Origin of the sequence: Duganella sp. S19_KUP01_CR8, assembly GCF_036688705.1 — a bacterium.
In the GTDB taxonomy this organism is placed as follows: Bacteria; Pseudomonadota; Gammaproteobacteria; order Burkholderiales; family Burkholderiaceae_D; genus Rugamonas.
Map to the genome: position 1 here is coordinate 1 of NZ_JAQQPR010000032.1, position 56818 is coordinate 56818.

The window sequence follows — 56818 nt, forward strand, 5'->3', positions numbered from 1 at the left end:
TGGAGCGGGAGAAGAGTCTCGAACTCTCGACCTCAACCTTGGCAAGGTTGCGCTCTACCAACTGAGCTACTCCCGCATTTGGAGTCCAACATCATAGCAGCTAGCGATCAATATTGCCAGTGCTACTTAGTTCTTGATAACTTGGAGCGGGAGAAGAGTCTCGAACTCTCGACCTCAACCTTGGCAAGGTTGCGCTCTACCAACTGAGCTACTCCCGCGTCGCTGTCATCAACAACAGGCCAGCATTATAGAGGATCCATGACGCCTGTCAATGGCCTTGATGCCAATCTTATCGGTTCCGCTCCAAAACCGGCGGCCGGCCCTGGTCCGGCTGGCTGTAATCGCAGACGCCACGCGGGAAAATCCGCTGCAGCCTGGCCTGTTGCCGCACCGTCCAGGCCACGCCGGCGGGATAGCCGCCGTCCCGCAGCGCCTGCGCCACCGGCTTCAGCGCGCACTTGAAGATGTCGCCCTTGAGGGACTCCCCCGCGACCATGCGCGGGCTGGAATACAGCGGGAAGGCCCTGGTGCAGGCGCCCGGTGGCTTGCGGTCCAGGATGCCGTCCCAAGCCGCCGGGCCGGATGCGATCACGGCGCCGCCGGTATCGATGCAGCGGTCGGTGAACTCCGCCGGCGGCGCGCCGCCGCTCAGGCGCTTATCCATGACCGACAAGGCCTCCAGCACCCGGGCCGGCATGTCGGCCTCGGTGCGGGTGAACCAGATCACCTGGTTCTGCGCATCGCGAGCATTGCCAGCTTGCAGGCGGGCCCGCACTGAGAAGGCCTGCCGCGCGTTGTGCATGTTCAGCTCCGGCTCCAGATAGGGCCGCAGGTCTATCATCGGAATGCCCAGGCGCTGGCCGGTGAACACCTGGCCGGACGTATAAGCCTTGCGCATGGCGTCGACGCTGCCGCTGCGGCGCGCTGAGGGCGTGCCGTCCGGATCGCGGCAGGTGGCGCTGCGCAGCATGTTGTGGCTGTCGTAGGGGTCGTCCTTGCCCTGCCAATCCACGAAGTCGGCCTGCTCCTTCCAGCCGCCCACGCAGGCGTTGAGGCGCAGGAATTCGTCGACGCCGATCCGCCCTGCCCTCAGCGCCTGCAGGCCGTATTGCACGCCCTCGTTGTCGACAGAGATGGGCGCATAGCCTTTCGCATCGGTGCCGTAGATGTCTTCCAGATCGTTCCAGTGCGTCCATTTGACCTTGTCGAACGCGCCGGCGGGATAGCGGTAGAAGGTCGCGGCCAGGTCGTAGCGGTCGTCCTTGTAGCGCGGGTTCAGCACCGTCACGATCGCCATCTTCCAGCCGTTGATGCACTCGGTTGACCCGGCGGCGCCGGTCCAGGCGTGTTTGGCGGTGTCGCTGGCGTTCATGCCTTCGATAGCGATTTGACTGGTCCACCTGGCCCATGGCGACGCCGGATCGAGCGCCACTTCGTCCTTGAAGTATTGGCTCAGCAAGGGGCAATCCGAGACCGGGATGGTCTGCGTGATCATGTCGGGATAGGACTGCAGCGGAATGCCGCCATCCAGCAGGCCGGGATGGTTTTGCGCGAACAGGTACTGCTGCACCGCCCCGCCCGACCCACCCAGGCCGATGGTGAACAGCGGCGCGCCATAGGCTTCGACAAAGCGGGCCTTGGTCAGCATGGCGGTCTGCCCGGCCAGGCGCATGTTGTAGTGGACGCCGGCCTCATTGCCGGTCGAGCTGACGATGGCGTAGCCCTGCTCCAGCATGGGCACCATCAGCTGCCGCTCGTTGCCACTCAAGCCTCCGGGCTTGAACCACAACGGCAAGCCTTGATGATGGCCGATGCCGACACCGCCGCCCAGCCAGTACACCAGCTTGCGGTTCCAGGCCGCCGGCTCGGGCCTGGCGGCCGGCGCCAGCATGGCGATGGTGTAGACGAAGCGGTTAATGGTGCCCACCTCAACCCGCACCACGAACGGCACGGCCGCGCCGTTGCGCTGTATCGTCGTCAGGTCTGGGGGCGGCGCGGTGTAGCCGGTGGCGGGATCGAATGGCTTGAAGCGGCTGCCGGCAAGGTAGAAGTACTGGACCCGCGTCGCGATGCCGCAATTGCGGCTGTAGCCGACGATGGCGCCGCTGTTTTCATCGACCACGGGGTGGCCGATGCCGTCCTGGTTGTCGACGCTGGGCTGGCCCAGGCCAGCTTCCTGCGTGCGGCAGACGAAGGGTTGTTGCTGCGCCTGCGCTGCCAGGCAGATTGCGGTTGCCGCGCAAGCGGCCAGGAATCTCCAAAACGCCATGGCGAGTGCTCCTGATCTGGTGTGGTGAGCTTCGCCAGATCATAGCATTTTGTTATTAACTCAGCGTGCCCGCTTTTTCCTTGATCAGCGGCCACGCCAGGCGCAGGTAGTAGAACATCGACCACACCGTCAGCACGGCCGCCACTTCCAGCAGGCGCGAGCCCCAGAACTGGGTGTCGATGGCGCCCGCCAGCACGTCATGGAACAGCAGCAGCGGGATGGCCGTCATTTGCGCTGTGGTCTTGATCTTGCCCAGCGAGCTGACCGCCACCGATTTGGAGGCGCCGATCTGCGCCATCCATTCGCGCAGCGCCGAGATGGCGATCTCGCGGCCGATGATGACGAACGACAGCACGGCGTTGGCGCGGTCCAGCTGCACCAGCACCAGCAGGGCGCCAGCCACCATCAGCTTGTCCGCGACCGGGTCGAGGAAGGCGCCGAAGGCCGAGGTCTGGTTCCAGCGGCGCGCCAGGAAGCCGTCGAACCAGTCGGTGACGGCGGCGACGATGAACACCAGCGTGGCCGCAAGGTTCTGATCCGCCACGGGCAGGACGGTGGTGGGCAGATAGTAGACGCCTACCACCAGCGGAATCAGCGCAACGCGCAACCAGGTCAACAGTATCGGTATATTGAAGGGCATAAGCTCGGAAATTAGTGCGGCCGTGAAAATTGTTAATGCGCCGCTAGTCTACCTTGCCGCAGCACATTAAACCAGCGCACTGTTGTTGTGCACGCCTCAATGCAGTTGGCGGTAGATCTCTTCGGCCAGGGCGCTGGAGATGCCCTCTACCTGCTTCAGGTCCTCGATGCTGGCGTCGACCACCCCGCGCAGGCCGCCAAAGCGCGCCAGCAGGCGCTGGCGGCGCTTGGCGCCGATGCCCTCGATCTCCTCCAAACGCGAGGTCTGGCGCGTCTTGGCGCGCTTGGCGCGCATGCCGGTGATGGCGAAGCGGTGCGCCTCGTCGCGGATCTGCGCCACCAGCATCAGCGCCGCCGATTCCTTGCCCAGCTCCTGCGAGGCCCGGCCGTCGACGAACATCAGCGTCTCCAGGCCGACGCGCCGCCCTTCCCCTTTGGCGACGCCGACGATCAGGCTGATATCCAGCCCCAGCTCGGCGAACACCTGGCGCGCCATTTCGATCTGGCCCTTGCCGCCGTCGATCAGCACCACGTCCGGCATGACGCCGTCGCCGTTGGCGACCTTTTCGTAGCGGCGCATCAGCACCTGGCGCATCGCCGCGTAATCGTCGCCAGGGGTGATGTCGTTGATGTTGTAGCGGCGGTATTCGCCGTTCTGCATCTGGTGGTGATGGAACACCACGCACGAGGCCTGCGTGGCCTCGCCCTGCGTGTGCGAGATGTCGAAGCATTCCACGCGCAGCGCGTCGATGTCTTCCGGCTCCAGTTGCAGCGCCTCGACCAGCGCGCGCGTGCGCGACTGCTGCGAACCCTGCTCCGACAACAGCCGCGCCAGCGAGATCTCGGCGCCCTTCTGCGCCAGCTCCAGCCATTTGCGGCGCTGGTCCTGCGGCTGGAAGATCAGGTTGATGCGGTGGCCGCACTGCTCCTGCAAGGCCTGCATCAGCGCCGGGTGGTCGAATTCGATGTTCAGGATCAGCGTGCCGGGGATGAATTTCTCGGTGTAGTGCTGGACCAGGAAGGCGGCCAGCACCTCAAGTTCGATCGGTTCTTCCGCAATCGCGGCGGCGTCGCCGATGTGGTTGGGGAAGTAGGCGCGGTCGCCCAGGTGGCGGCCGCCGCGCACCATCGCCAGGTTGACGCAGGCGCGGCCGCCCTGCACCAGCACGGCGATGATGTCGACGTCGGCGTCGCCGGTGGTTTCCATGCTTTGCTGGTGCAGCACGCGCGACAGCGACTGGATCTGGTTGCGCACCCCGGCGGCCAGCTCGAATTTGAGTTCGCCGGCGTAGGCGTGCATTTTCTTTTCCAGGTCGGCCATCACTTCGCTCTGGCGGCCGCGCAGGAAGCGCGCGGCGTTTTCGACGTCGGCCTTGTAGTCGTCCTTGCTGATCAGGTCCACGCACGGTCCGCTGCAGCGGCCGATCTGGTGCAGCAGGCATGGGCGGGTGCGGTTGGAATAGACGCTGTCTTCGCAGGTGCGGATCAGGAACACCTTCTGCAGGATCTGCATCGATTCCTTGACCGCCCACGAGCTGGGGAACGGGCCGAAATACTGGTTCTTCTTGTCCACCGCGCCGCGGTAGTAGACCATGCGCGGCGCGTCGCCGCCGGTGATCTTCAGGTACGGGTACGATTTATCGTCGCGGAACAGGATGTTGAAGCGCGGGCTCAGGGCCTTGATCAGGTTATTCTCAAGGATCAGCGCTTCGGCTTCGCTGTGGGTGACGGTGGTCTCCAGCCGCGCGATGCGCTCGACCATCATGGCGATGCGCGGGCTGCTGAGGTTTTTCTGGAAGTAGCTGGAGACGCGCTTCTTCAGGTCGCGTGCCTTGCCGACGTAGAGCACTTTGTCGTCGGCGTCGAAATAGCGGTACACGCCCGGCAGGTTGGGCAGCTTGGCCACGGTGGCCAGTACTTGTTCGCGCGGGTCGGGCACGATGGTTACTTCGTCAGTCAATTCTCACCTCTGGCAGCCGCTCCGTCATTCCCGCGAAAGCGGGAATCCATGCTGAGCTGGCGTTCTATGGATTCCCGCCTGCGCGGGAATGATGTAGCTTAATTTGCTTGTTCCACTATCACGAAGGCGACGGCGTATTCCTCTTCGTCGCTGACGGTCACCTGTGCCGACAGCTTATGCTTGTCCATGAATTCCTTCAATACGCCGCTGCAGACGATCATCGGCTTGCCGCTGGGCGCGTTGAGCATCTGCGCGGCCGGCCAGGTCATCGGCATGCGCATGCCCAGGCCGATCGCCTTGGAGAACGCTTCCTTGGCGGCGAAACGCGTGGCGACGAAGCGGATGCCGCGCGCCGCGTTCTTGGCCTTGCGCGCCAGGTACTTTTCCATCTCCTGCGGACCGAGGATCTTGGCGGCGAAACGATCGCCGTGGCGCGCCAGCGCCGCCTCGATGCGCGGGATCTTGCAGATGTCGGTACCTATGCCGTAGATCACTTGGCCCGTCCCAGGCGGGTCGAGACCATGATGGCCTTCATCTCGCGCACGGCGTTTTCCCAGCCGACGAACACCGAATGGGAAACGATGGCGTGGCCGATATTGAGCTCGGCGATTTCCGGGATGGCGGCGATGGCTTGCACATTGGTGTAGTGCAGGCCGTGGCCGGCGTTGACCTTCAGGCCTTTCGATACGCCGTACAGCACGCCGCGATGGATGCGTTCCAGCTCGGCGGCCTGCTCGGCGCCTTCGGTGTCGGCATAGCGGCCGGTGTGCAGCTCGATCACCGGCGCGCCGATTTCGGCGGTGGCGTTCATCTGCGCTTCATCGGCGTCGATGAACAGGCTGACGCGGATGCCTTCGGCCTGCAACTGCTTGACGGCGGCCTGCACGGCCTTGAAATGGGTGACGACATCGAGGCCGCCTTCGGTGGTGACTTCGGTGCGCTTCTCGGGCACCAGGCAGACGTCGGACGGCTTGATGCGGCAGGCGAAGTCGATCATCTCCTGGGTGACGGCGGCTTCCAGGTTCATGCGGGTCAGCAGCTGGGGCGCCAGCGCGATCACGTCGGCGTCCTTGATGTGGCGGCGGTCTTCGCGCAGGTGCAGCGTGATGCAGTCGGCGCCGGCCTGCTCGGCCAGCAGCGCGGCGCGGATCGGATCCGGATAGGTGGTGCCGCGCGCGTTGCGCAGGGTGGCGACGTGGTCGATGTTCACGCCGAGGTCGATGATGGTGCCGGAGGGTTGCAGGAAGCTCATTAGTTTATACCGTTTATCTAGTTATAACTGCATCAAGTCGATCAGGATCTGGCGCGTGTTCAACGGCGCGCCGCCCAGGTGGTGCGCCAGCAGGAAGCGCATCAGCTGCTTGCTCTGCGCCTGGGTGGCGGCGTCCTGGTAGTCTTCGCGTTCCATGTCGAGCAGGGTCTTGCCGGCCACGCGCGGCCACGGGTCGGCGGCGCGCTCGGGGCGCGGGCCGCGTTCCGGGTCCACCACGTAGACCACGTCGGCCTGCACGGCGCGGCGGGTTTCGGTGCAGCGGGTCAGGTCGGCGGAGACGCCTGTCTCTTTAAGTAGGGCCCGTTCGAATTTTCTCAAGACGATGGGCGCGGGTTCGTTGTGCGCCAGCTGGTTCAAAGTGGCGACATAGTGGTCGAACAGGCGCGGGTGCGCGTCGTCGCGCGCCAGCAGCTTGACCAGCAGTTCGTTCAGGTAGAAGCCGCAAAGCAGCGCGGTCTTTTCCAGCGGCAGCATGCCGCCCACCCATTCGGCCTCGGTCAGCGTGCGCAGTTCGGATTTACCGACCCAGCTGGAGGACAGCGGCTGGAAGGTTTGCAACACGCCGCGCAGTTGCGAGTGCGGCCGCTTGGCGCCCTTGGCGATCAAAGCCACGCGGCCGAAGTCGCGTGTGAACAGGTCGATGATGAGGCTGGTTTCTTTGTAGGGATAGCTGTGCAGGACGAAGGCCGGCTGGCCTGCAACCTTGGTGCCGAAGGTGCGCTCGCGCGACGGCGCGCGCGGGCGTTTGGGTGGTGCTGGTGCTGCAGGGGTTGCTAGTGCTGCCGGGGCGGGCACCACTTCACGCTCCGCCTCAGGCGCGGCCTGCTGCGGTGCCGCTGCGATGTCGGCGTCTAGCGTGGTGGTGGACATCGCCCCTCTTTCTTACTCGTAGCCGTAGGCGCGCAGACCCGCTTCGTTGTCGGCCCAGCCGGATTTGACCTTGACCCAGATCTCCAGGTACACGGGGCCGCCGAACAGTTTTTCCATGTCCAAACGCGCTTGCGTGGACACTTCCTTCAGGCGCGCGCCCTTGTTACCGATGATCATGGACTTGTGCGTATCGCGCTCGACCAAGATGGCGGCGAACACGCGGCGCAGGTCGCCCTCCTGCTCGAACTGCTCGATCAGCACGGTGCTGGTGTAAGGCAGCTCGTCGCCGACGAAGCGGAACAGTTTTTCGCGGACGATTTCCGACGCCAGGAATTTCTCGCTGCGGTCGGTGATGTCGTCCGGCCCGAAGATAGGCTGGTTCTCCGGCAGGAAACGCTTGATCTCTTTTTCCAGGCCGTCCAGCTGGAAGCGCAGCTTGGCCGACACCGGCACGATGGCGGCGAAGTTGAACTTGGCCGCGACCTGCTGGGCGAACGGCAGCAGCACCGCCTTGTCCTTGACGCGGTCGGATTTGTTGATCACCAGGATCACCGGCACTTCGGACGGCAGCAGGTCCATCACTTGCTGGTCGGCCGGGCCGAAGGTGCCCGCCTCGATCACATACAGGATCAGGTCGGACGAGATCAGGGTGTTGGTGACGGTCTTGTTGAGCGTCTTGTTCAGCGCGTTCGAGTGGCGGGTCTGGAAGCCCGGCGTGTCGACGTAGATGAACTGCGCGTCGTCGTGGGTCTGGATGCCGGTGATGCGGTGGCGCGTGGTTTGCGCCTTGCGCGAGGTGATGCTGACCTTGGCGCCAATCAGCGTATTCATCAGGGTCGATTTGCCCACGTTCGGGCGGCCCACGATGGCGATATAGCCACAACGGAAGTTGGCGGAGGTCGTTTCGGTATTCATTTCAGTTTCTCTTTTTACTTGTTTGCTGCTTTGGCAGGCGGTGGCGACGGTTCATTACCGGCCTCGGTCGTCTGCACGGTGGCGATGCCGGCCAGCTTGAGCTGGGCAGCGCGCGGTTTGGACTTGCGGCCGGCGGCCGGTGTCTTCACCAACGCTTGTTCGGCCACTTCCAGCGCCAGTTTGGCGGCGGCCTGTTCGCCGGCGCGGCGGCTTCCGCCACGGCCGTAGACCTGGATGCCCAGCTTGGGCACCAGGCACTCGATTTCGAATTCCTGGCTGTGCGCGGCGCCATGGGTGGCAACCACATTGTACAGCGGAAGCGAAATCTTCTTACTTTGCAGGAATTCCTGCAGCAGGGTCTTGGCGTCCTTGCCCAGGGTTTGCGGGTCCACCGATTCCAGGATGGGAATGTAGAAGGCCCGGATCACATCGCGCGCGGGGTTGAAGCCGCCGTCGAGGAAGATGGCGCCCAGCAGCGCTTCCAGCGTGTCGGCCAGGATCGAAGGACGGCGGAAACCGCCCGACTTCAATTCCCCTTCCCCCAGCCGCAGGAACTGCGACAGCTCCAGCTTTTGCGCGATCTCGTACAGCGACTGCTGCTTGACCAGGTTGGCGCGCAGGCGCGACAGGTCGCCCTCGTCGATCGTCACGAAACGCTCGTACAGGATGGACGCGACCACGCAGTTCAGGATCGAATCGCCCAGGAACTCCAGTCGTTCATTATGCAAACTGCTGTGGCTACGGTGCGTCAAGGCTTGCTGCAACAGGCCAGCATCCTGGAACGTATAGCCTAAACGGTTTTGCAATAACTGAAGATTCATTGTTCTGTACGATTCTTTACTGACTTATTGATCGGTCTTGGCCGGGGCCGGCACGCCGTTTTTCGACGTCGTGCCCTGGTATTCCAACAGCAGGCTGGCCGGTCCGACCAGTGGGATTTTCTTTTCGTAGGCGAAGCTGATTTCGAACTCGCCGTTTTCCTTGGCGATCAGCAGATCGTGGCTGGTGATCGAGCTGATGTAGCCGGTGGTGGCGTTGGCGTCGAACGATTTCTGCATTTCCAGCACGGAACCGCCGGTGGCCTTGGCCGTGACGATGGCGTTCTGGATCGCCCGGTACTCGGTGTAGGTCGGCACGATCTTCAGCGCCAGCACGCCGATGAAGCCCAGCGCGGCCAGCACGATGATCAGTCCGACCAGGGAAACGCCCTTCTGCTGCTTTAAGCTTGATTGCATCTTAGTCCCTTTCGCCAAGGCCCGCTGAGCGTCGATGTTTAGTGGATGCTGCCGATGCGGCGCAGGTTACCCAGGTTCATCCATACGAAGAATGCTTTACCGACAATGTTCTTGTCCGGCACAAAGCCCCAGTAGCGGCTGTCCGCACTGTTGTCGCGGTTGTCGCCCATCATGAAGTAATTGCCCTGCGGAACTACGCAGGTGAAGCCTTCATACTTGTAGGTGCAGTTTTCGCTGTACGGGAACTTCTTCACGCCATCCAGGCTCAGCGTAGGCGCAGCCTCGTTGTTGAGGATGCGGTGGCTGACGCCGGTCAGGTTTTCCTGGAACTGCTTGTTGTATTGCAGGTGCTCGTCGTCGAGGTAGTCGTCCAGCGGCGTGTACTTCACTTCCACGCCGTTCACCGTTAAGCGCTTGTTTTCATATGTGATTTTATCACCCGGCACGCCAATGACGCGCTTGATGTAATCCTGGCTCATATCCATCGGATATTTGAACACCATCACGTCGCCGCGCTGCGGATTGTTGATCTGCACGATCTTCTGGTTCAGCACCGGCAGGCGGATGCCGTAGGTGAACTTGTTCACCAGGATCAGATCGCCCACCAGCAGGGTCGGCACCATCGACGACGACGGGATCTTGAACGGCTCGTACAGGAACGAACGCAGGAAAAACACCAGCGCGATCACCGGGAAGAAACTGCCCGAGTATTCGATCCAGGTCGGCTGGCGCAGCAGAGCGGCTTCGATCGCGGCGCGGTTGCCCTGGTTGTCGACCTTGATGCCGTCGGCCGTCAGCTTGGCGTTGCGGGCGTCGTAGTCGGCCAGCGCGCGGTCGGCGGCGGCGCGGCGCTGCTTGGCCAGGTAGAACACATCCAGGAACCAGATCACACCGGTGATCAACATCAGTACGAACAGGATTAAAGCAAAATTACCTAAGATCACTTGCAGGTTCATTTGTCGTCCACTTGTAAGATTGCCAGGAACGCTTCTTGTGGAATCTCTACCGAGCCCACTTGCTTCATGCGTTTTTTACCTGCTTTTTGCTTCTCCAGCAGCTTCTTCTTACGGCTGATGTCGCCGCCGTAGCACTTCGCCAGCACGTTCTTGCGCAAGGCCTTGACGTTCTCGCGCGAGATCACGTTGACGCCGATGGCGGCCTGGATCGCCACGTCGAACATCTGGCGCGGGATCAGTTCGCGCATCTTGGCTGCCACCTGGCGGCCGCGATAGGCGGAGTTGGAACGGTGCACGATGATGGCCAGCGCATCGACTTTTTCGCTGTTGATCAGCATGTCGACCTTGACCACGTCGGAGGCGCGGTATTCCTTGAACTCGTAGTCCATCGAGGCATAGCCGCGCGAGGTGGATTTCAGCTTGTCGAAGAAGTCCAGCACGATCTCGCCCATCGGCATTTCATACACCAGCTTGACCTGGCGGCCGTGGTAGGCCATGTCCATCTGCACGCCGCGCTTGCTGATGCACAGCGTGATCACCGAGCCGACGTATTCTTGCGGCATGTACAGGTTGACCGTGACGATAGGCTCGCGGATTTCGTTGATCTTGGTCGGCTCCGGCATCTTCGATGGATTGTCCACCTTGATGATGCTGTTGTCGCGCATGACCACCTCGTACACCACGGTCGGGGCCGTCGTGATCAGGTCCTGGTCGAATTCGCGCTCCAGGCGCTCCTGGACGATTTCCATGTGCAGCAGGCCGAGGAAGCCGCAGCGGAAGCCGAAGCCCAGCGCCTGCGATACTTCCGGCTCGTACATCAGCGCGGCGTCGTTCAGTTTCAACTTTTCCAGCGAGTCGCGCAGCGCGTCGTACTGGTTGGCTTCGACCGGGAACAGGCCGGCGAACACTTGCGGCTGCACTTCCTTGAAGCCTGGCAGCGGCGCGGCGGCAGGACGGTTGGCCAGGGTGACGGTATCGCCCACCTTGGCGGCCTTCAATTCCTTGATGCCGGCGATGATGAAGCCCACCTGGCCGGCCGACAGCTGCGGCAGCGAGACCGAGCGCGGCGCGAAGATGCCGACGTCTTCCACCAACTGCAGCGAGTCGGTCGCCATCAGCTTGATCTTGTCCTTCGGCTTGAGGGTGCCGTTCATCACGCGCACCAGCATCACCACGCCGACGTAGGCGTCGTACCAGGAGTCGACGATCAGCGCCTGCAGCGGCGCATCCGGGTCGCCCTTCGGTGGCGGGACCTTGGCGATGATCGATTCCAGCACGTCTTCCACGCCCAGGCCGGTCTTGGCCGAGCAGTGGACGGCGTCGCCGGCTTCGATGCCGATCACGTCTTCGATCTCGGCGATCGCGGTCGGAGGATCGGCGTTCGGCAAGTCGATCTTGTTCAGCACCGGCACCACTTCCACGCCCAGGTCGAGCGCGGTGTAGCAGTTGGCCACGGTCTGGGCTTCCACGCCTTGCGAGGCGTCGACCACCAGCAGCGCGCCTTCGCAGGCGGACAGCGAGCGCGACACTTCGTAGGAGAAGTCGACGTGGCCTGGGGTGTCGATCAGGTTCAGGTTGTAGATCTGGCCGTCGCGGGCCTTGTATTGCAGGGCCGCGGTCTGTGCTTTGATCGTAATGCCGCGTTCGCGCTCCAGATCCATCGAATCGAGCACTTGCGACTCCATCTCGCGTTCGGACAAGCCACCGCACAATTGAATGATACGGTCCGCCAAGGTGGATTTACCGTGGTCGATGTGGGCGATGATGGAAAAATTGCGTATGTTGTTCATTAACAAATATTCAAAAACGGGTTTGAAACGACGGGGCGCGGAAACAGAGCGCAATACGAAAAAAGCGCTCCGAGCGGGGCGGTAATGCCCTGGCGAGCGCCTTGATGACAGCCACTAAAAGCAAAACGGAAGCTTTTCTACCCCCGCATTTTACCGGATTTCAGAGGGGAAAGGCCGACTTATGCGGTGCGAAATGCATATTGCTTAAGGTTCGGGGGCAAAAAATGTCGTGGAAATGCTTATTTATTAAGCAGAGTTGAGCAGTTGCTGCACTTTTGCTTCGTCCAGGAAGTAGTGGCACAGCTCGGGCTGGGACAGGTCGGCGTACAGCACCGGGACCAGTTCGTCGAAACGGGCCACCAGGGCATCGTCGGCATCGACGTCGATCACGTCGACGGTGATCGTCCGTTCCGGCGTTTGCAGGCGCATCAGGGCGTCCAGCATGTCCTGGCAGAGGTGGCAGTAGCTGCGGGAGTAGAGGGTGAAGTGCATGGTATGCGGGAACCGCTCACCCCGCATTGCGGCGACCTGGGGTCTGACCCCGTACGGGGGCAGACCCCGACCTTCGCGGGGTACTGCGCGGCTCAATCTGCCTTTACTTGGCGCTAGGACGCACGGAAACGAACTGCGCGACGTCGCCGCGGCGCACCAGCAGCACCGAGGCCTTCTTCGCGTCGAGCTTGGCTACGGCCGCGTTGAACTGCTTGGCGTCCTTGACTTCGACGTTATTCAACTGCAGCAGCACGTCGCCTTCCAGCACGCCGGCGCGGCCGGCCACGCCTTCGGCCGAGTCCACCACCACGCCGCCGTCAACGCCCAGGTCCTTCTTCTGCTCGGCCGTCAGGTCGCTGACCTTCAAGCCCAGCGCGTTGGCCTTGACCACAGCTTCCGGCTCGGCCCCGCTCCCCTTGCCTTTGCCTTTGCCGGCCTTGGCGGTCTTGTCCGCCTCCAGCTCGGCCACGGTCACCGCCAGCTCCAGCTGCTGGCCCTTGCGCCACACCGTCACGGTGGCCTTGCTGGCCAGCGCCGTGCCGCCCACCAGGCGCGGCAGGTCGGACGAACGGTTCACCGGCACGCCGTTGAATTTGAGGATGATATCGCCCGCCTTGATGCCTGCCTTGTCGGCAGGACCGCCCGGCTCCACCAGCGACACCTCGGCGCCCTGCGCGCTCTTCAGGCCCAGCGATTCCGCCACTTCCTTGCTGACTTCGCCGATCTGCACGCCGATGCGGCCGCGCGTGACCTTGCCGCTCTTCTTCAATTGTTCCGAAACGCGGATCGCCTCGTCGATCGGCACGGCGAAGGAAATGCCGTTGTAGCCGCCCGACAACGTGGCGATCTGCGAATTGATGCCGATCACCTCGCCGCGCATATTGATCAGCGGGCCGCCCGAGTTGCCGGGATTGACCGCGACGTCGCTCTGGATCAGCGCCAGGTAGTCGCCGGTGTCGCGCTGCTTGGCCGAGATGATGCCGGCGGTGACGGTGTTTTCCAGGTTGAACGGCGAGCCGATCGCGATCACCCATTCGCCGACGCGGATCTTGTCCGAATCGCCCATGATCAGGAACGGCAGCTTGTCGCCCTCGATCTTCAGCACGGCGACATCGGTGCGGGCGTCGGCGCCCAGCACCTTGGCCTTGAACTCGCGCTTGTCGGTCAGCGTGACGAACACCTCATCGGCGCCGTCGACCACGTGGGCATTGGTCATCACATAGCCGTCGGCCGACAGGATGAAGCCGGAACCGACGCCGCGCTGCACCGGCTCGTCGGACGGCGCCTGGCGGCGGCGCGGCGTGCTCTTGCCGCCGGGATTGCCCGGCTGCGGCAAGGCGCCGCCAAAGAAGCGGCGCAGGAATTCCTGCATTTCCTCTTCGCCCGGCTGGCCGTCGGCGTTGCCGCGGCTGCCCAGCTTGAGGCGTTCGGTGGTGCGGATGTTGACCACGGCCGGACCGACGCGGTCGACCAGGTCGGCAAAGTCCGGCAGGCCGATGACGGCGCCGGTGACCGGCGCGGCGGCCGTTGCGGTCGCCATGCCGAGCACGGCCGGCGACATCCATACGCTTGCGCTGACCAGCAGCGCAGAAAGAGTTTTACTACCAGCAGAGAAATTATTTTTCATGGAAAGTATCGGTCTTTATAAAGTTCTGGAACGCAAATACCCCTCGGGCAAGTTGCGCGAGGCTAAGGCTAGCGTATGGTAAGCGAAAAGTCGCCTGATGGCGCGCTCGCAGATCTTATAAGCGTATGCGTTTCAAGGCAAGATGACATCCGCCCGCGACTCGGCCGACGACTGGACCGAATCGGACGCCTGGGCATCGGCCGCGCGGCCCGCCGGCGCGGCGTCGGGGACATGGGCGGGCTCGGCTGCCAGGCGGGCTGCCAGCGAGGCGCTGAAGCCGTCGCTCAGCTCGCCTCGGGCCTGGTCGCGCAGCACATCGCCGGTCAGATGGTAGGCGCGCCAGGCGGCCTGCCCTTCCGCCGTGTCCAGCGCCGCCAGGGCCAGCTCCCGCTCGCTGTCCGCCAACTCGCCGTCGGCCAGCGCCGAGATGTTTTCGTGCAGTCTCTTCTGGGTATCCATCGCGTTTCCCGCCATGTCAAAACAAGTCCGCTACGCCAGCCGCAGGCGCATTGCCAGACGCCAATAACAATTGCCATCATTCGCCGCTTACCAGCGCTTGTCAACCGGCAAATCCAGCAAAGGCCTCAATTTTTCGGCGATGACTTCGCGGGCGCGAAAAATGCGACTGCGCACCGTGCCGATCGGACAGGCCATGATGTCGGAAATTTCCTCATAGCTCAGTCCCTCGATCTCGCGCAAGGCGATCGCGGTGCGCAAATCCACGGGCAAGGCATCCATCGCCGCGTTGACGGTCTGGGCGATCTGCTTGCTTGCCAGCATGGATTCCGGCGTATTGATGTCGCGCAAATGCTCGCCATCGTTAAAGGCTTCGGCTTGTTCGGCGTCGGCTTCGGTCGACGTGGGCGTGCGGCGCCCTTGCGTCGCCAGAAAATTCTTGGCGGTATTGATGCCGATGCGGTACAGCCACGTATAAAAGGCCGAGTCGCCGCGGAAATGCCGCAGCGCGCGGTAGGCCTTGATAAATGTCTCCTGCACCACATCCTCGGCTTCGGCCGGGTCGTGGACGATGCGCGACAGCAGGCGCATCAGCCGGCGTTGGTACTTCGCCACCAGCAGATCAAACGCCTGCTTGTCACCATCCCGTACCCGGTCCACCAGCACCTGGTCGCACTCACGTTCTGTCGTCACTCCTGCATTCCTCGGTGGCATGCAGCGCGGCCGAATAATATAGCCATATGCTATAGAGTTAGCCCGCTGCAAGAAGTTCACAGTGTTCGCGTTTTTATTTCAGCCCGTGTGGCGATGGCCCGGCTAGCCAGCGACAAGGCGCGCCAGTCGGCGGGCGTCACGCTGTCGGGCAACACCGTCACCAGCTGCACATTGCCGTCGCCGTCGCCCAGCCGTAACATCAGCAAGCCCGGCCATATGGTCGAGCCTTCCAGCAGGCGCAGCGCCATCCCCGTCTCCCGGTATACCGTCAGCCGCAATTGGCCGACAGCGGAAATATCAAGCTGACGTGCAAAACGATACGGACGCCCCCGCCACAGGCCAAATAGCCCGGCCAGCACGCAACACAATGGCGCGCACCAGCCGGGACAGGCGGCGGCCGACATGATCGCGCAGCAACACGCGCCGGCATGCAGCAAGCGCAAACCGGACGAGGGGCGAACGATGACGGAAACCGCAATCGACATGACAGCAGCATGCGTTCAACAACGGTTCAACAAAATTGGGAATTACAATCGGAAGCGCCGGCCGCGAAGGCCGGGCAATTCTGGCGCCGGCGAATGCCGGCGCCGAATCCACGCTCACCCTGTTTTTGACAGGGATCGCGGGGATTAGTTCAACGCGAAGTCGAACTTTTTACGGACTTTAGATCTTGCCGAACACCAGGCTACCGTTGGTGCCGCCGAAGCCGAACGAGTTCTTGACTGCATACTCGATCTTCATCGGACGGGCCACGTTAGCGCAGAAGTCCAGGTCGCAAGCAGGGTCCTGGTTGAAGATGTTGATGGTCGGAGGCGACACCTGATGGTGTACCGCCAGTACCGTAAACACTGCTTCCAGGCCGCCAGCGCCGCCCAACAGGTGACCGGTCATCGACTTGGTCGAATTGATCACCATGTTCTTGGCGTGCGCGCCGAAGGTGCGCTTGATGCCCTGCACTTCCGCCACGTCGCCTTGCGGGGTCGACGTGCCGTGTGCGTTCAGGTATTGCACCTGGTCCGGATTGATGCCGGCGTTGGCCAGCGCTGCAATCACGGACTTGCTGCCGCCGCTGCCATCTTCCAATGGCGAGGTCATGTGATAAGCGTCAGCGCTCATCCCGAACCCCAGCAGTTCAGCGTAGATCTTGGCGCCGCGGGCCTTGGCGTGTTCGTACTCTTCGAGCACCATCACGCCAGCGCCTTCGCCCAGCACGAAACCGTCGCGGTCCATGTCCCAAGGGCGGGACGCGGTCGCTGGATCGTCGTTGCGGGTCGACAGCGCGCGGGCCGAGGCGAAACCGCCCAGACCCAGTGGCGACACGGTCGATTCCGCACCGCCGGCCACCATGACGTCGGCGTCGCCGTACTCAATCATGCGGGCAGCCGCGCCGATGCAGTGCAGGCCGGTGGTGCAGGCCGTGACGATCGACAGGTTAGGACCACGCATGCCGTACTTGATCGACAGGTTGCCCGAGATCATGTTGATGATCGAGGCAGGCACGAAGAACGGCGAGATACGGCGCGGACCGCGCTTGTCGTACTCTTCCTTGGTTTCTTCGATCAGCGGCAGGCCGCCGATACCGGAACCGATGATGACGCCGATACGATCAGCGTTCTCTTCGGTGACGACGATGCCGGAGTCTTGCACCGACTGCATGCCGGCCGCCATGCCGTAATGGATAAAGGTATCCATGTGGCGCGCTTCCTTAGCGGGGATGTAATCCTCGATATTGAAGCCTTTGACTTCACCGGCGAACTTGGTGGTGAAAGCTTGCGCATCAAACTTGGTGATGTTGGCAATCCCGGATTTACCCTCGGTGATCGCGGCCCACGATTCGGCAACAGTATTGCCGACCGGAGTCACGGCGCCCAGGCCGGTGATGACAACACGACGGTTTTTAGAACCTCTCAAGCGATTCTCCTAAAGTCGATCGGGCAGAAATTACGCCTTGACGTGGGCGGTAGCGTAGTCGATCGCTTGCTGCACGGTGGTGATCTTTTCTGCTTGTTCGTCAGGGATTTCCATTTCGAATTCGTCTTCCAGGGCCATCACCAGTTCCACGGTGTCCAGGGAGTCAGCGCCGAGGTCGTCGACGAACGAGGATTCGATCTTGATGTCTGCTTCGGCGACGCCCAGTTGCTCAGCGACGATTTTCTTAACGCGTTGTTCGATATCCGACATGTTATGGCTCCATTTTGTTTGTTACGGAAAGCGCGCATTTTATCAGGTTTGCGCACTGAAAAACTAATTTCGGTAGCTGCTGCGTATTTGCCTACAACTAATCCGAAATCACTGCTAAAAGACGAGAACCGGTGGATTTTACGCCACCGGAACACATCAATTCATGTACATCCCGCCGTTCACGTGCAGGGTGGTACCGGTAATATACGCCGCTTGCGGCGACGCCAGGAAGGCCACGGCCGCGGCGATATCCTCGGGCTTGCCCAGGCGCGCCAGCGGAATCTGCGTCAGCAAGGCGGCGTGCTGCTCTTCGCCCAGCGCCTTGGTCATGTCGGTGTCGATGAAGCCCGGCGCCACGCTGTTGACAGTGATGTTGCGGCTGCCGATCTCGCGCGCCAGCGCGCGGCCCATGCCCTCGACGCCGGCCTTGGCGGCGGCGTAGTTCATCTGGCCCGGATTGCCGGAGGACGCCACCACCGAAGTGATGTTGATGATACGGCCGGTCTTGGCCTTCATCATGCCGCGCAGCACGGCGCGCGACAGGCGGCCGACCGAGCTCAGGTTGGTGGCGATGACACTGTCCCACTCCTCGTCCTTCATGCGCATGGCCAGTTGGTCCTGCGTGATGCCGGCATTGTTGACCAGAATGCCGACGGCGCCCCAGGTCTTGCTGATTTCGTCGATGACGGCGGCGCAGCGCTCGGCGTCGGTAACGTTGAGGACCATGCCCTTGCCTGCTTCAGCGCCGAACTCGGCCAGGTAGGCCGAGATCGCTTCAGCACCGGCTTCGGTGGTGGCGGTGCCGATCACGCGGGCGCCTTGACGGGCCAGCTCCTGGGCTATGGCCTTGCCGATGCCGCGCGATGCGCCCGTTACCAGGGCAACTTGATTTGCTAAATTCATTTGTATCCTTAAACGTTTAGGGAGTGTGCCTGAAGACCCGCTAGCTTATTTGAGCACGGTCAACACGCGTTCCAGCGAGGCTTGATCGGTGATGGCGTCGCCAACCAGGGTGGCGTCGATGCGCTTGGTCAAGCCCATCAGCACCTTGCCCGGACCGCACTCGACCACTTGCGTGATGCCTTCGGCGGCGACCTTCTGCATGGTTTCAACCCAGCGCACCGGCGCGGCGGCCTGGCGCACCAGCGCATCCTTGATGCTGGCCGGATCGTTCAGCACGGCGACGTCGACGTTGTTGATCAGCGCGATCTGCGGCGCCGAGAAAGTCAGCTCGGCCATGTAGTCACGCAGGCGGTCCGACGCCGGCTTCAGCAGCGACGAGTGGAACGGCGCCGACACCGGCAGCTTCATGGCGCGCTTGGCGCCCTTGGCCTTGGCGATCTCGCAGGCGCGCTCGACAGCGATGGTGTCGCCGGCGATCACCACTTGCAGCGGCGCGTTGAAGTTGACCGCTTCGACCACAGCGCCGGGCACGGCGGCGGCGGCTTCGGTGCAGGCGGCGCGGACGTCGTCGTCCGACAGGCCCAGCACGACGGCCATGGTGCCCATGCCGACCGGCACGGCTTCCTGCATCGCCTGCGCGCGGAAGCGCACCAGCGGCACGGCATCCTTGAACGAAATCACACCGGCAGCCACCAGCGCCGAGTACTCACCCAGGCTGTGGCCGGCAACGATGGACGGCAGCGGGCCGCCGGCGGCGATCCACGCGCGGTAGACGGCGACCGCGGCGGTCAGCATGATGGGCTGGGTGTTGGTGGTCAGGTCCATGTCTTCCTTCGGACCCTCGGCCATCAGCTTGCCCAGGTCGAACTGCAGCGCGTCGGACGCTTCGGCGATGGTTTGCGCCACCACCGGGTTGCCGGCGAAGCCGTCCATCATCGCGATCGCTTGCGAACCCTGGCCTGGAAATACAAAAGCAAATTTAGTCATACTTCATCCATCTCATTTTTATTGAACGCTACGCTAGCATGCCATCGTGACAGGCTTACTACCGCTGAGCCCGTTAGAACTCTAATTCTAATTCAGGCCGTTAAAACCGCGCCAAAACCGCGCCCCAAGTGAAGCCGCCGCCCACACCTTCCATCATGATGTGCTGGCCTTTCTTGATGCGGCCATCGCGCACGGCGACGTCCAGCGCCAGCGGGATCGAAGCGGCCGAGGTGTTGCCGTGCTGGTCGACGGTGACCACCATCTTCTCGGCAGGCAGGCCCAGCTTCTTGGCGGTGCTGTTCATGATGCGGATATTGGCCTGGTGCGGAATCAGCCAGTCGATCTGGTCGGCGGTCATATTGGCTTTGTCCAGCGCTTCGTGCGCGACTTTTTCCAGTACCGACACGGCCAGCTTGAACACGGCGGGACCATCCATGTACAGGAAGGCGCTGCCGGCAACCGCGCCGCCATCGACCGAACCCGGCACGCTGAGGATGTCCGAATGACGGCCGTCCGCGTGCAGCTTGGTGGCCAGGATGCCCGGCTCTTCCGATGCGCTCAGCACGATGGCGCCGGCGCCGTCGCCGAACAGCACGCAGGTGGTGCGGTCGTCGAAATTGAGGATGCGCGAGAACACTTCGGCGCCGATCACCAGCACGTTCTTGTGCACGCCGGCGCGGATGAAAGCGTCGGCGGTGGAGACGGCGTAGACGAAGCCGCTGCACACGGCTTGCACGTCAACCGCCGCGCCATTGTTGGTGATGCCCAGTTTTTTCTGCACGATGCAGGCGGTGCTGGGGAAGCTGCCGAAGAAGTCCGGCGTCGAGCTGGCCAGCACGATCAGGTCGATGTCGTTCGGCTCCAGGCCGGCCATCTCCAGCGCCTTCTTGGCGGCGTTGACCGCCAGGTCCGACGATTTTTGCTCAGGCTCGGCGAAGTGGCGCGCCGAAATACCGCTGCGGCTGACGATCCATTCGTCCGAAGTCTCGATGCCTTTGGCGGCGAGTTGATCAGCCAGATCCTGGTTGCTCACCCGCTTTTCCGGCAGATAGCTGCCGGTGCCTATAATTTTGCTGTACAAAGTCATGCCGTCTACCGTCCACTAAATAGTTGAGCCAGGTACTTCCGGAATTTCGGTGTTGCGCGGCATGAGCTCGGCGATCATTTCCGAGATATGTCCCAACACATCATTTTCTGCAGCATCATACGCCCGTCGGATCGCCCATTCAAATGAATAGGCATCGGCGCCGCCGTGGCTCTTGAACACCAGGCCGCGCAGGCCCAGCAGACTGGCCCCATTATGGCGCGATGGCTGGAAGCGGTCTTTGACCGCCTTCAGCGCGCCGCCACCGAGCAAGGCGCCCAGCATGGTCAACAGGTTGCGCTTGAATTCGGTGCGCAGCGTGTCGCCGAAGAAGCGCGCCACGCCCTCCACCGCCTTCAGCGTGACGTTGCCGACGAAGCCGTCGCACACCACGATGTCGGCGGTGCCCTTGAAGATGTCGTTGCCCTCGACGTTGCCGTAGAAGTTGAGCGCGCCGCGCTCGTGATCGGCCTGCAGCAGCTTGCTGGTGGCCTTGACCACTTCGTTGCCCTTGATGTCCTCGGTGCCGACGTTCAGCAGGCCGATGGTCGGGCGTTCGATTTTTTCCATGGCCGAGACCAGCACCGAACCCATGATGGCGAACTGGTGCAGGTGATGCGGTTCGCAATCGACGTTGGCGCCCAGGTCCAGCATATAGGTCGGGCCATTCTTCTGGTTCGGCATGATGCCGCAGATGGCAGGACGGTCGACGCCGGTCATGGTCTTGAGCACGTAGCGCGAGACCGCCATCAGCGCGCCGGTATTGCCGGCCGAGACGCAGGCTTGCGCCTTGCCGTCCTTGACCTGCTCGATGGCGACGCGCATCGACGAATCCTTCTTGCGGCGCAGGGCCACTTCGAGCGGATCGTCCATGGTGACTTGTTCGGAGGCGTGCACCACGCTCAGGCGCGGATGCGCCTCGGCATGATGCTTCTTGAGTTCCGCGCGGATAACGTCTTCCAAACCGACCAAAATCAGTTCAGCATCAGGCTCGCGTTTGACGAAGGAAATAGCTGCGGGGATAGTGACCGAGGGGCCGTGATCTCCGCCCATGCAGTCGATAGAAATTTTGATTGTCATTTGTTTTGATTCAGTACCACGCTCCAGCCTTTGCGAGGCAAGCTGCGGCAAGCTGCGGACCAACCGGTTCCAGGTCTACGCGTTTCAAAATGACGGTGTGCAAAAGAGGATTGCAGCCGATGATAAAGAAAAAGCGATGCTTCGCGAGTTATCCACGTAGCACCGCCTATTTCCGGGTCCAGCAAAAGCGTCGATTACTCGTCGTTTTTGGTTTTCAGGACTTTACGACCACGGTAGAAGCCGTTAGGGCTGATGTGGTGACGCAGGTGGGTTTCACCGGTGGTTGGCTCGATACCCAGTTGTGGAGCAACCAGGAAATCGTGCGAACGGTGCATACCGCGCTTCGAAGGGGACTTCTTGTTCTGTTGAACTGCCATGTTAATGACTCCTAATACATAAGTTCTAAAATTTTAACACATTCGACCAGCAAATACATGCGAATCGAGTATCCTGCCGGCAAAACTTAACCGGCATAGTTAAACTGAGATTTACTACATTTCACTGCTGACTTGCCATACTCGATTTACTACACGCGTTTGACACGTTCTTTACAACACTACTTATTCGGATTTGAGGCCCTTGAGGGCGTCGAACGGCGACAACTTTTCGCTTTTTGCCTTGTCCAGCAGAGCGGTCTCGGGGCAGTCATCATGTTTCGGCGTATGCGGCAGGGCCAGCAACGCTTCATCCTCCACCAAGTCCATCAGCTCCATGCTGCGGCTGCCGACGATCACATCGATCGTCTCGTCGTTGAGCATTTCTTCGATCTCGTCAGCTTGCTCATCGTCCTTGCCCAGCATCAGCACCGTTTGGGCGTCGATGGTGTGCGCGTAAGGCGTCAGGCAGCGCTGGCAGACCAGTTGCACGGTGCCGGTAACCGACAGCGTCATCTGCGGGAAGCCCATCTTGCTGGTGCCCCCTACTGCTTTCCAGGTGATCGTGCCCGACGTATCGGCACAATCCTTGGTCAAACGGGTCATTTCGGCAACAGGCGTCGTGCCGTGCTGGCTGCCGTTGCTCCGACAAAAATCAAAGGCGTCGATCACAATAGCATTCATTACAGAAATTTCCCCGGAAAACCTGCGATAATAACAGGGTTTTCATCGTCAAGTCAAAGCCTTAGCGTATTTTTCGTTCTTTTTGTGCCGCTGGCACGTCCGGCGACAGAGCATATAACATTCCCCACATGACATCAAGTTTACTCGTACTCGCCTCCAGCTCCGCCTACCGCAAGGAACTCTTGTCACGGTTGCAACTGCCGTTCGACGTGGCGGTGCCGGACATCGAAGAAAGCCCCCTGCCCGGCGAGACGCCCAGCGCCACCGCGCTGCGCCTGGCGCGCGAAAAAGCCGCCGCCGTGGCCGCCAAGATGCCGGGCCGCGTCGTCATCGGCTCCGACCAGGTCGCCACGCTGGACGACCAGCAAATCGGCAAGCCGGGCAACCATGCCAACGCGCTGGCCCAGCTGCAGACCATGCGCGGCCGCGAGGTGATCTTCCACACCGCGCTATGCGTGTGGGATGGCCGCGACCAGAGCTTCCAATTAGAAGACATCCAGACTGTCGTAAAGTTCCGCGACCTGCCCGATGCCGAGCTGGACGCCTACCTGCGCATCGAGCGGCCCTACGACTGCGCCGGCAGCGCCAAGAACGAGGCGCTCGGCATCACCATCCTGGAACGCATCGACAGCAGCGACCCGACCGCCCTCACCGGCTTGCCTTTGATCGCGCTGACAGGCATGCTGCGCAAGATAGGCGTTTCCTTTTTTAATCTTTGACTGTTTTTATGCCCGGCACCCTCTTTTTAATACCGAACACCCTGGGCGAGACTGAAGCGCTCGCCTCCGTGCTGCCCGAACAAGTGCAGCAGATCACCTCGCAGCTCGATTATTTCGTCGCCGAGAACGCCAAGACCGCGCGCGCCTTCCTCAAGCTGGTCAACGCCCAGCATCCGCTGGCCAAGCCGCTGCAGGAAATCACCATCTGCGAACTGAACGTGAACACCCCGGCGGCCGCGCTGGCGGGCCTGCTGGCGCCGCTGCTGGCCGGACGGGACGGCGGACTGGTGTCGGAAGCCGGCGTGCCGGCGGTGGCCGATCCCGGCGCCGACCTGGTGCGCCTGGCGCATCAGCACAATATTCCGGTGCGGCCGCTGGTGGGGCCGTCGTCGTTGCTGCTGGCCGTCATGGCGAGCGGACTGAACGGCCAGAGCTTCGCCTTCAACGGCTACCTGCCGACCGACGCAGCGCAGCGCACCACCCGCATCAAGGAATTGGAACTGCGTTCGCGCAAGGAAAAGCAGACGCAGCTGTTCATCGAGACGCCCTACCGCAACGCCGCCATGCTGGAAGCGCTGATCGCGGCCTGCGCGCCGGGCACGCTGGTGTGCGTGGCGACCGACCTCAGCCTGCCATCGGAAACCATCCGCACCATGACCGCGTCGCAATGGAAAAGCGCGAAGGCGCCGGACTTCCACAAGAAGCCGACCGTGTTCCTGCTGCTGGGACAGTAAGCCGGAGTCGTTCCCGCGCACGCGGGAATCCATACTGAGCCGGCTATGGATGCGTTCCATGGATTCCCGCCTGCGCGGGAATGACATTCAGACGCCGCGGGTGTAGTCGGTGACCCACTCGATCGCGGCCAGCTGGATCGCGTACAGCTCGGCCGGGGTCAGCTCCAGCTGGTGCAGCAGCTGCGCCAGCAGCTTGCCGTCGCGGTTGCGCTCGATGTGCTCGATCAGGTTCAGCATGCTGCCGTAGTCGCCGCTGCGGTGCAGCAGCGCGGCGCGCACCTCGTCCAGCACGTTGACGCTTTCCAGTACGTCGCGCATGTGGATGGAGAACAGCGTATCCATCAGCGACATCACCCCCACCGTGAAGCCGATGTCGGCGCTGACGCGCTGCCCCGGCCGCAAATGCTCGACCATCAACTCCAGCGTCTTGCCGCGCGTGGTGGCCAGTTGCAGCAAGGGCGAGGTGAATTCCTGCGCGCCGCCGTTCTTCACGTACAGCAGGATCTGCAGCCAGCGCTTGAGCTGGCGCCTTCCCAGCACCATCAGCGCATGGCCGACCGAGTTGATGCGGTAGCGCGCGCCGACCGCCGGCGTGTTCACCAGCCGCAGCAGATTCAAGGTGATCAGCGCGTCGTGCTTGACGCTGCGTTCGATCTCGTGGCTGCTGGCATCGGTGTTGAGCAAATCCAGCAAATGCAGCACGCTGCGCTGCGACGGCGAAATCTTCTTGCCGCTGAGGATGACGGGACGCGCGAAATAATAGCCCTGGAAATATTCGAAACCCAGCTCCATGCATTGCTGGAACTCCTCCATCGTCTCGACCTTCTCGGCCAGCAATTTTTGATTGGGGTTCTTCAGCACGCGCGTCAGCGCCGGCAAGGTGCCGGGCTGCATTTCCTTGATGTCGACCTTGATGACGTCGCACAGCGGCTGGAATTTTTGCACGTCCTCGGACTGGCCGATCACGTCGTCCAGCGCAAACTTGAAGCCGGCCCGCTTCAGCTCGCGGATGCGGTCGAGGATTTCCGGCGTGGCTTTGACGGTCTCCAGGATTTCCAGGATGACCTTGTCGTTCGGCAGAAAACGGATGAAGTCGCTCATCAGGCCGACGGCGTCGACGTTGACGAAGGCCATCTGGTCGCCCACCACATGCTCCATGCCCAGCTCGGAAGCATGGGCGATCACGGTGGCGGTGGCCTCGGCGTCGTCGGTGACATAGGCTTCGTTGCGGACACGGGCGTCGCGAAAGAGCAGCTCGTATGCCACCAGCCGCTGTCCCCGGTTGAGGATGGGCTGGCGCGCAAGAAAGAAATTATCGGCGAGCTTGGACGGCATGGTGGACGGCGCGATCATCATGGGAAACTCCCAATCTGCAATCTGCTTTGATTCGGTTTGCCGTCTCAAGCGGCAATCCGCTAACTACGAGACTATACCCGCCTATACCGTCCTGACAATATTTTTCTAGCGCGTAACTGGCCGGCGCACCGCAGTGTTGCGCGTACCCGTCGGTTTGCCGCTCTCCAGCGTAAATCGGGCGCCGGAATCCTTGCCCAGCACCTTGACCAGGTAGGGCATGACTTCCTTCAACATCGGCTCCAGCGTGTACGGCGGGTTCAGGATGAACATGCCACTGCTGTGCAGGCCGAAGCCATCGGGCATCGGCGTGTTGGTGGTCAGCACGACGTTGAGCCAGTCGCTGCATTGCAGCTGCTTGAGCTTGTCTGCGAACTGGCGCGACTCCATGCGATGCAGCAGCGGATACCAGACCGCGTAGGTGCCGGTCGGGAAACGCACCAGCGCTTCGGCCAGCGTGTCCTTGACCTTTTTGTAGTCCTGCTTGTCTTCATACGGCGGATCGATCAGCACCAGCGCGCGGCGCGACGGCGGCGGCAACAGCGCCTTCAGCGCCTGGAAGCCATCGCCGCGAGTGACCAGCACGCGCTTGCCGCGCGTGGTCGAGCGGATGCCCTGCTGCGCGGCGTGCTCGTCGAGCTTGCGGAAGTTATCGGCCAGCAGCTTGGAATCGGCCGGATGCAGCTCGAACAGGCGCAGGCGGTCCTGCTCGCGCGCGACCTGGTCGGCGATGTAGGGTGAGCCTGGGTAGTAGCGCATCTTGCCGCTCGGGTTCATGGCGCGCACCAGGTCGACGTATTCCTTGAGCGGCGCCGGCATGTCGGTGCGCTCCCACAGCGGGCCGATGCCGGTGTCGTACTCGGCGTTCTTGGAGGCGAAGGTGCCGTCGAGCGCATAGACGCCGGCGCCGGAATGGGTGTCGATATAGCTGTAGGCGGTATCTTTCTGATTCAGATACTGCATCAACTGGATGGTCACGAAATGCTTCAACACATCGGCGTGATTACCCGCGTGAAAACCGTGGCGGTAACTCAACATAAGCTTGGTACTTCCTAAATTAGATGGTGCGGAACAATCCGGCATTATCCACTAGAAAGCGCCGCCCGCCAAAAAAGCGCCCATATCGTTTGCATCAAAGCGTGCACCAGCATGGTGATTAAGATGGAACAGCCGTGCTGCATCCGCAGGCGCGGCGTACTTTCATGGAGGAGATTATGGCATTCAATAACGTAGGTCCGCTGACCTTCCTGGCGCCGGGGCAAACGGCGTTCTGGAGCTACAGCTATCCCAGCGACCATGGCACGCAGTTCGCCTCGGCCGACGTCAAGGCGCCCAACCTGGGCGCGGTCCACATGGCGGACCAGCAAGGCAAGCGCAAGGAAAACAATGGCAACGCCACCTATTTCGTCCAGATCCACAACAAGGGCATAGGCGGCGCCTTCCACAACCTGCAAGGCGGAGGCATGGTATGAAAATGACGATCATCACGGACGACCAGAACAATATCCTGGGCGCGGTCCAAGGTCACTCGCTGACCGAAAAACAGGGTCAGGTGGAAGCCAGCGTGTCGTTCGCGCCCGGCCACACCACCCACATGCTGGAGGTTGACGACGACCTGGGCACCATCAACGACATCGACGACTTCCAGGGCCGCCTGAAACAGCATCTGCAACAGCACCTGGCCGGCAAGCCCTGACGAAACACCGCGGCGCTAGCCAGCTTGTTCCGCCCTGCGCCGCGCCTCCCTCACTTACTCAGGCAACCTTCCTGTCGAAGAATTGCTCGTCCTCGGTCGAACCGTGCAGCGCGGTGGTCGACGACTGGCCGTTCTGGATGCACTGGGTCACCGCATCGAAGTAGCCGGTGCCGACTTCGCGCTGGTGCTTGACGGCCGTAAAGCCCCTCTCGGCGGCGGCAAACTCCGCCTCCTGCAATTCCACGAAGGCCGACATCTGCCGCCGCGCATAGCCGTGCGCCAGGTTGAACATGCCGTAGTTCAGCGCATGGAAGCCGGCCAGCGTGATGAACTGGAACTTGTAGCCCATGGCGCCCAGCTCCCGCTGGAATTTGGCGATGGTGGCGTCGTCCAGGTTCTTCTTCCAGTTGAACGAGGGCGAGCAATTGTAGGCCAGCATCTTGCCGGGGAAGCGGGCGTGCACGGCCTCGGCGAACTGCTTGGCGAAGGCCAGGTCGGGCTTGCCGGTCTCGCACCAGACCAGGTCGGCGTACGGCGCATAGGCCAGCGCGCGCGAGATCGCCTGCTCCATGCCCGGCTTGACCTTGTAGAAGCCCTCCACCGTGCGCTCGCCGGTGCAGAATGGCTTGTCGTTGTCGTCCACGTCCGAGGTCAGCAGGTCGGCCGCTTCGGCGTCGGTGCGGGCGATCACCAGGGTCGAGGCGCCCATGACGTCGGCCGCCAGGCGGGCCGCGGTCAGTTTTTCGATGGCCTCACGCGATGGCACCAGCACCTTGCCCCCCATGTGGCCGCATTTCTTGACCGACGCCAGCTGGTCTTCGAAGTGCACGCCGGCGGCGCCGGCCTCGATCATCGATTTCATCAGTTCGTAGGCGTTCAGCACGCCGCCGAAGCCGGCTTCGGCGTCGGCCACGATGGGCGCGAAGAAATCGATGTCGTTCTTGCCTTCCGACCACTGGATCTGGTCGGCGCGCTGGAAGGTGTTGTTGATGCGCTTGACCACCATCGGCACCGAGTTGGCCGGATACAGCGACTGGTCGGGGTACATTTCGCCGGCCAGGTTGGCATCGCCGGCAACTTGCCAGCCGGACAGGTAGATCGCCTTCAGGCCGGCTTTGACTTGCTGCATGGCCTGGTTGCCGGTCAGCGCGCCCAGCGCATTGACGTAAGGCTCATTGTTGACCAGGTTCCACAGCTTTTCCGCGCCGCGCTTGGCCAGCGTGTGCTCGATCTGCAAGGAACCGCGCAGGCGCACCACGTCCTCAGCGGTGTAAGTGCGGGTGACACCCTTCCAGCGCGGGTTGCTGTCCCAGTCCTGTTGCAAGGCTGCGATCTGCTGTTCACGGGTTGCCATGGTGCTCTCCTATTTAAAAACGAAATCCGTTCAACAAATAGTAGACCTCTTTGTGCCATGCACCAATAGTCTTATATAAGATACATAACTAAATATTTTTCATTAAAAATCATGTACATAGCCATAATTTTCCATGATGCGAAACAGTATTTCTTGGAATGGAAGAGAAAAAGATATCCGCCAGTCATGCATTTCCGCGATGTGAAATGGAAGCCTCGCCAGATGAAAAAACACCCCGCAAGCCGCGCGGCTTACGGGGTGTCAATGAAATGCGGTGTAGGGATCAGGCTTTGCGGCGGCGCGCGGCAACACCCAGCAGGCCGAGGCCGACCAGCAGCATGCCGTAGGTTTCCGGCTCAGGAACGGCCACCACCGTGAAGTCGGTGGCGCCCATGTAAGCGCCCGTCATGGTGAAGTAGCTGATCGTCGCGGTGTTTTCCAGGAAACCGTGGAATTCACCCTGGTTCGTGCCGCCATTGGTCGTGAAGGTCAAGGTGGTCGACTCGATCAAGTTTGAACTCGCATCGTAGACTGCGATCGTCGCCGGGCCGAAGTAGTGCGGCGCGTAGTTGAAGAAAGCGCCCACGCCGCTGACAGCCTGGGTGAACGCCAGCACCATGGTGCTGGTCGAGTCGTTGGTACCAGCCATGGACAGGCCGCTCCACGAGCCATTGTCGGCAAAACCGTAGCCACCCGTGTAGCCGAAGACCGAATAGTTGTAAGCACTGCTCCAGTCCACACCCGGCGCCAGATTCTGCGGACCGGTACCAAAGTAATTCAACGCAGGCATCGCCAAAACTGTACCGCCCGGTAGTGACGTCACTTGGGCAGCTTGGGCGGTTAGCCCGGCGAGAGCGCACAACACAGCTAATGTAAGTTTTTTCATGGAGGACTCCTGATAATCCTGCGCCTGGAAATTGACGCATTGTAACTTTCACATGAAAACTTACTATTGTCAATATTCTATTGCAAAAATACCACAAATATTTCCATTTTGAAAATATTTTCCAGCTTCAGGCAAGCATTTGTTGTGCCACCAGAATGCCGTCGGCATCGGCATAGATCCAATCGCCCGGCTGCACCGGCACGCCCTGGATGTGGACCCGCACGTTGCGCTCGCCAACGCCCTTCTTGCTGCTCTTTTGCGGATGGGCGGCTAAGGCGCGCACGCCGATTTCGCAGGAATTGATCTCGTCGGTGTCGCGGATGCAGCCGTCGACGATGATGCCGGCCCAGCCGTTGTCCTGGGCCAGCAAGCCCAGCTGGCCGCCGACCAGCGCGCGGCGCAGGCTGCCGCCGCCGTCGATCACCAGCACATTGCCGCCGCCCTGGGTTTCCAACACCGACCGTACCAGCGCATTGTCCTCATGCACCTTGAGCGTGGTCACGCGGCCGGAAAAACGCCGCTGCTTGCCAAAGTGCAGGAACACCGGCGGCAGCACGGCCAGGCGCCCGTCCTCCAGCAGGTTGGCGTTGTCGTCGCATAAATCGGTGGTGGCAAAGCTCATGGCGGTCCCGTGCGTGTTGGTTAAGATAGCAACTATTCTATGCTGTTTTGGGCAAGCCCACCACGCGGGTCTTGCTGCCGACCCCGATCGCGGTCAGTATCACCAGCGCCTGGAACACGCCGATGCCGATGAATACGCCCGACGGATGGTTGGCGTCCATCAGCGCGCCGAACAGCAACGGCCCCAGCGCCAGCCCGCTGTCCAGGCCGGAATACACGACGCCGAACACGCGGCCGGTGGCGTTGGCCGGCGCCGCGCCGCGTATCAACAGATCGCGCGACGGCCCCGAGATGCCGGTCACCAGGCCGATCAGCCCCATCAGGACCACCGCCAGCCAGGCCGGCACCACGGCGGCGGCCAATACCAGCGCCAGCAGCGCCGCCGTGCCGAACGCCAGCATGATGATGCGATCGTGATGGCGGCTGCCGGCGCCCAGGAAGCCGCCGTACAGCATGCCCACCGCCGACGCCAGCATGTAGGCGGTGTAGGCCGTGGTGGCCCAGGCCAGTGACATGCCGTACAAGCTCACCAGGCTGGTGGCCGCGAAGCTCTGGATGCCGGCCAGCGCCACCGCCGAGATCAGGAAGAAGGCAAAGCACATCCACACCACCTGCAAGCGCAGGAAGCTGAACGCGCTGCCCTGGCCGCCGCCGGCCGCCATGGCCGCCGGCGCGGCGACCGGTTCCGGCCGCAGCGCGTGGCGGTTCCAGACCAGCAGCGCCAGCACCGCCAGCGGCAGAACGGCCGCGCTCAGCAGCGCCGTGCGCCAGTCCGTGCGTGCCGCCACAAAGGTCAGGAACAGCGGCGAAATCGCCCAGCCGATATTGCCGCTGATGCCGTGCACCGAAAAGCCATGCGCCAGCCGCGCCTTGGACACCCGCTGGTTCAGCAAGGTGTAGTCGGCCGGATGGAACACGCTGTTGCCGCAGCCGGCCAGGAAGGCACCCAGCATCAGCTGCGCGTAGCTGTGCGCGCTGGACAGCATCAGCGCCGACAAGCCCAGCAGCGCGATGCCGCTGAACAGCACCGTGCGCGCGCCGTAGCGGTCGACGACGAAGCCGGCCATCGCCTGCCCGACGCCGGAGACGGTGAAAAACACCGTCATCAGCAAGCCCAGCTCGGCATAGGAAAGATGGAATTCCGGCTTCAGCCAGGGGATCAACGCCGCCAGGATCACGTGATAAAAATGCGAAGTGCCATGCGCCAGCCCGACCAGGCCGATGACCCTGGCGTCCTGCCGCAGCAACGATGTGTCCTTCATGCCGCCTCCCCGTTTCAAAAAAAGAAAGCATAGTGTAAGCATATGGCGCCCGGCCGATTTAAGATAGCAGGTCAACATTTGTCGAGAATCCGCCATGCCGATACCGGTCGTCACCCACACACAATTCAACTGGGATTGCGACTTCCCCACTGCCGCCCGGCCGCTGACCATGTCCGGCCGCGACCTCCCCTCCGACGCCGTGTTGCTGCCGCACCACCACCCATGGGGCCAGTTCACCTACGCGATGCAGGGCGTGATGCGGGTGACAGCCAATCACAGCAGCTGGATCGTGCCGCCGCAGCGCGCCATCTGGATCGCGCCGGATGTCGTGCACGCCGTCACGGTGCTGGAGCCGACCCGGCTGCGGCCCTTGTGCGTGCACGCCAGCCGCTCACCCTTCCCCGACGCCTGCAAGGTGGTCGAAGTGTCCAGCCTGCTGCGCGAGCTGATGGCCGCGCTGGAGCAGCACGACCAGGGCGAGCAGTCCGGCCGCGAGCGACTGCTGGGCGAGATGATCCTCGACGAACTGCCGCGCTGCGCCGGCCAGGCGCTGCGCGTGCCGCTGCCGGACGACAAGCGCCTGAAAACCCTGTGCGACGCGCTGATCGCCGATCCCGGCGCCGAGCACACGCTGGAAGGCTGGGCCGGCCAGGTCGGCGCCTCCGAGCGCACGCTGACCCGCCTGTTCGAACGCGAGCTGGGCATGAGCTTCAGCCAGTGGCGCCAGCAGGTGCGGCTGGCCCACGCGGCGCCGCTGATCGCGCGCGGCGTGCCGCTGTCGCAGGTGGCGGCGCAGCTGGGCTACGCCAGCCAGTCGGCCTTTTCCGCCATGTTCAAGAAGACCTTCGGCAGCACGCCGACAGCTTTTTTCGCTGAAAAATAGATAAACGGTCAAGTTTTCGAAAAATGCACCGTTAATGTTGTCTTGGACGAAAGTACGGTACATTAGTGGAAACTCAACAACTGGAAAAGCGGTATCGCATGACCGACGTGTCACTCTTCTCGAGCGAACAGATCGCAGCGCTGCTCGCGGCGCTGCCGGACCCGGCATTTATCCTGACGCGCAACGGCACCTACGCCGCCCTGTTCGGCGGCACCGACGCCCGCTACTATCACGACGGCAGCACCCTGGTCGGCAAGCGCATTCCCGACGTGCTGAACGCCGAAAAGGCCGCATGGTTCCTGGCGCAGATCGCCGTCGCGCTGGCCAAGAACGGCTTGCACGTGGTCGAATACCGGCTGGACCGCAAGGATGTGAAGGGCCTGGACAGCGACGGCCCGGACGACACCATCTGGTTCGAAGGCCGGGTGCAGGCGCTGGAATACCAGGTGCTGGGCGAGGACGCCGTGCTGTGGGTGGCCAGCAATATCACCGCCAGCAAGAAACTGGAGGCGCTGCTGCGCATGCAGAGCGAGACCGACTCGCTGACCGGCCTGCCCAACCGCCGCAAGCTGATGCAGGCCCTCGGCGACAACCACGAACTGCACGCCCGCTACAAGACGCCGGCCTCGGTGCTGATCTTCGACATCGACCGCTTCAAGGACATCAACGACAAATACGGCCACCTGAGCGGCGACAAGGCGATCCAGACCACGGCCGACGTCTGCCGGCGCGAGCTGCGCACCACCGATTTTCCGGCCCGGCTGGGCGGCGACGAATTCGTGATCCTGATGCCGCACACCAGTTGGGCGCAGGCGGTGCCGATCGCCGAGCGGCTGCGGCTGCGCATCGCCGAACAGTTGCGGGAACTGGGCACGCTGGACCAGGGCGCCACCATCAGCGGCGGCCTGAGCGAGATGCTGCCCGGCGACACCTCAAGCGAGGAAGTGTTGAAACGGGCGGACGATGCGCTGTACCGCGCCAAGCGCGACGGTCGCAATCGCATCGTCCACCACGGGGCTTAGCTGGATTAGCTGAAGTCCAGCTCGCCGTTCACGGCGTCGATGTGGATGGTGTCCTTGGGACCGAAGCGGCCTTGCAGGATCAGCTTGGACAGCGGGTTCTCGATCTGCTGCTGGATCGCCCGCTTCAACGGCCGCGCGCCATACACCGGATCGTAGCCCGCCTCGGCGATTTTTTGCAGCGCCGCCTCGGTGATGGTCAGCGTCATCTCCATCTTGGCCAGGCGTTGCTCCAGGATCGCCAGCTGGATCTTGGCGATGGCGCCGATGTTTTTCTCGTCGAGGCCATGGAACACCACGATTTCATCGATACGGTTGATGAACTCGGGACGGAAGTGCGAGCGCACCTCGGCCATCACCGCCAGCTTGACCACGCCGGGATCGGACTCTTCCATCGCCTGGATCTTGTGCGAGCCCAGGTTGGAGGTCATGATGATGACCGTGTTCTTGAAGTCCACCGTGCGGCCCTGGCCGTCCGTCATGCGGCCGTCGTCCAGCGCCTGCAGCAGCACGTTGAACACGTCCGGATGCGCCTTCTCCACCTCATCCAGCAGGATCACGCTGTACGGCTTGCGGCGCACGGCCTCGGTCAGGTAGCCGCCCTCGTCGTAGCCCACGTAGCCGGGCGGCGCGCCGATCAGGCGGGCCACCGAATGCTTCTCCATGAATTCGCTCATGTCGATGCGTATCATCGATTCCTCGGTGTCGAACAGGAAACCGGCCAGCGCCTTGGACAGCTCGGTCTTGCCGACCCCGGTCGGCCCCAGGAACATGAAGGAACCGTACGGACGGTTCGGATCCGACAGGCCGGCGCGCGAACGGCGGATGGCGTCGGACACGGCGGCGATCGCCTCGTCCTGGCCGACCACGCGCTCGTGCAGCTTCTCTTCGATGTGCAGCAGCTTGTCGCGCTCGCCCTGCATCATGCGCGAGACCGGGATGCCGGTCGCGCGCGACACCACCTCGGCGATTTCCTCGGCGCCGACTTCGGTGCGCAGCAGCTTGGGCTTGGCGGCCTCGCCGGCCTTCAGGTTGGCGCTCTCGGCCTGCTTGAGCTGGGCTTCCAGCTCGGGCAGGCGGCCGTACTGCAATTCCGACACGCGCTGCCAGTTGCTCTCGCGCGTGGCCCGCTCCATCTGCAGCTTGACGCTCTCGATCTCTTCCTTGATGTGGGTGCTGCCCTGCACCACCGCCTTCTCGGCCTTGAGGATTTCCTCGTAGTCGTTCAGTTCGCGTCCCAGCTTGACGATCTCCTCGTCGATCAGGTCCTGGCGGCGGCGCGAGGCCTCGTCCTTTTCCTTCTTGACGGCTTCCTTCTCGATCTTCAACTGGATCAGGCGGCGTTCCAGCTTGTCCATCACTTCCGGCTTGGAGTCGATCTCGATCTTGATCTTGGACGCGGCCTCGTCGATCAGGTCGATCGCCTTGTCGGGCAGGAAGCGGTCGGTGATGTAGCGGTGCGACAGCTCGGCCGCGGCGATGATGGCGGCGTCCGAGATGGCGACCTTGTGGTGCAGCTCATATTTATCCTGCAAGCCGCGCAGGATGGCGATGGTGGCCTCGACCGACGGCTCGTCGACCAGGATCTTCTGGAAGCGGCGCTCCAGCGCGGCGTCCTTCTCGATGTATTTGCGGTATTCGTCCAGCGTGGTGGCGCCGACGCAGTGCAACTCGCCGCGCGCCAGCGCCGGCTTGAGCATATTGCCCGCGTCCATGGCGCCGTCGGCCTTGCCAGCGCCGACCATCGTGTGCATCTCGTCGATGAAGACGATGGTCTGGCCTTCGTCCATGGCCAGCTCCTTCAGCACCGACTTCAGGCGCTCCTCGAACTCGCCGCGGTACTTGGCGCCGGCCACCAGCGCCGCCATGTCCAGCGACAGCACGCGCTTGCCCTTGAGCGAATCGGGCACCTCGTTGTTGACGATGCGCTGCGCCAGGCCTTCGACGATGGCGGTCTTGCCGACGCCGGGTTCGCCGATCAGCACGGGATTGTTCTTGGTGCGGCGTTGCAGCACCTGGATTGCGCGGCGGATCTCGTCGTCGCGGCCGATCACGGGGTCGAGCTTGCCGGCGCGGGCGCGCTCGGTCAGGTCCAGGGTGTATTTTTTCAGGGCTTCGCGCTGGCCTTCGGCTTCGGCGTTGTCCACCTTGGCGCCGCCGCGCACGGTGTCGATGGCCGCTTCCAGCGATTTGCGGGTCAGGCCGTTTTCGCGCGCCAGCTTGCCGGCGTCGGATTTGTCTTCGGTCAGCGCCAGCAGCACCATCTCGCTGGAGATGAACTGGTCGACGCGCTTCTGCGCTTCCCGGTCCGCCAGGTTCAGCACGGAGACCAGCTCGCGGCCGGCCTGCACGTCGCCGCCGGTGCCGGACACCTTGGGCAGCCGCTCCAGCGCCGAGCCCAGCGCCTTGGTCAGGCCGCCGACATTGACGCCGGCGCGCTGCAACAGCGAGCGAGCGCTGCCGTCGTCCTGGTTCAGCAACGCGGTCAGCAGGTGGACCGGCTCGATGTACTGGTTGTCATTGCCTACGGCCAGACTCTGCGAGTCCGACAAGGCTTCCTGGAGTTTGGTGGTGAGTTTGTCTTGCCGCATGGAATTGCTCCGATAAATTTAACTTATCGCATACATAGGGGTATGCGATCCGTTTTCAAGGAGACGCCTATTTAAATCACAAATCCATGCGCTACATCAATTACGGCTCAATGCTCCACTTTTTCAGCGCGACATCGTCGCTGACGCGGGCGTCGACCCAGCGCGCGCCGGCCGGGGTTTGCTCTTTTTTCCAGAATGGGGCTTCGGTCTTCAGGAAGTCGATGATGTACTCGCAGGCGGCGAAGGCTTCGCCGCGGTGCGCCGACGTCACCGCCACCAGCACGATCTGCTCCAGCGGCTTGAGCGGGCCGACCCGGTGGATCACCAGCGCGCCGAACACCGGCCAGCGCTGGCGGGCCTGCTCGATGATGGCGAGGATGGATTGCTCGGTCATGCCGGCGTAGTGCTCCAGCTCCATTTCCGCCACGCTGGCGCCCTCGTTCAGGTCGCGCACCGTGCCGACAAAGTTGACGATGGCGCCCACCTTGGGGTTGCCGGCGCGCAGCTGCGCCAGCTCGGTGCTCAGGTCGAAGTCTTCGGTCTGGATGCGGACCTGGAAGCTATCGCCCGCGCTCATGCACGCTCCGCAGCGCCGATGCGGCGGAACAGTTGCTCGATGCGGCTGGCCGTGCGGTCGTCGGCCAGGGCCGGCATCGCGCACAGTTGCAGGTAGGCGGTGCCGGCGCTCTGCGGCTTCTGGCCGGACTTCAGCGACGATTGCAGCACTTCCACCTGCATCTTCAGGCGCTCGCGCGCGAACTCGGCGCCGCTGTCGACGCCGGCCACGATCTCCAGCCGCAGCACTTCATCGAGCAGCTTGGCGCGGTTGCGCTCCAGCTGCTCGGCGTAGGCGCTGCGTTTGCCATCTAATGCGCCCAGCGCCGCGTTGAAGCGGCCGTGCAAGGCGCGCTCGTACTCGGCGGCCAGCGGCGGCAGCGCCGACCAGCGCGACTGCCAGTCCGCGCCGTCGATGGCCGCGCCGTCGGCCGGCGTACCGATCGCGCTTTCCAGCGCCTGGCACAGGCGCAGCTTGTCCCGCAGCGCGTTTGCCTGGGCGGCGCCGGCGCGGCGCTTGATCGCGTCGGCCTGGGCCTGCACCGTCGCCACCGCCGCCTGATAACGCTGCGTAATGCGCGCTTCGGACGCGCGTGGCACGCCACCGGCGGCATGCCAGGCAGCCGAGGTGTCGCGCAAGATCTTGGCGATGGCCGCCAACTGCGCCTTGTCGTCGCCGCTGAAGGTAGCCGTTTCCAGTTCATGGCACAGCGCTTCGCGCGCGTGCAGGTGGGCCTTGCGTTCGTGGTCGGCGGCGTGCGCGGACTCCTTGCGCTTGGCGAAAATCGCATCGCAGGCGGCGCGGAAGCGTTGCCACAAGGCTTGCTCGATCTTGCGCTCCAGCGGCAGCGCCTTGGCCTGCTCCTGCCAGCGTTCCTGCAGGCGGCGCAGATTGTCCAGCGTGTGACGGTCGCTAGCCTGCATCTGCTCGGCTTCGGCAATCAGCAGTTCGCGCTTGGCGCTTTCGATCTTGCGCTGCTCGGACAACGGCGCCAGCATCTGCCCCAGCGCCTTGTCGAAGGCCTGGTCGAGCTTGCGCTTTTCCTTGCGGTCGATGGTGCCGAGGCGGCCCCACACCTGGCGCAGGCGCTGGCCGGCGGCGGCCACGTTCTTCAGGTCCGCGCCCTCGCTGGCCGCCGTGGCGGCCATGTTGCGGGTTTCGTCGATCAGCGCCTGGGCCTTGGCGGCGTTGGCGTGGCGCTCGTCGGCCAGTTGCTTGAAGTGGGCGGCGGCCGGCGCGTAGGCGGCGGTGCAGGCGCTGTCGAAGCGCTCCCACAAACTCTTGGGCGCATGGCCGGAAACGGCGTCCAGCGACTTCCAGCGCTCGCGCATGCTGCCGACTTTCTTGGCCAGCTCGCTCATCGCCAGGCCCAGCGCGGGCAGCTCTTCCACCGCCTTGACCAGCTCCTCGCGCGAGACGTTGCCGCCCCAGCGGGCCCAGTCGCCCAAGCGCTTCAGCTCGGCGCGGACGTGGTTCAGGCGGTCGGTCTGGGCCGGCGTCAGGCGGGTCTTGTGCTCCTTGAGCCATTTGTCGTGATCGGCGGCGGCGTGCAGCAAGCCCTGCTCCAGCGCGGCTTCCATCGCATCCAGCGTTTCCAGGAATTTCTTGTCGGTTTCCTTGGGCACGGCCGGCTTCTTCGGCTCGCGCGCGGCGCGCGCGGACGTTGGTGTAGCGGCGGCGGCTGGCGCGGCGGCCCGTGAGTCGGCCAATGAGTCGGCAGCAGGCGCGGCTTCCGGCACGGCGGCGGGACGCTGGCTGGCGGCCGTCAGCGCGGCACGGCTCTGCTCCAGCGCCTGCGCGAAATCGCTCAGCAAATGCTTGGGCAAGGCGTTGTGTTCCGGCGCCTGCTGGTATTCGGCCTGCGCGGCGGCATGGCGCTCCAGCGCCTGCTGCGCCTCTTCCGGCGGCAAGCCGGCGGCCGGCAGCTGACGCAGCGCCGCCATCGCATCGATGATGGTCCGCTGCAAATTGACTTGGGCTTCCAGCCGCGCAGCCAGCGCGGCGCGCGCGGTGGCGAACGGCTCGGCCAGCGCCGGCACGGCGGCGGTGACCTGCCATTGGCGGTCCAGGTCGGCGACCTGGTTGGGCGTCAGCTTCTCGTCCTGCAACAAGCGCCGGGCCTGGTCCAGGCAGGCTTGGGCTTTGTTCTGCTCGGCCAACTGGTAGCGGATCGCATCCAGCCGTCCCTGCATCAGCTTGGCGACGCGGCGGTCGGTATTGCGCATCGCCTGCAACACCTGCTCCAGATGGGCCTGGGACTGCACATGCTCGGCGGCGGCCAGGCGCACGCCGGCAAATTCGCTGTGCAGGATCAGTTCGACGGCGGCGGCCTCGTCCCCCGCCAGCGCGGCGGCGCGCTGCGCCTGCTCCTCGCGGCGGACGGCCGATGCGGCAGCGGCGGCGCCCTGCTCGGGAGTGGCCACGGCGGCCTGCTGATCGGCCGCCTGGTCGGTAGTTCGCTTGAAGATGAAATCGAACATGGATGCGCTATGAGATGGCTAAAACCACCATCATAGCAAAGCGAGGGGAATTTGCTCGATGCGTATGCTATTTGGGCGGTTATTTCATCGCCGGCAGCTGCCGGGTCGATCGGACAAGGGTGGCGGGCGCCGTGTGCGCCGCGCTTTCCTCGATACTTACTATCGGCAACACCTGCAAACCGGGGATGCTGATCTGGCCGTCGTCCACCACGCGGACCGCGCCGGCCAGGTTGCGCGCGGCCACAGCCTTGGGCTTGGCCGCCTCGACCGCCTCGACCGGAGTCAGGCCGGAACGTTTCATTTCTTCCAGATGCTTGTCGTGCATCATCAATTGATTCGCAATGGAAAACCACGTTTCGCCGGCGATGGCGTTGCGGGCGATGGCGAACAGTTCCTGCTCTTCCTTCTCCAGCCGCTTCAGCAGCGAGGTGCAAAAAGTTTCGATGCTGTCGCAAATCAGGTTGACCTGCTCGTCGCGCACTTCGGCCACCGAACCCAGCTTGTCTTGCAGCATGCGGATCGACAGCAGCGCCGACTGGTTCAGACGGTTGAGCTCGTCCAGCAGCTGGTCGGCGCGCTCGGTCGCCTCGCGCAGCGCGGGGATCAGATACATCTCGGTCTTGCGCCAGTGGCAGGCTTGGTACAGGCTGTTCAAATTCTCGCAGGCATATTCCAGCTGCGACAGGGTGATGCTGTTCTGATGCATCAGCGTGGAGCGCACATACTTTTGGAACGATAACAAACTGAGGCGGACACTTGCGTGCTCCACCGACAGTGCTACCAGAGTATATGTGGCAGTTAACATTCTGACTCCCAAAACTGAAGTTGCGCGCGCCCGGACGAGCGGCAAGACCGGAAGTAAAAGTGTAAATAAAGCCGACAAACACGCTTTGAGCTAGAACAAACCCAGGCCATGGCGCTATGCGTACCAATATATAACAACCCGGCCCCGAATGCTATCTTAAAGACAATTGAAGCCGCACCATGCCCGCTTCCGGGTGTGGCAAAACCACGCCGCCGAAATGGCGCACCAGTTTTTGCACGCCGAGATTTTCCGACAAGGCGTCGCCGACGATTTCCGCCGTGCCACGGCTGCGGAAATAATCGACCAGTTTCTGGAACAGGATGTAGCCCAGCCCCTGCCCTTTCAGGTCGGAACGCACGATGATGGCAAATTCAGCAGACTGATTGTCCGCATCGGCCACGGCGCGCACCACGCCCAGCGTTTCCGGTTCTCCGCCCGTGCCGTTGCGGGTGGCGATGAAGGCCATCGCGCGGTCGTAGTCGATCTGCGTCAGCCGCGCCAGCTGCGACGGCGGCAGCTCGCGCATGGCGGTGAAGAAGCGCAGCCGCACATCGTCCGGGTCGAGCGCGGCGAAGAGCACCTGGTGCTGCGGCGCGTCCTCCGGCCGGATCGGCCGCAGCAGGATGCGGCCGCCGCGCCAGTCCAGCTCCTGCTCCAGTTCCAGCGGATAGGGGCGGATCGCCAGCGTATTGTCGCTGCGCGCCGGCGCCAGCCGCACGCGCGCGGCCAGCGCCACCACGCCGCCGCCGATCGCCAGCAGCGGATTGAGATCGAGCTCCGCCAGCTGCGGCAAGTCCGCCACCATGTCGGCCACCTGCACCAGCGTGCGGCACAGCGCGTCGGCGTCGGCGGCGGTCTGGCCTTGCGCCAGCAGCCGCGCCACGCGGGTGCGGCCGACCATGTCGCGCGCCAGCACCATGTTCAGCGGCGGCAGGCCGGCGCTGCGGTCAGCCGCCACCTCCGCCGCGATGCCGCCCTGGCCGAAGAACACCACCGGCCCGAACACCGGATCGGTGGCGATCTGGATGCGGGCGGCGGCCAGCGTGGGGCCGGTCAGCGCGGCCTGCTGCGGCGTGGCCAGGGCGATGCCGTAGGCCGATAGCAGCTCGCGCGCATCCTGGTCGGACAACTCGCCGCGGCCGGCGGCCAGGGCGGCGATCACCAGCGCCTGGGCCGCCGCGCGTTCCGGCGCCGCGGTCGCAGGCAGGCGCGCCGGCACTTCCATCAGCAGGTCCTGATTGCGCCGGTACTGGGCGATTTGCAGGAAGCCGTGGATCGCCTTTTCCGGCGTGTCGTAGGTGGGCAGTCCGGCATCGGCGAACACCTGACGCGCGGCCGCCACCGAGCGTCCGCCCAGCCAGCAGGACAGCACGTTCTTGGAGGCGTTGCGCATCATCGGCGCCACCGCCGCCGCAATCAGGCTGCTGGGCACCATGGCGGTGGGCGCGTGCAGGAACAGCAGCGCATCGGCCTGGGTTTCGCGCAGCAGCGCTTCCACCGCGCTGGTGTAGCGCTCGACCGGCACGTCGGCCAGCAGGTCGACCGGATTGGTCAGCGGCGCGTCGGCGCGCTTCAGCAGGCGCAGGGTTTCGGCCGACAGCGGCGCCAGTTGCGCGCCGCTGCATTCGAGCGCGTCGGCCGCGATCAGGCCCAGGCCGACGCCGTTGGTCAGCACCGCCAGCCGCTCGCCGCGCTGCGGCCGCTGGCGCGCCAGCGTTTCGACGGCGTCGAACAAGTCCTCGGTGGAATGCACGCGCAGCATGCCGGCGCGGCGGATCGCGGCGTCGAACACCAGGTCGGCGCCGGGGGCGGCGTCGCGCCCCACTTTCAGCACGATCACCGGCTTGCCGCGCGCCGCCAGCCGTCCGGCCGACATGAACTTGCGCGCGCAGCGGACGTCCTCGATGCACAGCAGGATGGCCTCGGTGCCGGGATCGCCGGCCAGATAGTCCAGCAGGTCGCCGAAATCGACGTCGGCGCCCTCGCCCATCGCGACAAAGCGCGAGAAGCCGATGCCGCGCAGGCTGGCCCAGTCCAGCACCGCCGCGCCCAGCGCGCCCGATTGCGACACGAAGGCCAGCTTGCCGGGATCGGCGGCGAGATGGGTGAAGCTGGCGTTGAGCCCCAGCGCCGGCGATTGCAGGCCGACGCTGCCCGGCCCGAGGATGCGCAGCAGGTGCGGCTTGGCCGCGTCCAGCATCGCCTGCTGCAGGCTGCGGCTGCCGGCCTTGATATCGGCCAGCCCCGCCGTCATGACGATGGCGGCGCGGGTGCCGCGCGCGCCCAGTTCCGCCACCAGGCCCGGTATCGTTGATGGCGGCGAACACAGGATGGCCAGGTCCGGCGCCGCCGGCAAGGCCGACACCCGGGCGTAGCACGGTATGTCGTGCAGCACCTGGTGCTTGGGATTGAGCGGCCAGACGGCGCCGCCGTCGCGGCCAAAGCCGGCTTCCACCAGGTTGGCCAGCACGCGGGTGCCGATGCGCTGCGGGTTGTCCGATGCGCCGATCACGGCCACCGAGCGCGGTTGGAACAATCGATCGAGATTCCTGATGCTCATGACGGCCCTGCCTTTTTACCAGCGTGAATTACCAGCGTGAAGCGTGGTCCTCGGTCACGCCCATCATCTGCGTGACCATGCGTTTCGGTTGGTCGGGCGCGCTGCGCACCCAACCGGTGAAGGTGCCGATCGGCTGCAGATAGCGGCTGGCCGCCACCACCAGGTTCTTGTTGTCGCGGCGCGCGCCTTCCGGCGTGAAGTACAGCTCCAGCAAATCGTCCTCGGTGAAGATGTGCCACTGCGACAGCGGATCGCTGGCGTCGTAGATGAAGTGCACCGGCGCCAGCGCGTGCACCTGGCCGTCCAGCCACAGCGCGTTCTCGTTGCCGCCGAAGTAGCCCGACTGCAGATTGAAGCCCATCTCCAGGTTGTGCGCCGAGGCCCAGCGCCAGGCGGTGTTACGCGCCAGCAGGCCGTTGGAGTAATCGAAGCTGGCGACGCCGCCGGCCAGGTTGTAATCCTCGCGGAAGGTGCGCACCTCGCCGGTCAAAGGCAGGCCGGACGACTTCTGCGTCGCATGCACCGAGCCCCGCTCCACCGGCCCGGTGGCCAGCAGCAGCGGCGAGGCGCCGGGGCCGAATTCGGCGTCGATCTCCAGGTAGTCGCAGCGCAGCGTCAGGCCGTAACTGCCGTCGTCGCGGCTGTCGATGGCGATGCTGCTCTTGCGGGTCTTGAAGCTGCTCGACGCGCCGGCATGGTCGGCCAGCCGCGCCGACAGCCCGGGCAAGCCGTCCTGGCCGAAGTTGGCCAGCATGTCGCCGTCGCTGCGGTCGAAGGCGTAGGCGAAGGCGGTGCTGGTCCAGCCCAGATCGACGATGGCCACCGCGCAGAAAATCTGCTCGGTGCACAGCGCCACGTAATGCCAGCGCTTGTGGTGAAAGCGGCGCCAGAAACGGCTGCGCGCGAACGGCGCGGCCAGCTGGCTCCAGTCGATATGGCCAACCTGGCCGGCGTAGCGGCCGAACAGCGGCTGGCCGTCGGGGCTCAGCAGACTAGCGGGGGCGGCGGGCAAACTCATTGAACTCCCATCATGCAGTTTCCATTTCCTTGGTGTTGGTGGCCAACGCGGCGCGCAGCAGCGGCGCGAAACTGTCCGGCGTGGCCTGGGTGATCTGTACATCCGGGCATTCGTGCCAGTTGGCCAGGCGCTGCAAGGCGACGGCGACGTCGCGCGCGAAGCGGTCGCTGACGCGCACGCCCGGCTCCAGCACCAGCGATTTCAATTCGAACACGCCGCCGCGCCGGTGCGCCTTGGCGTCCACCCGGCCGACCAGCGCGCCGCGCCGCAGGATGGGCAGCGTGAAGTAACCGTAGCGGCGCTTCTCCGCCGGAGTGTAGCACTCCAGCCGGTAGTCGAAGCCGAACAGTTCCAGCGCGCGGCGCCGGTCCCACACCACCGGGTCGAACGGCGACAGGATGGTGGTCAAGGTCGGCGCCAGCGTGCCGGCGGCGGCCGCGGCCAGCAGCCCGGCGTGGTCGGGATGGACGTAGATAGGATCGTCCCAGTCGTCGACCCAGGCGCGCAGCAGCAGGCCCTGCTCCACCAGCTCGGCCGGATCGAGGCGCGGCGGCTTGGTGCGGAAGTAGTCGCTGATCCAGCCGGCGCGGGCGCAGCCCATCGCCTTGACCGCCTTCAGCACCAGCGCGCGGCGGGTGTCGTCCATGTGCGGCATGCGGCTGTCGTCCCAGCCGGGCAGTACGCGCTCGGCCAGGTCGTAGATGCGCTGGAAGTTCTCGCGCGCCGCGATCATCAGCGCGCCGGAGGTGAACAGCACTTCCAGCGAGCGCTTTTCCGGCTTCCAGCTCCACCAGCCGCCGCTCTGGCCGTCGGTGCGCTCGAAGTCCGAGGAGCGGGTCGGGCCGTTGGCGCGGATGTGGGCCAGCACGGCGTCGACGTCGGCGCGGCGTTCGACCATCCAGGTCTCGGAATACTTCCAGCCCATCGCGGCCGGGTCCAGCATGCGGTGGCGATACAGGCCGTAGTCCTCGATCGGCACGAAGCAGGCCTCGTGCGCCCAGTACTCGAACAGCTGGCCGGCCGCCAGCGCCTGCTCCAGCCACGGCTGCGGGTAGTCGCCCAAGCGGCTCCACAGCACCAGGTAGGGACTGCGCGCCACCACGTGGATGGTGTCGATCTGCAGCACGCCCATTTGCCGGATCGCGTCCACCACATCGGCCTGGCGCGCCTTGCGGCGGCGCGGCTGCAGCAGTCCCTGCGCCGCCAGGTGCAGCGCCCGTGCCGCGGCCAGGCTGATGATCAATTCGTTCATGAACGCTATTCTAATAAAGAAATCAACATTGCCTGTGATCGGAAAGCGGTTTTTTTTGACTCGCCAGCCACAAACGTGACATTTCCGTGCAGAATATCCACACATGGCAAGCAGCTTCCTTTTCGCGGTGAACGTAGATTTTCGATGAACCCTTTTGCCACTCGCCCGTTCGTGAATTACATACGCCGCCTGTATCGCGCGATACTGCTGCCCGTGTTTGCACTGGCGCTGCTGGCGGCCATGTGGGCGGCCGCGACCTACCAGATCGGCCAGGAGAAGCAGAACGCCCATTACGAGGCGGTGCTGCATAGCCAGTCGCTGGCGCGCACGCTGGCCGAACACACCAACCACCTGCTGCGCCAGATCGACCACGCGACGCAGCTGTTCAAGCTCAAATACGAGGAAACCGGCGGCACGCTGCGGCTGGCCGAATTCACCCGCAGGAACGGCCTGCTCGATTCGCTGCTGCCGTCCAAGCTGGACCTGCCGCTGGCGCTGATCGGCGCCGATGGAAAACTGATCGATAGCCGCAACGGCTACTTCGCGCCGGACTTGCGCGAACAGCCGCTGTTGCTCCATCACGCCAACAATCCGGCCGATACGCCGCTGGTGTCGACCCCGGTGGTCGAACCGCGCACCAAGAAATGGCAGATCCTGATTTCGCGCCGGCTGAACGACAGTCGCGGCGAGTTCGCCGGCATCATCATGGTGATGATCGACCCCGCCGCCTTCGTCGAGGACTACGACCGCCTGACCGTCGATCCGGGCGGCGCGGTGCTGTTGATCAGCCGCGAAAACGGCATGTCCACCGCCCGCGTCGACGAACAGCTGATCATCAGCGACGCGATCGACTTCACGGCGGCGCAAGGCGGCGGGCAGCAATCGGACGAGCTGCTGCTGGCGCATCCGTTCGACGCCGTCGAACGCATCTACGGCTACACCGAGATGCCGCGCTACCTGATGCTGGCGGTGGTCGGCAACCCGGTCACCTCGGCGATGGCGACCTTCGAGCACCGGCGCGACATCTATTACAGGGCGGTGGCCGTCGCCTCGGTGCTGGTGCTGCTGTTTGTCGGCCTGCTGATGCAACAGGCGCACCGCCTGCGGCGCAGCGCGCGCATGATCACCGAAGCGCAGACCATGTTGCGGGCCGCGGCCGACGCCAGCATGGACGCGGTCTACCTGCTAAAGGCCTGCCATATGCGCGGCCCGTCCAAGGAAGTGGTCGACTTCACCATCGCCGACCTGAATGAACGCGGCGCGGCGCTGCTCGGCTCCACCGCAGAAGAAGTCAAGGGCAAGCGCCTGATCGAAGTGCTGCCGGCGCTGCACACCAAGGGTTTCCTCGAAAAATACAAGACGGTGCTGGCCAGCGGCAAGCCGCTGGAGGAGGAATTCGAGATCGACTTCCTGCCGGGCGCGGACCATCTGTGGCTGCACCATCAGATCGTCGCCATCCACGACGGCGTGGCCGTGACCACGCGCGATATCACGCCGCGCAAGGAAAGCGAACTGGCGATGCGCAAGAACCAGGCGGAGCTGGCGGCCGTCAACGACGCCTCGCCGCTTGGGTTGATACGGGCCGATCCCGCCGGCCACTGCACCTACGTCAACCGCACCTTCGAATTCATCACCGGGCTGACGCGCGAAGAGGCGCTGGGCGACCAGTGGATGCGGGCCATCCATCCCAACGACCGCCAGGTGTTGAAGGCGGCCCTGAACCACATGGCGAAAACCCGCGCGCCCTACCAGGACACAGTGCGCTGCGTGCACCCGGACGGCATGATGATCTGGATCTCGTTCAAGGTCGCGGCGATGGTGGTGGACGGCCAGATCTACGGCTTCGTCGGCACCGTGGACGACATCACCCACGTGCGCAAATCGGTGATGGCGCTGCGCGAGAGCGAATCGCGGCTGCGCACCATCGCCGACACGCTGCCGGCGATGGTGGCGTATGTCGACTCGGAGGAGATCTACCGCTTCCACAACGTCGCCTACGAGCGGGAATTCAACCGCACCGGCGTGACGGTGCTGGGCAAGAGCATCGAGGCGACCATGGGCGGGGAGCGCTATCAATTCCTGACGCCCTACATCAAACGCGCGCTGGCCGGCGAGACACTGACCTTCGAAGAGGAAGATCCCGATACCACCGTCGGCCGCACTTTCGAGGTGGTCTACATCCCGCAGATGGACGAAGACGGCGTCACCGTGATCGGCTTCCACGTCATGCGGCAGGACATCACGGCACAAAAGCGCGAGAAACAGCGCCTGCTCAAGCTGTCGCAGGTCGACGCGCTGACCGGGCTGACCAACCGCGCCGGCTTCCTGCAAAAGCTCCAGGACACGATGGCCTCCTGCCGCGAAAACCAGAGCCTGATGGCGGTGATGTACATGGATATCGACCGTTTCAAGCCGGTCAACGACACCTTTGGCCATAGCGTCGGCGATGCGCTGCTGAGGGCTTTTTCGGGGCGGCTCACGCACGCCGTGCGCGCCAGCGATACCGTCGCCCGCCTGGGCGGAGACGAGTTCACCATCATCATGGAGCGCATCGCCCGCGTCGACGCCGCCGATGCGCTGGCGACCAAGATCGTCACCGCGATGCAGGCGCCGTTCGACCTGGATGGCACGGTGGTGTCGATCTCCGCCAGCATCGGCCTGGCCTACTACCGCGGCGAGGATGTTACCCCGGCCGAGCTGCTGAACCGCGCCGACGTGCTGCTGTACGAGGCCAAACAAGGTGGCCGCAACACCTTCCGCGCCGGTCCCGCCCTGCCGACGACCACCAGCAACGCGGCCTAGCGGCAGGCCGATCCACTTTTATCAACTCATCCGGCGCCATCTTGCGCTATATTGTGCGCTTCCCGGCTGTTTTGATTACACATCTTCATGCGTCTGCTGCACACCTCCGACTGGCATCTCGGCCAATCCCTGCATAATTTCGAGCGTACTTACGAGCACCAGCGCTTCCTGGACTGGCTGCTGGACACCGTCGCCGCCGAACAGGCCGACGCGCTGCTGATCGCCGGCGACATCTTCGACAACGCCAATCCGTCGGCCGTGTCGCAGAAGCAGCTGTATCGATTTTTGCAGCAGGCCAGGGAGCGCGTGCCGCATCTGAACCTGGTGGTCATCGCCGGCAACCACGATTCGCCGGGGCGGCTGGAGGCGCCCGGGCCGCTGCTGGAAGCGCACGGCACGCGGGTGGTCGGCAGCGTGCAGCGCAAGGCGGACGGCGAGATCGACCTGGAGCAGCTGGTGCTGCCGCTGACCGGCCGTGGCGGCGCGGTGGAAGCCTGGTGCCTGGCGGTGCCCTTCCTGCGCCCAGGCGACGTGCCTCGCGTGGCGGCGGAGGAAGGCGCCGACCCGTATTTGGCCGGCATCGCCCTGCTCTACAAACAGGCGTTGGAACTGGCGCTGTCCAAACGCCAGCCAGGCCAGGCGATACTGGCCATGGGCCATTGCCACATGGTCGATGGCCAGATGTCCAACGATTCGGAACGCCGCATCGTCATCGGCGGCACCGAGATGCTGCCGGCGGGGATCTTCGACCCGGCCATCGTCTACGCCGCGCTGGGGCATTTGCATCTGGCGCAAAGCGTCGGCAAGCAGCAGCACATCCGTTATTGCGGCAGTCCGATTCCGCTGTCGTTTGCGGAGGTGGGCTATCAGCACCAGATCCTGCGCATCGATATCGAAGGCGGCGAAGTGCGCGAGATCGCGCCGCTGATGGTGCCGCGCGCGGTCCAGTTGCTGCGCATCCCCGCCAAACCGGCGCCGCTGGCGCAGGTGCTGGAGGAACTGGCGGCGCTGGATGTGCTGGATGGGCAACCGGCGGAACCGGAGCAGCAGCCCTTCCTGGAGGTGCGGGTGCGGCTGGATGCGCCGGAGCCCGGCCTGCGCGCGCGCATCGAGGCGGCGCTGGACGGCAAGCCGGTGCGGCTGGCCAAGATCGAGACCTCCAGCGCCGCGCGCAGCACCTCCATCGACGACGAGGTGATGACGCTGGACCAGCTGGAGCAGCTCAAGCCGGACGATATCTTCCGCCAGTTGTACCGGCAAAGGTTCGACAACGATGCGCCGACCGACCAGTTGAGCGCCTTCGCTGAATTGATGCTGACGCCGGGGCAGCCATGAGAATCCTGAAAATCGGCGGCAAGAACCTGGCGTCATTGGCGGGCGAATTCGGCGTGGACTTCGAGCAGGAGCCGTTGGCGTCGACCGGCCTGTTCGCCATCAGCGGCCCGACCGGCGCCGGCAAAAGCACCCTACTCGACGCGCTATGCCTGGCGCTGTACGACGCCACGCCGCGCCTGCTGAAGGTCGCCGGCCGCAGCTACCTGACCGACGTCGGCGCGGAGACCGTCTCCACGCAGGACACCCGCACGCTGCTGCGTCGCGGCACGGCCGAGGGTTACGCGGAAGTGGATTTCGTCGGCAACGACGGCGCTTCGTACCGCGCCCGCTGGAGCGTGCGCCGTTCGCGCACAAAGGCCGAAGGCGCATTGCAACCGACCGCCATGACGCTGCATCTGCTGCCGTCGCTGCAAGCCATCGGCGGCACCAAGACCGAAGTCAAGGTGGAAATCGAGAAGCGCATCGGCCTGTCGTTCGAGCAGTTCACGCGCGCCGTGCTGCTGGCGCAGAACGAGTTCTCCGCCTTCCTCAAGTCCGAGGACAATGAACGCGGCGAGCTGCTGGAGACGCTGACCGGCAGCACCGTCTACAGCGAGATCTCGATGCGGGCCTTCGAACGCGCCAAGCTGGAACAGGCGGCCCTGCAAAGACTGAGCGCCCGCCTGGCCGACCAGAAGCCATTGAGCGCAGATCAGCGCGGCGAGCTGGAAGCGCACAGCGCGACCGCAGCCGCCGAGCTGCAGGTGCTGGAACAGCGCAAAGCCGAACTGGAACAGGAACTGCGCTGGCATAAACAGGCCGAGAAACTAGCTGAAGAAGAGCAGTCGGCGCTGCAGGCCAGCCAGGCCGCCGTCGCCGAAGTGGAAGCATCGGCGCCGCGCCGCACCGCACTGGCGCGCATCGCCGCTGTGCAGCCGGCGCGTCCGCTGGCCGGTGAGATCGACCGCATCGCCGCCGACATCGCAGCCACGCAAGCGGCCATCGCCGCCAGCACGCAGGATGCCGCGCTCGCAGCGCAGGCGCTGGAGCGCGCCACGACGGCGCAAGCGCAGGCCTCCTCGCAAGTGCAGGAATCGGAAGCAGCCCAACGCGCAGCCGCGCCGCAGCTGGACCAGGCCAAGGCGCTCGACGCCCGCATCGAAGCCATGCTGCCCGCTTACCGCCAGGCCGCAGCCGCGTGCGAAAAGGCCGATCAGGCGGATGCCGCCGCCAGGGCCGCGCAAACCGAACGCCAGGATGAACGCAAGCGCCTGGGCGCGCAGCATGAAGCAGGCGTCGCCTGGCTGGCGCAGCACAAACAATGGCAGACGATGGCGCAGTCGTGGGAGCGCTGGGATGTACTGTTCGTGCAGGCCGGCCAAGCTGCTTCACAAGCCGAGAAGCTGAGCGGCGCGCTGGCCCGCGTGCAACGCAACGCCAAGGCCCATCGTGACGAAGAGGCAGACGCCAGCGGCAAGCTGGCCGCCTCCAGCGTCACCCTGCAAACACTGGAAGCGCAACGGCAGGAGACGGCGCGTACGCTGGCGGCCTTCCCCGCCGAACAGTTGCAGACATCGCGCCACGACCTGGAGCAGCGCCGTGATCAGTTGGCGTCCGCAGAAAGAATCTGGATCGAACTCGATGCACGGCAATCGCGCCATGCGCATATCCAGGCGCAGTCCGCGCAGCTGCGGCAGGCGGTGGAAGCGGCTGAGATCCAGCTGAAGGTGGCGCAGCAGGAAGGCGTCGGCATCCTGGCCACCTTCTCGCAGGCGGAGCGTTCGCTGAAGCTGGCGGAAGCCGCCTGCGCCAGGAACGTGGAATCGTTGCGCGCCGCGCTGGAAGACGATACGCCTTGCCCGGTATGTGGATCGAACGAACATCCGTATCGCCACGATAACGACGGCCTGCATGACATGCTGGCCGAGTTCCAGGCGGAAGTCACCCGCTGCCGCCAGCAGATGGAGGCCAATGTCAACCAGCAGGCGGCGCAACGCGCCACCGAGCAGGCCAGCCTTGAACAACTGAACGCGCTGGCCAGCGAAGGCCGCACCGTGGCGCAAGCGCTGGAGCGCGTCGCCGCCGCGTGGCACAGCCACCTGCACGCCTCGGACCGGGACGAAGCCGCGTCGCAGTTGGCGGCGTCGCTGCCGCCGGAGCCTGAGCGCACCGGCTGGTTCGTCGCGCAACTGGAGATGGTGCGCGACGCGCTGCAAGCCATCGAACGGCAGGAACGCGCCCTGCATGCGGCTCGCATCGCCCGCGACCAGGCGCAATCGGCCTACGACCTGGCGGCGGCCGAGCACACGCGCTTGCAAAGCGTCGCCTCGCAGGCGCAGACCGCGTTGGCGCAATCGAATACGGAACACAAGGCGCTGGACGACCAGCGCATCGAAATCGCCTTGACGCTGAGCGCCCTGCTCGCCGACCTGGACCCGGCCTTCAGCGGCGGCGACATCCCGAGCGACGAGTGGAAGGACGACTGGAAGGCCGGCCCCGCCCGATTCTACGAAGCCCGCCAGGCCGAGAGCCGGCAATGGCTGGCGCAACGCGCCGCCTATGACGAACGGGCCGCAGCCATCGCCACCGTCGACGTCGAGGTGAAGGCGCTCAATGAAGCGCAGGCCAAGGCCGGCCTGGACGCCGTCAACGCCCGCGTTATCTACAGCAGCGCCGATGCCGCGCTCAAAGACATGCAGCAGCAACGCATGGCGCTGTGGGGCGGCAAGGAAGTGCGCGACGTCGAAACGGCGCTCATCGCCGCCATCGACGCCGCCAGGGAGCGCCTCGCCGGCCTGCAAACCGCCGCGCAGCAAGCGGCTCACGCCCGTGCCCGCGCGGACGAGGCGCAGGCCCAGGCCGCGCAACGGTTGGCCACACTGCACGGCGCATCGGCATCGGCGGCGGCCACGCTATCCGACTGGATCGCCGCATTCCAGCAGCGCCAGCCCGACGCCGGCCTGCGCGACCTGGAGCACCTGCACGCACTGCTGGCCCACTCCGCCGAGGAAGTCGACGCCGAACGCGCCGCGCTGCAAGCCATCGACCGCGCCGCCGACAACGCCGCCACCGTGCTCAATGAACGCCAGCGCCAGCGCGAGCAGCACCAGTTATCCGCACCGCCGGAGCGCGTGTCGGCAGACGAGCAAACGCCGATCGCACTGCTAGCCGCCGCACTGAACGAGCTGGCGATCGAACGCAAAACAGCCCACGACCAAGCCACCGCCCTGCAACTGGCGCTGGCCCAGGACGACGCCAAGCGCCAGCAATCGCAAGCCATGCTGGCCGAGATCGAGCAACAGGAAGCGATCGAACAGCGCTGGGCGCGCATGAACGACCTGATAGGCTCGGCCGACGGCAAGAAGTTCCGCAACTACGCCCAGCAATTCACGCTGGACGTCCTGCTGGGTTACGCCAACGCCCACCTGAACCACCTGGCGCGGCGCTACCAGCTGGAACGCATCGACAACCCGGCCAGCCCGTCGCTGGCCCTGCTGGTGCGCGACCAGGACATGGGCGGCGAGATGCGCTCGGTGCATTCGCTGTCCGGCGGCGAATCGTTCCTGGTGTCGCTGGCGCTGGCGCTGGGACTGGCCTCGTTGTCGTCCAACCGCGTGCGCGTCGAATCACTGTTCATCGACGAAGGCTTCGGCAGCCTGGATGCAGAAACCCTGCGCGTGGCCATGGATGCGCTGGACGGCCTGCAAGCGATGGGCCGCAAGGTCGGCGTCATCTCGCACGTGCAGGAAATGACCGAACGGATCGCCGTGAAAATATTGGTACAACCTTCGGCAGGTGGCAAAAGCGCGGTCACAGTGCAGTAGAATGGTGTTTTATTGATAATTCAGGCTGCTACATGAAATTGCTGCTTCGTCTGTGTTTCTGCTTGTCGACCGCACTGCCGCTTGCCCATGCCGCGCCCTGCGCCGCGCCATTCGCGCAAGGCGATGGCTGGGAACTTGCGGCGCCAGAAGCATCGGGCTTCAACGCCAACGCGCTGTGCGTCACGCTGACCGCGCTGGCCCGGGGCAAGGACAATATCCACGGCATCGTCATTGAACGCCACGGCAAGCTGGTGGCGGAGATGTACCGCACCGGCAAGGACCGCTCGATCCGGCGCGGACTGGGCGTATGGCCGCCGTTCGCGCCGACGGTCGAATTCGGACCGGACACGCTGCACGACGTGCGCTCGATCGGCAAGAGCGTCATCGGCCTGCTGGTCGGCATCGAGAAGCAGCGCGGCAAAATCGGCGCGCTCACCACGCCGGTGCTGGACTACTACCCCGAATACCAGGACCTGCGAACGCCGCTGCTGAACGCCGTCAACCTCGAACACCTGCTGACCATGAGCGGCGGCTGGAAGTGGGACGAAGGCGCGCAGCCCAACAACGAGCTGCGGCTGTTCTGGAAAACCGACCAGCTGCGCTATGTGCTGGAGCGCCCCATCGTCGCGCCGCCTGGCGCGGTGTGGAACTACAACGGCGGCGGCACCACCATCCTGGCCGACATCGTCAGCCGCGTCAGCGGCCAGCCGTGGATCGAGGTGGCCCGCAAGGACTTGTTCGAACCGCTGGGCATCCTGCAGTGGGAATGGGTGACCGACTTGCGCGGCCGGCCGGCGGCGTTTGCGGGACTACGCCTGCGTCCGCGCGACATGGCCAAGCTGGGGCGGCTGATGCTGAACCACGGCCGCTGGAACGGCCGCCAGATCGTGGCCGAGGAATGGGTGGATGAATCGCTGAAGCCGCGCCTGAGCGTGGGCTTCCGGAGTCCGGGCAACCAGCCGGACGAGCTGCATTACGGCTACCAGTGGTGGGACGGCACGGCGGCCTGGCATGGCCACCGCACGTCGTGGAGCGCCGCCTTCGGCAACGGCGGCCAGCGCATCTTCATCGTGCCGGAGCTGGACCTGACGGTGGTCATCACCGCCGGCGACTACGGCTCGGATGCGATGGGCGCGAAGGTCAACCAGCTGCTGCACACGCTGATCGCCACTGTCAGCGACTAGAAACTCCTAGCGTTCGCGGCGCTCCTTTCGCTCCAGCTTGAGCATCTCCCACCCCAGCTCGCGGCGGATTTGCTGGGCGTCCGGCGGCGGGCGCCGTTCCGCGATTTGCGTCTGCAACCACTGCCGCACAGATTCTTTGCTCGGTTGCTTCTTTTGGTCCATGGTCTTGCCTCTTTGGTGGAAGATGATCCCCAGTAGACCTTCAACGCGGGCGCGCCGCGCCAGTTGACCTGCGGGCCTCCGCTAATTTGCAACCATTTGCTACAGATTTGCTATCATTCAGACGAGCAGGAGGCAATGCACACCACCATGAGCATAGGCGCCATATCACCGAGTTCCGCCAGCCAGCCGCCGGCGCGCGCGACGCCGCCGGCGCAGGTGACGTCGTCGGTCACGCCTGCGGGGCCGGCTTCCGCCTCGACCAGCTCATCCCCGAACACCAATTTTTCCGGCAGCGACTCCGTCACCAACCTGACGCCGGAGGCGCTGGCCCTGGTCGCCCAGCTGAAAGCCCGCGACACCGAGGTGCGCCAGCACGAGCAAGCGCATATGGCCACCGCCGGCGGCCTGGCCACTTCCGGCGCTTCCTACACCTATCAGCGCGGGCCGAACGGGGTCGATTACGCCATCGGCGGCGAGGTGCATATCGATACATCGCCCGGCCGCACGCCGCAAGAGACCATCGAGCGGGCCCACACGATACAGGCGGCGGCGCTGGCGCCGGCCGATCCCTCCGGCGCCGACCGCGCGGTGGCGGCCCAGGCGGCGCAGCTGGAACTGCAAGCCCGCGCCGAACTGGCGACGGAGCAGCTGGAACAGGCGGCGGCCCGGCTCAGCGGCCCGGGATCGGGTTCAGAGTCCGGCGACGCCGCCAAAGTCCGGCGCACCTACGAAACGCCGCCGCTGGTGCCGCCCAAGCTGGACATCTATGCCTGAGTGATAGAATCCCGCCTTTGCCAGTCCAACCAAGAGCAACCATGTTAAAAGCACCACGCACCCTGACCTTCAAATGCGCGAAATGCGCCAAAGCCGTGCAAGTCCGCCTGCAAAAGGTGTCGGCCTGCTCGCACATCCAGCCCTACCTGGGAATTTGCGCCTGCGGTGAAGTCAAACACCACGCCATCGGCCAGAAAGACGCCGTCGCTTCCTACCTGGCGGCGCCGGAAGGCTGGACCCACCATCATTAATCTTTGCGCAGGCCTCAAGAAATCGCCAGCGGCACCGTTATAGAAGTACTATCAAACGGAATCCGCTGGAACCTGCCATGTCTATCCTACCTGCTCTCGGCCCCCGCGCTTTGCCAGCGCCCCTCTATGGCGCCAACACGCGCAATGACGGCAAGACGGCCGGCCCGACCGCGTCCGCGCCAGTGAAGGCAGCCAATTCTTCGCCGGCGTCGCTGTCCAACGACGCGCTGGCGCAGCATGTGGCCACAGTCGGCAATGCGACGGTCGATTTCGCACAGGATTTCGTCAATAGCTTCGCCACCTCACTGTTCGGCGACGCAGGCAAGAATGCGACCATCAGTTTCGACTCGGCCAGCCTGGACACCTCGTCCAGCTTCGCCGTAGGCGTGCAGCATAGCTCGGGGCCGAACGGCAGCAGCGACGCCGCCGCTTTCGACCTGATCGACAGCTCGCACTTCATCGGCAAGGGCACGATCACCACCGCCGACGGCCGCAAATTCGATTTCGAAGTGGAAGTGCAGTACGACGCTGAACTGAGCGGCGCCGCCAGCCAGAGCACCGGCGACAGTCAAAGCACCAGCGACAGCCGGCCATCCAGCGACGCCGCCAGCAAGCGGCCAGTGGCTTCCAATGGCGCCAGCACCGACAACCTGCCCTCGGTACAAGTGCCGAACATCGACTTCCCGGGCACGCTGGCCGACCTGTTCCAACTGATCGGCCGCGACCTGCACTCGGCGCTGTCGACCGGCGACAGCTCGCCGAGCCAGACCAGCAACGGCATCGACCGCAATACGCTGCGCAACCTGTCGCTGCGTCTTCTCAGCCTGGTCAACAGCAAGGACACCAACACCTACAGCGCGCCTACCGCCGCCGACAAGGCCAAACCGGCCGGCGACGTTACCGACGCCACCGATGTGCAAACGGCATCGGCCCCCATCAAGGCGGGACCGGCGGGCGTGAGCGCACTGCCCGCGCCGGCCGACGATCCGATCTCGACCACCGCCAAAGACGCCACCAGCTAAGCGCCAAGTATAATAAGCGCCTCAACACCAAAACGCCGGCAGGGATGGACACCATCCCCGGCGTTTTTTGTGCTTCCGCTTATTACACCTACCGATTGCCCCGACATGTCCGCACAAACCACCGCCTCCCCTACGCCGCAACAGATCCACTGGGAGGAGAACGGCGTGCAGTGCGCCGCGCGCTGGCGCTCCGAAGCCGGCATGGCGCCGCCGAAACGCGTCGTCATCGCCGACGACCGCACCAACGCCGACGTGGCCTACCGCCTGGCCTGCGAAGGCACGGCATTGCTGTGGCGCGGCGACTTCCAGAACGCCCGCCAGCTGCTGCAAGCGCTGGCGCGCCGCGCCGACCACAAGGCCAAGCCGGCCAAGAAAGCCAAGCAGGCCAAAGTGCCAGCCACGCCGACCGAAGCCTTCCACCTGCATCGCCAGGCGCAATCGCAACGCGCGCGCACCTTGGCCATGCTGCTGATTCCTTTCGACGCCGCCTACGCCATCCCGCTGCGCCGCGCGCCGGACGTGCAGCTGGCCTGCAACGAGGCTTACGGCCGCTTCGAGGAACCGTTCGTCGCCTCGCTGCGCGAGCTGCTGGGCGTGATCGGCGCGCACGAATGGCGCCGCACCGGCGTGGAGATCCCGGCGTTGGACGCGCGCATCCACCCGCATTACGGCGTGTTCTCGCCGGTGCGCGGCGAGTATGTGGAACTGGTGGCGAATACGCCGCTGCCGGCCGGCGTCAAGCTGGCCTACGACATCGGCGCCGGTACCGGCGTGCTGTCGGCGGTGCTGGCCAAGCGCGGCGTGGCGCGCGTGATCGCCACCGACCAGGACCAGCGGGCGCTGAGCTGCGCGCGCGAAAACCTGGCGCGGCTGGACCTGGACGGCCAGGTCGAGCTGCTGGAAGCGGATCTGTTCCCTGAAGGCCGGGCGCCGCTGGTGGTGTGTAACCCACCGTGGGTGCCGGCGCGTCCGAGCTCGCCGATTGAATATGCGGTCTACGATCCGGACAGCCGCATGCTGCGCGGTTTCCTGGCCGGCCTGTCGGCCCATCTGACGCCGGGTGGCGAGGGCTGGCTGATCCTGTCGGACCTGGCCGAGCACCTGGGCCTGCGTCCGCGTGTAGACCTGATGGAATGGATCGCCGCCGCCGGCCTGAAAGTCATCGACCGCCACGACGTGCGCCCTACCCACCCGCGCGCCGCCGATG

General features: G+C 64.3%; 52 protein-coding genes and 2 tRNA genes (1 of these 54 cut by a window edge). 14 read left to right on the plus strand and 40 right to left on the minus strand.

Annotated features, from left to right (window positions below):
* The 26 genes from V6M89_RS25540 to V6M89_RS25665 form a co-directional block, all read right to left on the minus strand.
* Window positions 1-76, minus strand: a tRNA-Gly gene (locus V6M89_RS25540).
* 66 nt (window positions 77-142) lie between these two features.
* Window positions 143-218: transfer RNA gene (locus V6M89_RS25545), tRNA-Gly, on the minus strand.
* 71 nt (window positions 219-289) lie between these two features.
* Complete coding sequence (locus V6M89_RS25550) at window positions 290-2269, minus strand: DUF6351 family protein (RefSeq protein WP_332855844.1); 1980 nt, start codon at window positions 2267-2269, stop codon at window positions 290-292.
* 55 nt (window positions 2270-2324) lie between these two features.
* The gene (gene pgsA / locus V6M89_RS25555; protein WP_332855845.1) at window positions 2325-2909 is read right to left on the minus strand and encodes a CDP-diacylglycerol--glycerol-3-phosphate 3-phosphatidyltransferase; all 585 of its coding nucleotides are present in this window, start codon (window positions 2907-2909) and stop codon (window positions 2325-2327) included.
* Window positions 2910-3005: 96 nt separating this feature from the next.
* Entirely contained in the window at window positions 3006-4868 is a 1863-nt protein-coding gene (gene uvrC / locus V6M89_RS25560; protein ID WP_332855846.1) for an excinuclease ABC subunit UvrC, read from the minus strand.
* 98 nt (window positions 4869-4966) lie between these two features.
* Entirely contained in the window at window positions 4967-5362 is a 396-nt protein-coding gene (gene acpS / locus V6M89_RS25565) for a holo-ACP synthase (protein WP_332855847.1), read from the minus strand.
* On the minus strand, window positions 5359-6120 hold the full coding sequence (pdxJ, locus tag V6M89_RS25570; RefSeq protein WP_332855848.1) for a pyridoxine 5'-phosphate synthase: 762 nt from the start codon (window positions 6118-6120) through the stop codon (window positions 5359-5361). Before pdxJ ends, acpS begins: the two co-directional genes overlap by 4 nt.
* Window positions 6121-6141: 21 nt before the next feature.
* A complete protein-coding gene (gene recO, locus V6M89_RS25575) occupies window positions 6142-7011 on the minus strand; it encodes a DNA repair protein RecO (protein WP_332855849.1) in 870 nt (289 codons plus the stop codon).
* Window positions 7012-7023: 12 nt separating this feature from the next.
* Window positions 7024-7926, minus strand: a complete 903-nt coding sequence (era, locus tag V6M89_RS25580) for a GTPase Era (RefSeq protein ID WP_332855850.1) — start codon at window positions 7924-7926, stop codon at window positions 7024-7026.
* Between the two features lie 14 nt (window positions 7927-7940).
* Complete coding sequence (gene rnc, locus V6M89_RS25585; protein ID WP_332855851.1) at window positions 7941-8747, minus strand: ribonuclease III; 807 nt, start codon at window positions 8745-8747, stop codon at window positions 7941-7943.
* 24 nt (window positions 8748-8771) lie between these two features.
* The gene (locus tag V6M89_RS25590) at window positions 8772-9161 is read right to left on the minus strand and encodes a DUF4845 domain-containing protein (protein WP_332855852.1); all 390 of its coding nucleotides are present in this window, start codon (window positions 9159-9161) and stop codon (window positions 8772-8774) included.
* Window positions 9162-9199: 38 nt separating this feature from the next.
* Window positions 9200-10117 (minus strand): signal peptidase I, encoded by a 918-nt coding sequence (gene lepB, locus V6M89_RS25595; RefSeq protein ID WP_332855853.1) that lies wholly within the window; start codon window positions 10115-10117, stop codon window positions 9200-9202.
* Window positions 10114-11907, minus strand: coding sequence for a translation elongation factor 4 (gene lepA, locus V6M89_RS25600; RefSeq protein ID WP_332855854.1), 1794 nt, complete (start codon window positions 11905-11907; stop codon window positions 10114-10116). Before lepA ends, lepB begins: the two co-directional genes overlap by 4 nt.
* 246 nt (window positions 11908-12153) lie before the next feature.
* Window positions 12154-12399 carry a glutaredoxin family protein gene (locus V6M89_RS25605; protein WP_332855855.1) on the minus strand — a complete coding sequence of 82 codons (246 nt, stop codon included), beginning with the start codon at window positions 12397-12399 and terminating at the stop codon, window positions 12154-12156.
* A 103-nt stretch (window positions 12400-12502) separates the two neighbouring features.
* The gene (locus V6M89_RS25610) at window positions 12503-14026 is read right to left on the minus strand and encodes a Do family serine endopeptidase (protein WP_442882001.1); all 1524 of its coding nucleotides are present in this window, start codon (window positions 14024-14026) and stop codon (window positions 12503-12505) included.
* A 132-nt stretch (window positions 14027-14158) separates the two neighbouring features.
* The gene (locus V6M89_RS25615; RefSeq protein WP_332855856.1) at window positions 14159-14485 is read right to left on the minus strand and encodes a sigma-E factor negative regulatory protein; all 327 of its coding nucleotides are present in this window, start codon (window positions 14483-14485) and stop codon (window positions 14159-14161) included.
* A gap of 87 nt (window positions 14486-14572) precedes the next feature.
* Window positions 14573-15196, minus strand: coding sequence for an RNA polymerase sigma factor RpoE (gene rpoE / locus V6M89_RS25620; RefSeq protein ID WP_199538386.1), 624 nt, complete (start codon window positions 15194-15196; stop codon window positions 14573-14575).
* Between the two features lie 56 nt (window positions 15197-15252).
* Complete coding sequence (locus tag V6M89_RS25625) at window positions 15253-15681, minus strand: protein YgfX (protein WP_332855857.1); 429 nt, start codon at window positions 15679-15681, stop codon at window positions 15253-15255.
* Window positions 15682-15859: 178 nt separating this feature from the next.
* Window positions 15860-17107: a beta-ketoacyl-ACP synthase II gene (gene fabF, locus V6M89_RS25630; protein WP_116988243.1), complete on the minus strand. Its 1248-nt coding sequence runs from the start codon at window positions 17105-17107 to the stop codon at window positions 15860-15862.
* 30 nt (window positions 17108-17137) lie between these two features.
* On the minus strand, window positions 17138-17377 hold the full coding sequence (gene acpP / locus V6M89_RS25635) for an acyl carrier protein (protein ID WP_008449912.1): 240 nt from the start codon (window positions 17375-17377) through the stop codon (window positions 17138-17140).
* 156 nt (window positions 17378-17533) lie between these two features.
* Complete coding sequence (fabG, locus tag V6M89_RS25640; protein ID WP_332855858.1) at window positions 17534-18280, minus strand: 3-oxoacyl-ACP reductase FabG; 747 nt, start codon at window positions 18278-18280, stop codon at window positions 17534-17536.
* Between the two features lie 45 nt (window positions 18281-18325).
* The gene (gene fabD, locus V6M89_RS25645) at window positions 18326-19267 is read right to left on the minus strand and encodes an ACP S-malonyltransferase (RefSeq protein WP_332855859.1); all 942 of its coding nucleotides are present in this window, start codon (window positions 19265-19267) and stop codon (window positions 18326-18328) included.
* A gap of 100 nt (window positions 19268-19367) precedes the next feature.
* A complete protein-coding gene (locus tag V6M89_RS25650) occupies window positions 19368-20354 on the minus strand; it encodes a beta-ketoacyl-ACP synthase III (RefSeq protein ID WP_332855860.1) in 987 nt (328 codons plus the stop codon).
* Between the two features lie 15 nt (window positions 20355-20369).
* On the minus strand, window positions 20370-21431 hold the full coding sequence (gene plsX / locus V6M89_RS25655) for a phosphate acyltransferase PlsX (protein ID WP_332855861.1): 1062 nt from the start codon (window positions 21429-21431) through the stop codon (window positions 20370-20372).
* Between the two features lie 194 nt (window positions 21432-21625).
* Window positions 21626-21808 carry a 50S ribosomal protein L32 gene (gene rpmF, locus V6M89_RS25660; RefSeq protein ID WP_008449924.1) on the minus strand — a complete coding sequence of 61 codons (183 nt, stop codon included), beginning with the start codon at window positions 21806-21808 and terminating at the stop codon, window positions 21626-21628.
* Window positions 21809-21991: 183 nt separating this feature from the next.
* Entirely contained in the window at window positions 21992-22489 is a 498-nt protein-coding gene (locus V6M89_RS25665; protein ID WP_332855862.1) for a YceD family protein, read from the minus strand.
* A gap of 128 nt (window positions 22490-22617) precedes the next feature.
* Here V6M89_RS25665 and V6M89_RS25670 point away from each other — a divergent pair, with 128 nt between their 5' ends.
* Together V6M89_RS25670 and V6M89_RS25675 are read left to right on the plus strand one after the other, a co-directional pair.
* Window positions 22618-23208, plus strand: coding sequence for a Maf family nucleotide pyrophosphatase (locus V6M89_RS25670; RefSeq protein ID WP_332855863.1), 591 nt, complete (start codon window positions 22618-22620; stop codon window positions 23206-23208).
* Window positions 23209-23216: 8 nt separating this feature from the next.
* Window positions 23217-23942, plus strand: a complete 726-nt coding sequence (locus V6M89_RS25675; protein ID WP_332855864.1) for an SAM-dependent methyltransferase — start codon at window positions 23217-23219, stop codon at window positions 23940-23942.
* Window positions 23943-24029: 87 nt separating this feature from the next.
* On the opposite strand, the gene V6M89_RS25680 is transcribed toward V6M89_RS25675, so the two are convergent.
* Both V6M89_RS25680 and V6M89_RS25685 read right to left on the minus strand, forming a co-directional pair.
* A complete protein-coding gene (locus V6M89_RS25680) occupies window positions 24030-25298 on the minus strand; it encodes an EAL and HDOD domain-containing protein (protein ID WP_332855865.1) in 1269 nt (422 codons plus the stop codon).
* A gap of 105 nt (window positions 25299-25403) precedes the next feature.
* A complete protein-coding gene (locus tag V6M89_RS25685; protein WP_332855866.1) occupies window positions 25404-26333 on the minus strand; it encodes a 23S rRNA (adenine(2030)-N(6))-methyltransferase RlmJ in 930 nt (309 codons plus the stop codon).
* 176 nt (window positions 26334-26509) lie between these two features.
* Between V6M89_RS25685 and V6M89_RS25690 the strand changes: the two genes are divergently transcribed.
* Window positions 26510-26767: a hypothetical protein gene (locus V6M89_RS25690; protein WP_332855867.1), complete on the plus strand. Its 258-nt coding sequence runs from the start codon at window positions 26510-26512 to the stop codon at window positions 26765-26767.
* The gene (locus tag V6M89_RS25695) at window positions 26764-26991 is read left to right on the plus strand and encodes a hypothetical protein (RefSeq protein ID WP_332855868.1); all 228 of its coding nucleotides are present in this window, start codon (window positions 26764-26766) and stop codon (window positions 26989-26991) included. Before V6M89_RS25690 ends, V6M89_RS25695 begins: the two co-directional genes overlap by 4 nt.
* A 58-nt stretch (window positions 26992-27049) precedes the next feature.
* Here V6M89_RS25695 and aceA read toward each other — a convergent pair whose 3' ends face one another.
* The 4 genes from aceA to V6M89_RS25715 all read right to left on the minus strand — a co-directional run bounded on the left by aceA (window position 27050) and on the right by V6M89_RS25715 (window position 31114).
* Window positions 27050-28345, minus strand: a complete 1296-nt coding sequence (aceA, locus tag V6M89_RS25700; protein WP_332855869.1) for an isocitrate lyase — start codon at window positions 28343-28345, stop codon at window positions 27050-27052.
* Between the two features lie 283 nt (window positions 28346-28628).
* On the minus strand, window positions 28629-29135 hold the full coding sequence (locus tag V6M89_RS25705) for a PEP-CTERM sorting domain-containing protein (RefSeq protein WP_332855870.1): 507 nt from the start codon (window positions 29133-29135) through the stop codon (window positions 28629-28631).
* A gap of 223 nt (window positions 29136-29358) precedes the next feature.
* Window positions 29359-29853: a ribonuclease E activity regulator RraA gene (gene rraA / locus V6M89_RS25710; protein WP_332855871.1), complete on the minus strand. Its 495-nt coding sequence runs from the start codon at window positions 29851-29853 to the stop codon at window positions 29359-29361.
* Window positions 29854-29890: 37 nt separating this feature from the next.
* Entirely contained in the window at window positions 29891-31114 is a 1224-nt protein-coding gene (locus V6M89_RS25715) for an MFS transporter (RefSeq protein WP_332855872.1), read from the minus strand.
* Window positions 31115-31208: 94 nt separating this feature from the next.
* Between V6M89_RS25715 and V6M89_RS25720 the strand changes: the two genes are divergently transcribed.
* Together V6M89_RS25720 and V6M89_RS25725 are read left to right on the plus strand one after the other, a co-directional pair.
* The gene (locus V6M89_RS25720; RefSeq protein WP_332855873.1) at window positions 31209-31997 is read left to right on the plus strand and encodes an AraC family transcriptional regulator; all 789 of its coding nucleotides are present in this window, start codon (window positions 31209-31211) and stop codon (window positions 31995-31997) included.
* A gap of 98 nt (window positions 31998-32095) precedes the next feature.
* Window positions 32096-33019 (plus strand): GGDEF domain-containing protein, encoded by a 924-nt coding sequence (locus V6M89_RS25725; RefSeq protein WP_332855874.1) that lies wholly within the window; start codon window positions 32096-32098, stop codon window positions 33017-33019.
* A gap of 5 nt (window positions 33020-33024) precedes the next feature.
* Here V6M89_RS25725 and clpB read toward each other — a convergent pair whose 3' ends face one another.
* The 7 genes from clpB to V6M89_RS25760 all read right to left on the minus strand — a co-directional run bounded on the left by clpB (window position 33025) and on the right by V6M89_RS25760 (window position 44278).
* The gene (gene clpB, locus V6M89_RS25730) at window positions 33025-35607 is read right to left on the minus strand and encodes an ATP-dependent chaperone ClpB (protein WP_332855875.1); all 2583 of its coding nucleotides are present in this window, start codon (window positions 35605-35607) and stop codon (window positions 33025-33027) included.
* A gap of 100 nt (window positions 35608-35707) precedes the next feature.
* Complete coding sequence (locus V6M89_RS25735; RefSeq protein ID WP_332855876.1) at window positions 35708-36184, minus strand: molybdenum cofactor biosynthesis protein MoaE; 477 nt, start codon at window positions 36182-36184, stop codon at window positions 35708-35710.
* Window positions 36181-38643 carry a DUF349 domain-containing protein gene (locus V6M89_RS25740; protein ID WP_332855877.1) on the minus strand — a complete coding sequence of 821 codons (2463 nt, stop codon included), beginning with the start codon at window positions 38641-38643 and terminating at the stop codon, window positions 36181-36183. The genes V6M89_RS25735 and V6M89_RS25740 overlap by 4 nt, the downstream gene beginning before the upstream one ends.
* A 79-nt stretch (window positions 38644-38722) precedes the next feature.
* Window positions 38723-39448: a hypothetical protein gene (locus V6M89_RS25745; RefSeq protein WP_332855878.1), complete on the minus strand. Its 726-nt coding sequence runs from the start codon at window positions 39446-39448 to the stop codon at window positions 38723-38725.
* Between the two features lie 151 nt (window positions 39449-39599).
* The gene (locus V6M89_RS25750; protein WP_332855879.1) at window positions 39600-42008 is read right to left on the minus strand and encodes a bifunctional acetate--CoA ligase family protein/GNAT family N-acetyltransferase; all 2409 of its coding nucleotides are present in this window, start codon (window positions 42006-42008) and stop codon (window positions 39600-39602) included.
* A gap of 28 nt (window positions 42009-42036) precedes the next feature.
* A complete protein-coding gene (locus V6M89_RS25755) occupies window positions 42037-43026 on the minus strand; it encodes a DUF2804 domain-containing protein (RefSeq protein WP_332855880.1) in 990 nt (329 codons plus the stop codon).
* Between the two features lie 10 nt (window positions 43027-43036).
* Window positions 43037-44278, minus strand: coding sequence for a winged helix-turn-helix domain-containing protein (locus V6M89_RS25760; RefSeq protein WP_332855881.1), 1242 nt, complete (start codon window positions 44276-44278; stop codon window positions 43037-43039).
* Window positions 44279-44422: 144 nt separating this feature from the next.
* Here V6M89_RS25760 and V6M89_RS25765 point away from each other — a divergent pair, with 144 nt between their 5' ends.
* From V6M89_RS25765 to V6M89_RS25780, 4 genes are all read left to right on the plus strand, one after another.
* Window positions 44423-47080 (plus strand): diguanylate cyclase domain-containing protein, encoded by a 2658-nt coding sequence (locus V6M89_RS25765; protein WP_332855882.1) that lies wholly within the window; start codon window positions 44423-44425, stop codon window positions 47078-47080.
* Between the two features lie 87 nt (window positions 47081-47167).
* Complete coding sequence (locus V6M89_RS25770) at window positions 47168-48415, plus strand: exonuclease SbcCD subunit D C-terminal domain-containing protein (RefSeq protein ID WP_332855883.1); 1248 nt, start codon at window positions 47168-47170, stop codon at window positions 48413-48415.
* Window positions 48412-52218 (plus strand): AAA family ATPase, encoded by a 3807-nt coding sequence (locus V6M89_RS25775; RefSeq protein ID WP_332855884.1) that lies wholly within the window; start codon window positions 48412-48414, stop codon window positions 52216-52218. The genes V6M89_RS25770 and V6M89_RS25775 overlap by 4 nt, the downstream gene beginning before the upstream one ends.
* A 32-nt stretch (window positions 52219-52250) precedes the next feature.
* A complete protein-coding gene (locus tag V6M89_RS25780; RefSeq protein ID WP_332855885.1) occupies window positions 52251-53402 on the plus strand; it encodes a serine hydrolase domain-containing protein in 1152 nt (383 codons plus the stop codon).
* A gap of 6 nt (window positions 53403-53408) precedes the next feature.
* Here the strand turns inward: V6M89_RS25780 and V6M89_RS25785 are convergent, their stop codons facing one another.
* Window positions 53409-53564 carry a hypothetical protein gene (locus tag V6M89_RS25785; RefSeq protein ID WP_199538385.1) on the minus strand — a complete coding sequence of 52 codons (156 nt, stop codon included), beginning with the start codon at window positions 53562-53564 and terminating at the stop codon, window positions 53409-53411.
* A 135-nt stretch (window positions 53565-53699) separates the two neighbouring features.
* Between V6M89_RS25785 and V6M89_RS25790 the strand changes: the two genes are divergently transcribed.
* From V6M89_RS25790 to V6M89_RS25805, 4 genes are all read left to right on the plus strand, one after another.
* Window positions 53700-54338: a putative metalloprotease CJM1_0395 family protein gene (locus V6M89_RS25790; protein ID WP_332855886.1), complete on the plus strand. Its 639-nt coding sequence runs from the start codon at window positions 53700-53702 to the stop codon at window positions 54336-54338.
* 41 nt (window positions 54339-54379) lie between these two features.
* Entirely contained in the window at window positions 54380-54589 is a 210-nt protein-coding gene (locus V6M89_RS25795; RefSeq protein ID WP_008449977.1) for a hypothetical protein, read from the plus strand.
* A gap of 77 nt (window positions 54590-54666) precedes the next feature.
* On the plus strand, window positions 54667-55611 hold the full coding sequence (locus V6M89_RS25800; RefSeq protein WP_332855887.1) for a hypothetical protein: 945 nt from the start codon (window positions 54667-54669) through the stop codon (window positions 55609-55611).
* 105 nt (window positions 55612-55716) lie between these two features.
* Window positions 55717-56818: the 5' portion of a class I SAM-dependent methyltransferase gene (locus V6M89_RS25805; protein WP_332855888.1), read on the plus strand. Its footprint extends 86 nt past the window's final position; 1102 of the gene's 1188 nt are visible here — the first part of the coding sequence; its start codon is at window positions 55717-55719; its stop codon lies off the right edge, out of view.

Coding starts and splice junctions, on each gene's coding strand:
- V6M89_RS25775 (WP_332855884.1), top strand. CDS start 48,412: ATGAGAATCCTGAAAATCGGCGGCAAGAACCTGGCGTCATTGGCGGGC.
- era (WP_332855850.1), bottom strand. CDS start 7,926: ATGAATACCGAAACGACCTCCGCCAACTTCCGTTGTGGCTATATCGCC.
- V6M89_RS25610 (WP_442882001.1), bottom strand. CDS start 14,026: ATGAAAAATAATTTCTCTGCTGGTAGTAAAACTCTTTCTGCGCTGCTG.
- aceA (WP_332855869.1), bottom strand. CDS start 28,345: ATGGCAACCCGTGAACAGCAGATCGCAGCCTTGCAACAGGACTGGGAC.
- V6M89_RS25705 (WP_332855870.1), bottom strand. CDS start 29,135: ATGCCTGCGTTGAATTACTTTGGTACCGGTCCGCAGAATCTGGCGCCG.
- rpmF (WP_008449924.1), bottom strand. CDS start 21,808: ATGGCAGTTCAACAGAACAAGAAGTCCCCTTCGAAGCGCGGTATGCAC.
- V6M89_RS25650 (WP_332855860.1), bottom strand. CDS start 20,354: ATGACTTTGTACAGCAAAATTATAGGCACCGGCAGCTATCTGCCGGAA.
- V6M89_RS25590 (WP_332855852.1), bottom strand. CDS start 9,161: ATGCAATCAAGCTTAAAGCAGCAGAAGGGCGTTTCCCTGGTCGGACTG.
- V6M89_RS25605 (WP_332855855.1), bottom strand. CDS start 12,399: ATGCACTTCACCCTCTACTCCCGCAGCTACTGCCACCTCTGCCAGGAC.
- V6M89_RS25685 (WP_332855866.1), bottom strand. CDS start 26,333: ATGTTGAGTTACCGCCACGGTTTTCACGCGGGTAATCACGCCGATGTG.
- pgsA (WP_332855845.1), bottom strand. CDS start 2,909: ATGCCCTTCAATATACCGATACTGTTGACCTGGTTGCGCGTTGCGCTG.
- V6M89_RS25795 (WP_008449977.1), top strand. CDS start 54,380: ATGTTAAAAGCACCACGCACCCTGACCTTCAAATGCGCGAAATGCGCC.
- V6M89_RS25760 (WP_332855881.1), bottom strand. CDS start 44,278: ATGAACGAATTGATCATCAGCCTGGCCGCGGCACGGGCGCTGCACCTG.
- V6M89_RS25785 (WP_199538385.1), bottom strand. CDS start 53,564: ATGGACCAAAAGAAGCAACCGAGCAAAGAATCTGTGCGGCAGTGGTTG.
- V6M89_RS25690 (WP_332855867.1), top strand. CDS start 26,510: ATGGCATTCAATAACGTAGGTCCGCTGACCTTCCTGGCGCCGGGGCAA.
- fabD (WP_332855859.1), bottom strand. CDS start 19,267: ATGACTAAATTTGCTTTTGTATTTCCAGGCCAGGGTTCGCAAGCGATC.
- lepB (WP_332855853.1), bottom strand. CDS start 10,117: ATGAACCTGCAAGTGATCTTAGGTAATTTTGCTTTAATCCTGTTCGTA.
- V6M89_RS25615 (WP_332855856.1), bottom strand. CDS start 14,485: ATGGATACCCAGAAGAGACTGCACGAAAACATCTCGGCGCTGGCCGAC.
- V6M89_RS25800 (WP_332855887.1), top strand. CDS start 54,667: ATGTCTATCCTACCTGCTCTCGGCCCCCGCGCTTTGCCAGCGCCCCTC.
- clpB (WP_332855875.1), bottom strand. CDS start 35,607: ATGCGGCAAGACAAACTCACCACCAAACTCCAGGAAGCCTTGTCGGAC.
- V6M89_RS25715 (WP_332855872.1), bottom strand. CDS start 31,114: ATGAAGGACACATCGTTGCTGCGGCAGGACGCCAGGGTCATCGGCCTG.
- V6M89_RS25765 (WP_332855882.1), top strand. CDS start 44,423: ATGAACCCTTTTGCCACTCGCCCGTTCGTGAATTACATACGCCGCCTG.
- V6M89_RS25790 (WP_332855886.1), top strand. CDS start 53,700: ATGCACACCACCATGAGCATAGGCGCCATATCACCGAGTTCCGCCAGC.
- V6M89_RS25680 (WP_332855865.1), bottom strand. CDS start 25,298: ATGATGATCGCGCCGTCCACCATGCCGTCCAAGCTCGCCGATAATTTC.
- rraA (WP_332855871.1), bottom strand. CDS start 29,853: ATGAGCTTTGCCACCACCGATTTATGCGACGACAACGCCAACCTGCTG.
- V6M89_RS25725 (WP_332855874.1), top strand. CDS start 32,096: ATGACCGACGTGTCACTCTTCTCGAGCGAACAGATCGCAGCGCTGCTC.
- pdxJ (WP_332855848.1), bottom strand. CDS start 6,120: ATGAGCTTCCTGCAACCCTCCGGCACCATCATCGACCTCGGCGTGAAC.
- V6M89_RS25780 (WP_332855885.1), top strand. CDS start 52,251: ATGAAATTGCTGCTTCGTCTGTGTTTCTGCTTGTCGACCGCACTGCCG.
- V6M89_RS25675 (WP_332855864.1), top strand. CDS start 23,217: ATGCCCGGCACCCTCTTTTTAATACCGAACACCCTGGGCGAGACTGAA.
- plsX (WP_332855861.1), bottom strand. CDS start 21,431: ATGACAATCAAAATTTCTATCGACTGCATGGGCGGAGATCACGGCCCC.
- V6M89_RS25720 (WP_332855873.1), top strand. CDS start 31,209: ATGCCGATACCGGTCGTCACCCACACACAATTCAACTGGGATTGCGAC.
- rpoE (WP_199538386.1), bottom strand. CDS start 15,196: ATGCCACCGAGGAATGCAGGAGTGACGACAGAACGTGAGTGCGACCAG.
- V6M89_RS25625 (WP_332855857.1), bottom strand. CDS start 15,681: ATGTCGATTGCGGTTTCCGTCATCGTTCGCCCCTCGTCCGGTTTGCGC.
- V6M89_RS25770 (WP_332855883.1), top strand. CDS start 47,168: ATGCGTCTGCTGCACACCTCCGACTGGCATCTCGGCCAATCCCTGCAT.
- V6M89_RS25750 (WP_332855879.1), bottom strand. CDS start 42,008: ATGAGCATCAGGAATCTCGATCGATTGTTCCAACCGCGCTCGGTGGCC.
- acpP (WP_008449912.1), bottom strand. CDS start 17,377: ATGTCGGATATCGAACAACGCGTTAAGAAAATCGTCGCTGAGCAACTG.
- V6M89_RS25735 (WP_332855876.1), bottom strand. CDS start 36,184: ATGAGCGCGGGCGATAGCTTCCAGGTCCGCATCCAGACCGAAGACTTC.
- rnc (WP_332855851.1), bottom strand. CDS start 8,747: ATGAATCTTCAGTTATTGCAAAACCGTTTAGGCTATACGTTCCAGGAT.
- V6M89_RS25695 (WP_332855868.1), top strand. CDS start 26,764: ATGAAAATGACGATCATCACGGACGACCAGAACAATATCCTGGGCGCG.
- fabG (WP_332855858.1), bottom strand. CDS start 18,280: ATGAATTTAGCAAATCAAGTTGCCCTGGTAACGGGCGCATCGCGCGGC.
- V6M89_RS25755 (WP_332855880.1), bottom strand. CDS start 43,026: ATGAGTTTGCCCGCCGCCCCCGCTAGTCTGCTGAGCCCCGACGGCCAG.
- V6M89_RS25670 (WP_332855863.1), top strand. CDS start 22,618: ATGACATCAAGTTTACTCGTACTCGCCTCCAGCTCCGCCTACCGCAAG.
- V6M89_RS25745 (WP_332855878.1), bottom strand. CDS start 39,448: ATGTTAACTGCCACATATACTCTGGTAGCACTGTCGGTGGAGCACGCA.
- V6M89_RS25665 (WP_332855862.1), bottom strand. CDS start 22,489: ATGAATGCTATTGTGATCGACGCCTTTGATTTTTGTCGGAGCAACGGC.
- V6M89_RS25740 (WP_332855877.1), bottom strand. CDS start 38,643: ATGTTCGATTTCATCTTCAAGCGAACTACCGACCAGGCGGCCGATCAG.
- lepA (WP_332855854.1), bottom strand. CDS start 11,907: ATGAACAACATACGCAATTTTTCCATCATCGCCCACATCGACCACGGT.
- V6M89_RS25550 (WP_332855844.1), bottom strand. CDS start 2,269: ATGGCGTTTTGGAGATTCCTGGCCGCTTGCGCGGCAACCGCAATCTGC.
- recO (WP_332855849.1), bottom strand. CDS start 7,011: ATGTCCACCACCACGCTAGACGCCGACATCGCAGCGGCACCGCAGCAG.